Origin of the sequence: Paraburkholderia sediminicola (assembly GCF_046027825.1) — a bacterium.
Taxonomy (GTDB): Bacteria; Pseudomonadota; Gammaproteobacteria; order Burkholderiales; family Burkholderiaceae; genus Paraburkholderia; species Paraburkholderia sediminicola_D.
This window is the reverse complement of sequence record NZ_JAQQDU010000046.1, coordinates 1-52,564: the sequence shown is the minus strand read 5'-3', so window position 1 is coordinate 52,564 and position 52,564 is coordinate 1. Positions and strand designations below refer to the sequence as shown.

The following is a 52,564-nucleotide window of genomic DNA, read 5'->3' as shown; positions in this document are numbered from 1 at the left end:
ACGATCCACCGCCGAGGCTAACAATGGTTTGCCCGGTGCCCTCGAGGACTACATTGGACGGCAGGAAAAGCACCTTCGATACAACGGCTGCACCGATCACGTATCCAAGCGCGCTTCCATTGACCTGAGAACCGGTGTACTGGCCGAGATAGTATTGAGGCGCGGATAGCCGCAACGTGCCACCGCCGCGCGTATTGAGGTAGTTCGCCGCACGCTGGAAAGAGGCCATATAGTCCGCGCCGTCTGATGCGAGATAGTAGTCCTCAGGGCTGACAATCTCGCGCGACTTGTCCTGAAGCGAGCGCGCCACGCTCCCCGTGCCAGCCTGAACGAAGCCGACCAATTCCGCGCCGCCGGGCGCCTCCAGGTCCGCCGCCGCGACGCCCTGAATCAATCGAAACTTTGCGGTTTCGAAAACACCGCTCGTAACAAAAGGAAGATCGCCAAGGTTCGCCGCGTACGCTTGACCGTTGTAGGAGACGGTCTGCGTGGTGGCCGTCATCGAAATCCCGGCTCCATAGGCAACGGGGACTGCATATCCAATACTTGCCCGAACCGCAGTGGCCGCCGCCTCCATCGTGGCCATGGAGTCGTTTCCTTGCGCCGTGAAGTCGGCCATCACCTTGGCGGCAGTGGGCACGAGGCCGTTATCGGTTGGCACAAGACTTCCAGAGCCCGATGCCGGGCCGTGCGTGATGTCGTGCAAGGTTCCCGCATCGGCGTGCAACTGCGCGACGTCTGCCAGCAACTGGCTGCTTGATGTGCTCATTCGTTGCCTCTAAAAAAGAAAAGCCACCCGAAGGCGGCTTGAGAATTGTTGGCGTTGATCAATGGCCGCCACCCGGGCCGGGAGGCGGAGCGGCTGGCGTGATCGGTGTCGACGCCGAGGTGTTGCCCCACATATCCGTCACGCTCAGGTAGTACGTCGTGCCCTCGGTTGCTGGCGCAGATCCGGGAGATGGCTCCTGGTACACGATCGTCCCGGTCGCCGAGTCCTGACGGATGAAGTATTTGTCAATGTCCTGCGCGGAAACAGCATCGATCGAAAGCGTTCCGGTTCCATCTCCCGCAGAAAAGTAGGAACCTGTCGGCGCCGGAGGCGGTTGCTTCGTCACAGTGATGGACGCAACCGACGGAGAAACGCCGACGACGTTGTGCTCGGCGACATTTAATGTGACCGTTGGCGACACAGCGTTATTGGCGCGCGCGGTATTTATGTCCCAATTGATCACGAAATTCGTCGTATCGTATTCCAGCCTCACCACTCCACCGGTGATCACCTGAACGTGCCGGAAATCCCCCTTCGCGTTCGAAACGTTGACATACATCGTCCCGCCGCTGAATGGCGGATTCTGCAAGGTCAATGTCGGCGCTGCCGGCGGATAGGTCACAACCGCGATTGTTCCCGACCAGATAGCCCACGGACCAGCAAGACTGCCAATTGCCCGAGCTCGAACCTGCCAGGGGCCAGCGCCAAGATTGGCATTGATGGTCGACGCTATGCTGCTGCCAAGCGCAACCCACGTGCCGCCACCATCTGGCGAGCCTTGAAACTCATACGACACCGCTCCGCGCGCCGGCGTGCACGACACTACCGAGAGGCCGTTCTGCGGACTGCCGATCACCGCAACCTGCGCCACGACCGGCGCGTCGGTGATTCCTGGCAGCAGCGATGCCGCCGGCGGCGGCGGCGCTGATCCGGTCGTTTCTGCTTCCTGCACCGAGGCCGCGTAATTCACCATTACCAATTCGACCTGGCCGTCACCCTTCGGATTCACGCTAATGACCTGACAGTCGAGACCTCGGCGCTCACCCGGCCCGAACTGGTAGTGCGTCGGCTCCTCGCTGTTGCCGTCCGAGATGTAAAGGGCCGGCGCGCCGGCAACGATCGCCGTGAAATCATCAGCACCCTGCGTAACCACGTACGGGCCGTCTGCCGAGCCGTCGCGCCTGCGGAACGCCATGTAATGGGTCTGGCCGGCCGTCCACGTCAGAGGCTCCGAAGTCGTCATCACGCCCCCGGCGTAACCCGTGACGACACCTGAAAGACCCCACGCCGGCACGTCGTGCGACACCGCGACCAGATCACCGTATCGCGGGATGTATCCCTCCATTTCGGTCGTCAGCGTGATATTGCGGCGCCGGTCGCGATTCGCCGCTGCGAGCCGGATGCCATGGCGCCACGCCTGATTGCGATCCGTGCAACCAAACAGCTGCAGTCGCGAGGGCTTCAATTGCGTGCCGCCGGTCAGCACGCATGGCACTTCTGCGGGCTGGAAGGTCACGTTGTCCGTGTACTGAATGATCACGTAGTCCGGCGTGTCGTAACTCTGGAATGCGTAGTCGATCTTCAGCGAGTTCGCCGCGATGTTGTTCGGCGTGAACATGGCTGTCCGGATGCTCTTTGCCTCGTCGCGCACCAGATCGATGACGCCCGCGTAATACACTGGCATCGCATCGCCCACGCTGGCGATCTGCGTGAGTGCATCCCAAAGCGTCGCCGCGGTGTCGAAGACTCCATCGAACCTGTCGCCGCGCGAGTCCCACGTCTGCGCGAGCGTGACCAGCGAATCAAGATTGATCCGGCTATCGGGCAGGCCCCGCCCGTAGTCCATGTTGCGAATCACATCCGCGAAGGCCCAGGCCGGATTGCGCGTCGGCGTCGGCGCCGACCACGTCGAACCGTTCCATACCGGCAGCTTCCGCGTCGCGATGACGTTGATCTTCTTCGCCGTCGAGCTGTTCAGATTGTTTGTTGCCCGAATGATCATTGCCAGCAGTGTCACGTTGCCGTAATAGTGTTGGCTCGGCAGGTAGGCACGCATTCCCGACCACTGAACTGTGTTCGACGTGCGCGAATCGAGATTCTTGTTTCCTACGCGCTGCGCCCGGACCTGATAGCGGCCCATCGGAACCAGGTACCGGTCGGACAACATTTGCGGCTGAATCGTCGCCATGCTGATCGTCGTGTTTACCAGGTCGAACCATGCGCCGGTCGGGTTGCCATAGTCGTCGATCGCCTGCGCCTGAACCTGATACTGAAGCGACGTGTTGGCCGGATTGCCGTTGTCGTCGGCATGAAACAGGCCGCTCGGCAGGCTGATGTCGATGCCGATGTAGTTCGTCTGCGTCGAAGCCGGGTTTGCAACGAACGGGCCTATCCATGTCCCCGACTCGTTCGCACCTTTCAACTCGAACCCCGTCACGTCGATGCTCGTCACAACGTTATCCGGAAACAGCGTCATCGCGCCGCCCGGCGGGATGATTTCGTACTGGACCTCGCCGTATGACGAGATGTCCGTGTCCCCGATCAATACCTTCTCGACGCTGATGTCGCCCTGGCTGATGCAGAACAACTGATACAGGTACTGCTCGTTTCCGTGGTTCTCGATGTATGGCTGGCTCGCGAAGTCCGGATACACGCGGTAGCGGCCGTATAGAACAGGAATCGGGTTTTGCAGCCGCGCATTGTTGCCCTGCGCGCCGATCGTATAGGTCGGGCTCGCCTGGGAGCTAGACAGCGATGAAGGCGCGCGCGTCGGCGGCACAATCGCGTTCACGAGGAACGTGCCGGCCATCATGACACCGGCAGAGATCATCGCGCCACCCATTGTCCCGGCACCTACGCCCCACGCGGCGGGTGCTGCATAGGGCGCGACAATCGAAACCACGACGACAACGATCATCAGGAGGATCTGCAGCGGGTTTGAGCCGCCGCCGGCCATCGGCAGGCTAGCAATCGTCACCACGTCGCCATCACGCACGGCGCGCCCCCAGTCATGCTCAAGCACCGGCCTGCCGTTGATCGCGGGCATGAAAGTGTGCAACCGCTTCAGCGAGCGGCCGCGGCCCGAGATCATGCCTTGACGGCGAAGCAGCGTGTCGAGGCGAACGCGACGACGGATCGGAATGAGCTCGCGCGCAAGTTGCGGCCGGAACGGATCGCGGCAATGTACAAGGGTCGCGTTAAACATGGAATCGATAAAATTTGAGCCTGGAGAATCCGAGCATGCGAAGCGTCTGTTTTGGCGACCAGATCACGCCGACGCGCTCCATCGAGTGCAGGACGCCGCCGCCCTCCAGATCGAGCCATACGCCAACGTGCGGGTCGTCGCCGCCACGCATCAATACACCGGCCCCATGGAAAGACTGGTGGACGATCTCCCATTCACGCGAATTCATACGCTCGTCGTACATATCGCGTGCAACGTGACCGAACTCCGGAACATCAGGGATCGCCTTGCCAAAATACGCGGCCTGAACATGGCGCAGTAATCCCCAGCAGTCGAACGCATCGGGGCCGCGCGCGCCGGCCGCCCAAGGCAGCCCGATGTATCGGTTGACTTCCCCCGGCGTCATCGAAGCAACCCGGGGAACGATGCGACGTCGTAGATGCGACTCGGGAAGCCCCAGTTGTGCACGTCGTTCAGTGTCGCGGTGCCCGTCACCTGAAACACATCTACCGTCACGTTTGTCAGCAGCATGTTGATCGGCGGATCCATCTGAGGGCCGCTGAGGTCGGATAGGAGATACGGCCGGTACGTCACCTCGATCGGCGCCAGTTGCCCAATCGCCTGCTCGAGGTGCGCCGTGACTTCTAGGCTCACGTTATCGAGTGTGATCTGCAGCTGGGGAATCTGACCTTCCTTGAATCCCGGCAGCGTGAAGTTGAACGCCGCGCCGATGAACGTCACGGCCTGACCGGCATTGAGTGGCGCCGTTGCCTCAAGCGTCGCAACGATGTCGTCGTACCCGCGAACTATGCGAATCGCAGTCGGCTGCCCCGTATCGTCTACAAACGCCGGATGCCGGATCTCGATCGTGTCGAGGACCACGTCCCCCGACGGGTTGGCCGCATATGCTTCTTTCAGCGCCTGCTGATATAGCGTCACCATACGAGCGGTCCCGGCAGGTCGACATGGATGAGCGAGTGAAGATCGCTCGATGTCGAATGCAGCAAGTCTTCACCGAAGTCGCGCAGCGCAATGTATTGCTCTGTCGTCGCCACGGGCATATTCAACGTCTCAAGCGTCGCCGACACCTTCCACACACCCGGCTCGATGTTGTCGACTTTGAAGCCGCCGATCATGCGCGCCTTGACGCTCTGCAACTCCATCCCGTTGACGATCTGCGCCGAATACCAAGCACTACCGTCAATGAGGTCGTAATGCACAAACGCCTCGAACAACGCGAGCTGCTCCTGATTGAGCGTCCACGTAGCGGATACCTGCGTCGGGATGCTGATGAAGCGACGTCGCTGCCGGGCGAGACCGGAATCCATGTTCGTGCGGATGAACGGTGCCTGCGGCTGATATGAGTAGCCTGCGGCCATGGGTGCCGGCAAGCGATCCGGCCATGCGACAAGAGCCATTATCTAAACCTCGGAGTGAGTCCATACCGTTGTGATAGCGCCTTGCTCACGGTGCCCTGCCCGCTAGCGACCTCGCCTGCCATTTCGTTTTTTGCCTGGTCGATGATGAGCCGGATGAACTTCTGCCCGCTCGAATCCTGCGACACCTGCGGCTGCTGCACATCTGCTGTGCTGTTGTTGACGATCTGCACAGAGACGCCACCACCACCGCCGCCGAGCGCGTGATTCGGCACGACGGAACCTGAGCCGCCAGGAACGAACAGTTCCGGACCTTTTTCGCCAACAAGGTATGCAGTGCCGCCGGCCACCGGGCCGCCGCTTGCGCGTGCTGGCAGGTTGGCGTATGACGGCATCACGGCCGATGGCCCCATAAGTGACGACGAATAGCTGGAACCCATGACGTTCGATGCTGCGCCGCCCGCCGTCGAAGCCGTGGCCAGCGTGCCGAAACTGTTCGCGACGCCACCACCGATCATGCCGGCAACCATATTGAACAGGCCCGAGATCGCCGCACGAGCCTGCATGCGCACGATGTCAGCGATGATGCTGTTAGCGAGGCTCGTGAAATTGAGCTTGCCTGTCGTCGCAAAATTGACGAGAGCGTCCTCCATGCCCTTCGCCGCGCTAGTAACTGCCGATTCCGTCTGCGCCGCCATGTTCTGGGCCGCGTCGTTGTAATTGGCAATTGCAGCAGTTGCGCCGTTCGTCCAATCGGCCTGCTTCGCCTTCAGCGTCGTGTAATAGGCGTCGTAATCGGCCAGCGACTGATCGAGCCCGGCTTTGATGTCGGCTGACGCCTTGACGTAATCAGCGCCACCAATCAGATCCTTCGGCGTGGACTTGTCGAGCTGCTCCTGCAGACGCTGATACTCGGCAAAGATCGACTTCACAGCCTGCACATTTTTAAGCGCATCCGAACCCATGCCAAACGCGTCGAGCTGGCGACCATACTGGTCGTTTTGCCCCGACTGGTAGCTCTTCATGGACGCATCAATTTGCGCCGATCGCTCCTGCAACTTCGCAACGTCGTCGCGATGCTGAACCTCTTTCTCGAGCTCGACGTTTTTTTGCAACTGCGCGCGGATGGCGTCCTGATCTTTGGACAGGCTCTCCTGCTGCGGCGTCAACGTCTTGTTTTTCCAGTCGCTAATCTGCTGGTTAAATTTCGCGAGCTCCGCTTCGGCCGTCGACAGCCTGCCGGTCGTCGAGAGTTGCGCCTCCAGCGCGGCCTCCTGGTCGCGCAGCTGCTGCAGCATCCGCTCGCCCGAATCGTCACGGTATGCCTTCGGCTTCGGAGCCTTCGGGTCTTTATACTTCGCGTCGATATTTGCTTCATCGGCGAGCTGCTGTTCCGGGCTCAGATTGAGCGGCCCAGCGATCGTGTCGAGATATTTCTGAATCTCTTTAGCGCGCTTCTCTGCCGGCGTCGCAAATTGCGTATTGAACGTGTCGTACGCGTGCTTCGCGTCGATGACCTGCTGATTTTGACGGTCTACGCGTGCCTTATCCGCTGCCGCCTTGATCGCGGCATCGCGCGTCGCGATTGCTTTCTGAAGCTCTGCCTCATCCTCCGGCGACCATTGGTCGATCGGCGCACGGGCCGCCTTGTTGTCCTGAAGACGCGCCACGATTTGCCCGGGTGTGGCTGCGGCACCAAACGAGCCCACGGCCTCGATGGCACCATTGATCATCGACTTGATGTCGCGCCAGCCAGCGAGGATGATCCCCTCATTGGCTGCAATTTCCTTCGTGCGATCGTCCATCGCCTGGGAGAACGCTTCGACTGCCACCTTCGCGGCTCCAGTCGCATCGCCTTGCCGCTCCAACGCCGCGATCTGGTCGTATGTCGCCGCGGTCAGGTAGTGATACTGGTCGTTCAGCTTCACCGACGCCTGTACCGGTTCGTCGGCAAGCTTGGTGAAATCGTCCACCATCTGCTTGACAGACACACTGGTGAAGGTCGCGGCATCCGCCGCAGACCGGCCAAGGTTCGCGATCTCTTCACCGGTTAGCCGGCCGGTCATCGCCAATTCGGTGACGGCCTCGGCCGCGGTGTTGAACGTTGCGCCGCCCGCAGTCGCCGCGGTCGCCATGCCGCGGAGTTGATCAGTGGTCACGCCCGCGTAGCCGCCCGTTAGCAGCAACGCCTCATTCATTTTCTCGTTCTGGCTCGCCACCATGTACATAGCAGCGCCAACAGCCGCGATAGACAGCGAAAGCGGGTTGAGAAGAAGGTCGAGCGCGCCGGCGAGCGACAGAAAACGGGTGAACGAACTGGCCAGACGGGTAAAGTTGCCGCTGGCTGCCTCGCGGCCAAGCACGCCGAGCTCATTTGTCACGCCCGACGTTGCGCCGGCGGCGCCATGCGCAGCAGTAGCTTCTACTGCGTACATCGCCGCCATCTCTTCGCCAAGCGCGATCTGCTGCTTGCGCAATTCGATTTCTTTGGCGATCGCAGCAACCTGTGCAGTTTCCGCTTCGGTAAAACCCGCCATCTGCGCGTCATAGACGGCCATTTCCGCCGCGGATGCTGTGAGCGCGGTTAGTTGACGGCCGAGCGCCTCGGTGACCTTGGCCGCGCCCTCACTGATCACGGTCGAAGCGGCCTCGAACTGAACCGCCACGCTAGTTTGCGCCGTTGCGGCTGCCTCGGCTGACGCCGCGATACCGGCATTCGCTCTTTCCGCGGCCGTCGCTGCAGCGGCCAGTTCATCAACGCTCGCGGCATAGCGATCGGCCGCTTCCGTGCTACCGGTTATGGCGGCGGTTACTTCGAGCGACGCTGCAACCATAGCCGAAATGCGGGCAGCTGCAGCCTCACTGCTTTCGCCCACGGCGGCGGTCGATCCGGCAACCTGTCCGTTTGCCGCGTCGATCGCATTCATCTTTTCGATGTATGGCGAGATCGCGTCAGACACGCCAAGCAGAGACGCCTTGTAGGCCAGCAGTTGCCGCGAATTCATCCCATACGTGTCGGCCATCTTCGCCGCTTGCTGCACGAGCGAATTGATGGCGCGCTCGCTCGCCTTGCTGCCGTTTGCGTTCGCCTCGGCAATCGCGGCCTGCGCCACCTCCGTTCGTTGCGCTGCGGCTTCCTGCGATGCGATGAACGCATCCATGCTGCGCTTCGCGCGCTGAACGCCAGCTTCAACGCCGGTGGCATCTAGCGAAACCCGGATCAGTGTTTCTTTATCAGCCACCTGTCAGCTCCGTCACTTTTTGCTGGAACACTGCGTCTACCGCCTCGGCCGCGGCGGTTTTCTTCGCCTCGTACGACGGGCGAAGGAACGGGTTCGCCGCCATCTTGGATGTACCCGCTTCAACGAAGCGTCCGTAGAACGCCTGTTTGCTCCACGTCACGATGTAAGAAGCAATCCGCCCTTCGACGGACTGCTCTTTGTCATAGGCAATCAGGATATTGTCGCGAAGGAACCCGGGATAGATCTCGGTACCCTTCCTCTCGTACGTCCGGATGCCGACGGGCACGCGCAATTTCATCTCGTCGAAATAGACACGCGCGCCAGCAACTGCCGCTTGCCGCAAAACCGACTCGCTCGTGACGTTATCGAGCGCCCGAAGTGCGTCAGTCAATGCCTCCGGGTTCTCAATGACGAAGCTCTTTGCCATTGCTAGGCCTTGCTGGGAAACATCATCGAGAAAATGAGATTCGACTGCGCATCAGGATCGTCCAGCAGCACCGCCGTTGCTTCCTCCGCCTTCGCCTGATTCAATTCATTCCACGTCATGAAGTCCAGCGGCCCCCACGGCTCGCCTTTAACCTTGGCGTTTCGATTGATGTTCGCCAGCATCGACGCAATCGTGCCGGCGCGAAGGTCGTCGTAATGGCTACCACGATGGTCAATCTGATAGGAAGCCATGTATTCGACGAACTCCGCGCTCGTGATCCGCTGCTGCAATTCCCTTACTGGGATGCCGAAGTCGATGCTGAGCTGGAGCCAGAATCGCCGCTCGGGGCGGCTGCGGAGTTTTTTACTGCATCCTCCACCGCGGCCGGCTGCATACCGTTCAGGCGCACGGCAACCGCCACGACTCGATCGAGCACTGCGGTGCCCTGCGCTTGCAAGCTCGCGACATCGGACTCATCCAATACGAGCGCGCCGGTCTCATCGACCACGGTGGCAAGCAACAGATCCGCCTGCGATTGACTGATCGGCACCTTGCCGCCTTCTTTCTTGGCGTAGAACGCATCGCGCGCTAGGCCCGACATTTCCGACACGAGAATGGTTACGCCGTCGCCCCATTCAGGCACGTCGACGGACTCGGTCTTGAGGTGGATGGCGCCGAGAATGGCGGCCTTGGTTTCTTTGCTGAGAATTGGCACGTTATGTCCAGTGTGGTGTGATGGGGATTAAGCGTGTCGCGCGTTATGCGTAGACCACGTCACCAGAGATGCGGAGCGAGATGCCCGTCGTCTTGAGGAGCTGGTCCACGCCACCATCGAGCGGACTATTCTTGACGTAGGCGCTGAAGGTTGCGGTCTTGCCATTCGGCGCCGTGAGCTTGAATTGCTTCAGCGTGCCCGCCCGCTTTGCTGCGTCGCATGCGAGCTGCCCCGGATCCGCGAAATCCTTGTCGACGTCGAAAGTGAAGTGGCCGAAGTCCTGCAGGCCGAGCATGAATTCCTTGGCCACGCTCGACAGGTTGGTCTTGTCGATTTCGTTGGCCTGTCCGTCGAAGCCCTTGAAGTTGTTCAAGTTGCCGATCGGCGTCCAAGCAACGGGAGTTGCCGTGCCTCCATTCGTGTACGCGGCGCCGCCGGTCGTATCGACGTCCACGGCATAGGTGTTCGCCGTCACGTTCTTGATAACAGCCGTGACGCCGTTCAGCGTGGTGTTGCCGGCCAACCCCGCGAACGTCTCGATGTCGCCGTTCGAGAAACCGTGAGCGGCGGAAGTAATGATCGTCGGATAGCCGAGCGCGAGACCAGTGATCGGCTTCGCCGCGCCGGTCCCGCCGGAAACGGAAAGAGTCGATCCCTGAGCGGAAATCGCAGTGCTTGTCATTTTTCAGACCTCACAAATAGAAAAACCCGCTCAGGGCGGGTCGGGGGTGGAAAACCAGACGTTAGGGTGTTACGAGTAGAACCAGATCGAAAAATCTTCGCGCGATCCGTACAGCTTCGTGTCAGCCTCGTAGTTGCTGACAGGCGCTCCGATCGTCGTGGCCAAGATGGGGGGCGCGCTCAACGTTGTGATGACGCTCTTCATGAGCGCGCGCGCCGCAGAGCGCGTATCGGCCCAAACATTGATCTGCATTCGGGCATTTTCCAGATCAACCGTGTTGTTCAGGTAGTTCGGCGACTGGCCGCCGACCGCTTGATACGTGATGTAGGGACGCAGAGTGCCGGCGGGCGCCACGTCCGGATACACACGGAAGGTGGTGCCGTCGGCATTGAGAACCAGCGGCTTGAGCGCAGCGGAGACAATGGCCTCAGCCGAATTAGCCATTGTTCAAACCCTCTTCCGCCATAAGCGTGACCATGCGATTGCGCTCGTCTTCATTGATCGAATCGTGAATGTCGAAAATCCGTGTGCCGAACATGATGCGCATCGCGGCGACGTCTTTCGGGTTCGCGAGCTGCGGCACGTAGCGCACCGTCACTGAGTGCGTTACCGACGACTGAACCGCAGCCGCAGCGAGACGTTCGCGGCCGGTTGTCGGCGACACCTTTCCCCAGCAGGTGAATACATCAACCCAAGCATTAATCGGCTCGCCCAGTTCGTCCTGCTCGGTCGACTTAGCCTGGAAGGTCAACAGGTGACGAAGTTCGCCGGCGCGCATCAGGCGTACCCCATGATCCGATAAGGGTCGAGCAGCGTGTCGACGTATGGCAATTCCTGCACCGTCACGCGCGTGGCGACCGACACTTCCTCTCGGTTCTCGTACAGCGCGCCTACGCGCAGCAGAATCCACGACTTGATGCCGGCCGGAACATCTGCAGCGGCGCCGTATCCCGCCGTGAAGCTGATCTGCACCGCGTTCGTCGTATTCTGCGTGTCGGGCCAGTATGTGCCGGTCGCCGGCGTCAGAACACCAGGCTCGCTAATAGGATCCACTACATATGCGGACGGGTCCAGCGTCTGCGTGACGCCGCTCGCATCGATGTACTTCACGGCATCAACTGACTGCAAGCGAGGAAACGGAATGTCGATCTTGCTTCCGCGGAAACGCACCGCGTAGTTGCGCATCGTCATCCAGGCCGACGGCAACTGGTCGACCGGTACGTAGCCAGGAATCACGCCGTAGTAGGTGTAAAACGGGAAGGCGTCCAGGAACAGGTCCCACTTCTGGGTCACGAAGACGCGGCGACACACGTTTTCGGCGTGAATCCGCGCGGCGCTGATCAGCATTGCGATCAGCGTGTCTTCGCCGGAGTCGGTCACGCGCAGATGCAGCTTTGCCTCATCCACCGTGACCGGCTCTTCCGCCGGCGCCTGCGTCAGTCTGATGCCCATGCTTTAGCTTGCCGCAGCCTGCGAAGCGCCAGCCGGGTCGGGCTGCTTATCTTCGATAATCGCGGCGGCCACTTCGGCGGCCGCCGCGGGATCTTCAATCGCGACAACGTCAGCGCCCTTGCTGGACGCGTATGCGACGGCGTCCTCATGATTGTCGACAACGCCGGCGGTGGCCAGCGCCTTGATGACGTTTTCCGGGCCCTCGACAAGCTGGCCGCATTTGATGCCCAAGCCAACGTGATCGGCGAGCACGCGCGCGCGCGCCGTTTGAACTTTTGCCATGACGGACTTCCTGGGAGAGGTGATGCGGCGAGCCGAAACCCGCCGCTAGATGAACCGAAAGACTCGCGACCCGTTAGGTGGCCGAGTTCGCGTACGTCTTGATGGCGCCGCCTGCATCGATCAGGTTGCCGCCAGTGCGAAGGAAGCCGACGAAGCCGATCTGACCATTCAGCGTGAACGCCGAATCGGTCATACGGAACAGCGTCAGGTCCATCACGTCGCGGATGACGTACTTCGAGAACTGCCCGAAAGCGATCGATTCCGCGTTCGCCGCCATCACCGGCATGTCCTGATTGATGTAGATAGGACGACCCATGAGGCGATCCGGTGCGCCGCCGTTGATCATGGCGTCGGCCTCATAGCCCGGCACGAAGATCGGGCGGTTTTGGCTATCCTTGATCTTGCGAATGGCCTTCACCGACGAGTCGTGCATCATGTAACCAACGCCCGGCTGGCTCCGGTATGCAGGATCGATGGAGTGCTCGAGGTCGACCAGATCGTCGTAGACCACGGTGAGCGTCTGTCCGGTGGCGCCGACCTTGCCAGTATTGGCGGCCGTAATGAGGCCGCGCGGCTGGCCAGTGCCGGTACCGGTGGTGAAATGGGTGTTCTGGATACGGCCCAGGCGCATCGCCAGAAGGCTCTGAATGTACGCCTCGATGTCGATGAACGAGTCCTGCACCAGTTCAAACGGCAGTGCGATCTTCTTCGAGCTGTACTTGTAGACGTCCATCGAAATATTGCCGAACGCGGTATCGAGGCCAGTAACCGGCGCGTTCTGGCCCACGATTTCGCCCACTTCTGCCGTCGGATCGGTGGTCGGAAAGTTCATCGACGCACCCGTCGCCGTACGAATCGCATGCGCTACGGCGCGCATTCCGCCGTATGCCTTCATGGCAATCTCCAGCGAGCGCTGGTATTCGGTCGCCACCGTAAAGCCGCCTTCCGTGGTGGTGGTCGTCGACATCGCGTTGCGGATGTCGGGGGTCTGCCGGGCGAGCATGCGCGCACGATCTTCGTCGGCCATGTTCGAAATACCGCCGGCCATGAAAGCGCGGAGCGCGCGCGTTTCATCACCGTGGGCGCCGGGCGTGCGCGTCGCAGCATTCATTGCTGCTGCATGCTGAGCGGCCGGGTCTTCCGCGGCGAGCTGAGCGCGACGGCTTTCGCGAGCGATTTCGCTGTCGATGGCCTCGATCTCGGCCAGAATCGAATCCATGCGCTCGGCATCGGCGGCCGGCATGCGCTGGTCGGCGGGAAACTTGTTGTTGATCTCGTTGGCTTCTTTCGCCTTCGAATTGCGCAATTCACGCAGTTGTTGCAGCTTCATGTGAAGACTCCTGATTGGAATGACCGCTCGCGCAGGTCGTTAGGACGAAAAAAAACCGCCGTGAGGCGGCTGTTCTCAGGTGCGCGAGGCGCGTCACTGATGGGCAATGCGATTCAGCATCTTCATGCGCTGCTGCTGACGTTCGCGGTGTTCTGCTGCGATGGCATCAATCTGCTCGGGCTCTTTCGGCTTCGGGGCGTTGGCGTAAGCGCTCAGATCCCACGATGCCTGCGCTCTCGGCGCATTTTCGGCGACTCGATCGGCAAGTCCGATTTCGACCGCTTCTTCCGCGGTGAACCACGTCTCTGCGCTCATAAGCGCTTTCATATCGTCCGCGCTCTTGCCGCTGCGCTTCGCGTACTGGCCAGCGATCACGCCGTCGGTCTTGTCAAGCAGCGCCGACGTGGCCGCGAGGTCAGCAGAATTACCGATGGCGACAGTCCAGGCGCAATGGATCATGTACATGGCGCCGTCCGACATTTCGACCTCATCGGCGGCCGATGCGATCACGGTCGCTGCGCTCGCCGCGACGCCATCGATATGCGCAATAACCTTCGCGCCTGTATCGCGGATCGCCGCAACGATCGCCTGCGCCGCGAACACGTCGCCACCAGGCGAATTGATGCGCAGATGAACCGTACCGCCCTTGATGCCGCGAATTTGCGGTACGAGGGTTTGTGCCGAGACACCGCCCCACCATTCCGCCGTGTCATCGTCCGCGACGATGGCGTCGTAAATGTAGATGGTTACGTCTTCGCCCTGCACGTCAAACGCCCGCGGCTGCGCCGGCCGGCGGTTTTTCGCCAGCAGCTGGATCAGCTTGCTCATGTTGCTCCTTGGTCTGGTTGTCCCGCCGGCGCCGGCGCTGTTTCTGGCTCTGCATCCGGTTCGGCCACATTGGCGGTCTGCGCTATACCGCTGTTCACGACGTCTCCGCCTTCGACAGGCGGTAATAGTTTGAGGTGACGCACTTCGTTCTGCGTCATCCAGCCGGGCTCCCCCGCGCGACCGAGCGCGATACGGAGCGCATCGTTCTCGCTCTTCAGATCGCCTCGCTCCATACCTGATACATCGAATTCACAGAAGATACGCTGGCGCGCCGGCCACACCTTGCGGTTGAACTCCTGATTGATCTTCACCAGATCTCGCAGCAGCGTGAACTTCACGAAGCCGCGGCTCATGTTCTCAACACCGCTGCCCCACGATGTTGTCTTCTCGGTTGATCCGACCATGAACGGCGGTACACCGAGAATTCGGCAGATTTCTTCTAGGTCCCATTTCGACGTCTCGAGGATCTGCGCATCGACCGGCGACATGGTCAATTCCTGAACCTTCAGGCCACCGGTAAGGATCGCCGGCAGGTGCGAGTTCGCGACGCCGCTATGACGCTCGCCCCACGTAGCACGCAGAAGCCGCGCCTGCTCTTCCGACATGTTGCCGTCAGTCGTCAGCGCAAAATCGGGGCGTGCGCCGTTGGAAAAGAACCGCGCGCTGTATTCTGCCGCCGCGATCGACGTCCCGACCGCTTGCCGCGCCGCATAGGTGATCGGGCTCGGACTGCGAATGCCGTCGTAACCAAGGCTTGGGACATGGATGATGTCCGCAGGATGAAGCACATACTCAGCGCCTACCAGCGGCTGCACGCGATACCACAGGTCACCCTTGCTATCGCGGAATGGGAACGTGCGTAGCGGATGGTGTGCCTTGAACGCCGAGATGGAACTGCTGCGGAATGACGGCCGCACGATTTCCGCGAAGCAATCGCCATAGAACAGTCGCGCCGCGACCATATATTCCCAGAACACGGCCGCCGAAACGTCCGGCTCGGGCTGTTCGTTCAGCAGCCACCAATATGGATGCTCGACGCGCGCGCGGCCAGTTGGCGTGCGCTCGTAAATCTGCATCGGCAGCGTCGAGATCGCGCCGGCAATCAGCGCGACGCACGCGTAGACCGCAGAGACCTTCATTGCGGTCGTCTCGTTGACAACCGGCCCTGCATTGCTGATTGCACCGCCCCCGATGATGTTCGCCAGCTCCTGAACAGTCAGGCTCTGCCGCGTCTCGTTGAGGTTGTTGACCCGACCGGTGGTCTCAGGCCCATGCTGCGCGCGCCAGGCATTCAGCACAGACGAGCCCGGAATACGGGCCTTCGCCTGCGCCGCCTTGAATGCTTCGCTCATAGGATCACGATTCCCGGTGTTGGTGCTGACTGCGGATTAAGACTCATCAGGGTTACGGCGTTAAAGCTGGCCATAAGCGGGTCGATTTTGGCGGTCCCGCTGGCCTGCTTGGTGATGTTCACGGCATTTCCCACCGGTACCACTCGGGCATTGCCGACGCACCACGCCATCATTCGCTGGCCGCCGTGCGCAAGCACTCCTTCGGCAAGCTTGCGCTCTGTCGTTTTGATGGCACCGGACATCTTCCAGCCCTGCGAAATGCCGATGACGATCTCTTCCGGCACGCCGGCCTCGACTAGCGCATCCAGAATGGCGCCGATGCCGGCCGGGTCCGCACCAACCTTGTCGAGCAGCCCCGACGCGAATATGAGCGAGACGATGTCAGCGACATCGCGCACGTCATCGCCGATCTGCTCGACGACGGTCAGATCACCCTCTTTCTCGAAGTCGCGCAGCGTCGGTGCGACCTCTTTGCGGCGCTCGAACACGGACGGATGTGCCCATGCGTGCGTCCATAACAGCCAGCGACGCGTCGATTTCTCGCGCCCGACGACTGCCAGGCCAAGCAAGTCATCGAGGCCGCCGCCGTCGATACCGACGTCGATTACTTCCGACCGCTCTATTAGCTGAACGAGCGTCAAACCCTGAACAACCGCCGCGGCCTCCCAGAATTCCGCGCCGGCCCAGCGATCGGAGCGCAGCGCAAGACCAATTTCGACGTTTGCGTGCTTCGCGAGAAAGCCGCGAAACGATTCCTCTCCCTCGGTCTGCGCCTTCTTGAACTCGCGCTCGAGGAACTCCTGATCAACCGAATAGCCGAGATTCGGATTGACCATGCCGAGGTTTTCGACCTTCAGGTGCTGCTTGCTCGCCACCATTTCGGGCGGGTGCTCGAAGATCACCGGGACGAAGCGCTTGTCTTCGATCTTTCCGTCGCGCACATCGCGCGCGTACTGCAACTTCTGGCGAAACACACCCGCCGGGGGATCGTCAGACTGCGTGGTCAAATAGATCACGAAGCCTTCGGGCCGCGATGCCAGGCCGCCGATCGCCTCGCGCAGCATGTTCTCGGCATTGGCCTGTTTGCCGAACAACCAGAGCTCGTCGACCAGCGTTCCGACGCTCTTTTTGCCGCCGACCGTATTCGAATCGGCCGCGACGACCTTCAGCGTCGCACCGCTGTTCCGGTGCGTAATTGTTTTGATGTGGGTCTGGACCTGCAGCAGCTCATCGAGCTCTTCATCGTGCTTCACCATATCCCGGCTCGGACTGAAGCTGTTTTGCGCAACCTCAATCGTCGGCGCCAGAATCGCGAACTCCGCCGACTGACGCCAATTGAGGATGACCGCGGTCATCATGATCCCGGCCGCGATCGTCGACTTCGAGTTCTTTTTCGGCAGGCAGATGAACCATTCGGTGATCAGGCGCCTGCCGCTGTCCGGGTCGTACGCGCCGAAGATCGACGCGACCAGGTCGAACACCCACTGGGCGCACGACTCGCCGAATGTCGGACTGCCCGGCGCGTCGACGATCTTCAGTTGCTTGAAGATCGCAAGCGCCTGCTCAGCCTGGTCGGGAAAGATAGGCGGTGGAATGATGGACTCGCCGCGCTTGAGCCGGTCGGCCCAGTCGAGGCAGCTTGTCTTCCATTCCATCGATCATTTCCGGTTATTCACCACCAGCTTTGGGGGAGCCGTCGCCGCAAACTTGCCGGCGCCGACCTTCTTTGCTGCATCAGCCTTCGCATCTTTCTTGCCGGCCTCGCCGACCTTGGCGTGTACGAACGGCATAAGCGTCTTCGCCGCATCGATCCGCAGCTTCGGCTCGGTGTTCTGGTCGTTCATGGCAGCGAGCAGGAACGCCTTCGGATCCGAGAACGTCAGAATCGTGTTCAGATCGAAGCCCGCGGCAACCGCTGCCTTCGTCATAGCTGCGTCGGTCTCGGCTTGCGCCGGTTTCGCCTTGGCCGGGCCCTTCTTCCGCCGCTCGGCCAGGTATGCGACGACGTCCTTGTCTTTAACAAGACGCGACCCGGCGGCCGATGCGGTCGCGGCGCTGTAGCCTGCCGCAATAGCCGCGTCCTTATTGGACTTCCCGGCTAAAACAGCATCGGCAAAGAGCCGTTTCTTGCTGTTAAAAGCCATTAACAAAAGCTCCAAAAAGGGAAAAATTCTGCGCGTGAGAGAACGGTCGGTTTCCCGTCATGCGAAACGCCAGAGATTCGATACCCCCACCCCCAACGTCGACGCAGATGCCATCAGCAGGCCGCAGGACGGCCTCGTTCAACCTCGCGCACGTGCCGCCGCCTCTTGCGCCGTCTTCGTGCTGTGGCAGTCAACGCACAAAAGGTTGAGATTTCCATCGTCGTTGCTGCCGCCCTGCTCGAGCGGCACGTCATGGTCGACCTGATCGCGCCACGGCAACCACACACAACCGCAGCCCTGACACCTGAACTGCTGCTCGACAGCAATGCGCTGGCGCGTCTTCACCCACTTGCTGCCGCGTATGCGTGGCGTCGTGCCTGCCTTGGCTTCGAGCGTTGCAACGCGGTTTGTGTTGGCCGCTGGTATGCGCGGCTTGAGCGTCGAAAGCTTTCGGCTCACTCGACGATCACCCGCATCGCACGCTTGATCTTTGCTTGGAGCTTCGCCTGATCCGGCACGTTGCCACTGAGAACGCAGCAGATCGCGAGCACGCGCAGGTATGGCTTGAGCCACCACTCAAACGTCACGTTCAACTTGATCTGGTGTGCCATGATGCGCTCCAACGCAAAAGCTCCGACATACAACCGCTGTAGAATTGTTGCGCCGGAAGGGCCGGCGCAACAAAAGGAAAATCTATGAGCGTGACAATCTTTAGAGCCACAGAACTGGCGGCACAAGTCGTTGCTGCTGCCGCTCAAGCGGGGAACTTGAAGCTTGATGGCGTCCCGATGGACGGCACAAAAGCACAAGAGGCCGGCGAAAAGGACGGGAAGTATGTCGCCGCCTTGATCAAGACCATTGCCGAAGGAATCAAAACCTAACGCAAACTAAAAAGCCCGCGAGGCTTTCACCTGGCGGGCTTCTATGGTTCGTTTGGGCGCGACTCTGCCCTCGAGCGAGATTCTAGGACATCGCCACAAAGGTTACAAGCGCTTTATGAGCCCCTTTGCAAACAGCGCCGGCCGCATGACCGCCTTAGCAGCGGCATAGTCAGCATCCTGTGTCGCTGGACTGCGCGGATTCGTGAAAACGAACGCGCCAGCGACGAAGTTGCGAACGGCCGTCATCACCGCGACGCGATGCTGGATGTTGAGCGCGAGGATAATGGGCTCGACTGCCGCGCCAGTTGACGACAGCAACTGAAAATCGACAACCTCGGACAGGTCTTCATAGTCCATCCACTGATTGCTGATCTTGAAGTCGCGGCACGTCGAGTCCGCGCCGCTGTAGCCGGCGACAGGCCTAAATCCTTGACTCCATTCGTACCAGTCGATGAGCACTGCGTCTACATCGTCGGCCGGAATCGCGTCGATCGTCATGTGTTTTTGCCTCTTTCCGTATTGTTCGCAGCGGTCGCCGTGCTTCATTCCAATCGCGCAGATCGTTTGCATATCACTAGCCAGCTCATAATTTCGTTCGTGCGGGCAACCCCTGCACGTTGCCCCCTTCAGTCTCGATCAGCGCGTCCACTGGATTGCGGTACACGCCGCGCGGCCGTGCAGTCACATCACCACCGTGAAGTGAATTCCCCACTGCATAAGCCACCGCACCAAATGGTTACGCAGTTCCTCACCGCGCGGGAACGGATATTCGATCTGAATGCGGCCATTGACGGTGTCGAGCTGGCCGGCGAGTGGGCATCCATCGAAAGTGATGATCTTGGCGCCCGTTACGCTATCAACGTGCTGGTGACTCGATGCGGTCAGTTTGTCGGGCACGTCGGCGTATTGGATGTAGGCGTGTGCGCTCATGACTTATCCCAAAGCGTTTCGGGCTTTTCGAGTGCCAACGGAGATTGCTTGAGTCCCATCAGCGTAGCGAAGAAATTCAACCATCCGCAGCCGTCGAGCCGCCCCTGCAACCGGTGCCACTTCATTTGTTCGCGCAGATTCATTTCGACGGTTTCTCTGGAACCCTCGGAGAGGCCGTGATACTCGACCATCCAGTCGACCATTTTCTTTGCGCTCAACACATGCACCATCTTTTGCACTGGATCGCTCATAAGACTCTCCTTACAGACTCTTGAGTAACGCCTGCAGCTGGCGCAGCTTGTCGACGTTGGCATTGCTTTCGGCATTAGCCTGCTCGATGGTGAGCGCCGCAGTTTCGATGTCAGACGCCAAAACGAGCATGCTGGTTGCCACCGTCCGCACGCGCTCGGACAACGCCGAAAGAATGTCGATCGGCGATTTCGCCGGTGCACTGACGACCTCAATATGCTCAACGCTGATTTCAGTCGCCACGTGCAATACCTCCCTTTCCCTGATTTCCACCCGTTGATACAAGCCGGTTTGACGCTCTCGAATCAGGCCCGCATCCTTCAGGCGCACGAGGCATCCATCGAGCACCGCTACATCGGGCGAACTTTTCGTAACTCGCCGAAGGTTTGACGCAATCTCGTTGCGAGACCATGCCTCTTGAATCGGCACCATTTCGAGCACCTTCTTTGCGATCGCCGATTGGGCGTTCAATGCAGACTGATATTTAGCTGGCGTCATGCCTTCTCCCTCACGTCCCATTCCAGATCACCACTGGCGAGAAATGGCGCCAGTGTCTTACGGTGCGTGTTCGTCGCCACCTGGGCGCGATACGAGCCATCCTTGTTGAAGCCGCCCTGCTCGAGGTGATCGCGCAAATCATCAGGCACTTCCACATGAGCGAGGATGTACCCTCGGCCGCGCGAGCCGCCACCGGCGAATTCAAGCCGCTCCGGACCAATCAACCGCACCGCGTTGAACCACGCGCTGTGATAGTTCGATTGCCGCCGGCCGCGCACGCTGCGCAACGTCTTCAACGGCAAATGTGCAAACACCTGCATTACGCTGCCTCCAGCATGGTTAATCCCATCTTGCGAGCGCGCCGCGGCGCCCAACGCCTAAGCGCGTCATCGAACTTCTCGCACTTCATCTCGTAGGGCGCGCCGCTGTTGTCGTACCAGTCGTGGCACTTGGCGCAGCCCGGCACAGTGAATTCATGGTCGGCCTTGCGCGCACCTGCCTTACCATGCTTCGACTGATTCGAGTGGCAGTCCACGACTGTCGGGTCTGCCCAATCGGTCCACGGACAGAGCACGTTCAAATAACAAGGCTCATCGCGACACGCTGCGAGATACTTCGCGCCTTCGGCAACCGTGACACGCTTGCGCCGTGTCTTAAGCGCTTTCGCGCGCAATACCGTTTTCGTGTGAAACGATGTCTTGAATGCTGTCGACGGCCCCGGCCGCTTGAATCCGGTGCGAGCTAGTGGCGTTTTCCGCTGCATGGGTGCCGATCGTTTCACGCGACTACCCGTCCAACTGTCACCATCGCGTGCATTGCGGCGAACAGCACGTCTCGGCTGGTCACCCGTTTCCTTTTCGCGACGTACTTTGGGTTTGGCCGATAGTCCGCCAGGCGCGGGAACGGTTTGCCGGTGAGCTGGAACGTCGCCCGGTAATTCGATTCGCTGCCCTTGACGTGTCCGCTCTCCTTCAGCGCACGCAGTTTCTTTTTGACGCTTTCGTACTGAAAGCCAGTCCCTTCCATGATGCTGGCGCTGTTCGACCCCGGATTAAGCATCAGGAATTCGCATATCCGACGCTGTTGCACACTCATGCCACGGTTTGCCATTTGCTAGATCTCCTTCACCGTGATGTCGTGCTTGTCGAGCATTTGCTTACGCTTCTGAATGTAGGTCCGGTTCTTCCGGGTTGCGGTCGACTTGACGTCTTCCACCACCTGCTTTCCGCTGGCGACGTCGATGTAAACGAAATCGGCGACGTACTTCGATGCGCGCTCCCAGGTGCCGTCGTCCCGCTGCCGGCGCTCGGTCAGAATGAACGGCACCTGCAAACGCAGATCGCGAATGACGCCGGCCGCCTCGAGCTGGATGAGGTGAAACCAGCGCGACCGCTCTTTCTGGCTATCGAACTTGATGCCGTCGTGCTCGCATTTGGTGTTGCGGTACTTCGGCATCTTCTTCGGCGACACCATCGACAGCGCCGGCACCGCGAACGGATCATCGACGTCGTCTAGCGCGCTTGTCTGCGGCGGGTTGCCGGTCAGTTCGTAGATGCGGCGCTGTGCGGTCGTCATGGCCGGGCGCGAGTCGTCGTGCACGCGCGCAGTGCCGACGACCGTCGTTCCGGCTGGCACAACCATCGGCCAAGGTGCTCGCTTGCTCATCCGTTTCCTTCCTGTTTGGCGATTGCAGCCCGTACGCGGGCAGCGACGGCCGGCATCGGATCTTCGTCAGTGAACGGCACGCCCATTTCCTTTGCCATCGCCCTAATGCCGCTCGCGGACTTATCCCACTCGCCCGCCGCCCTGGTGCCGTCAGGATTCCGTTTGACTGCCATACGGCCCTTCACGTCGCCAAAGCCTTTCGGGCTGATCAGGTAATCGAAGCCGGCGTGCGGCGGCAGGTCGACCTTGTCGCGCACCGCCGGGAAATACCGCGCCCACGCATCCGCGTCGCCCTTCAGGTGCGTCATGAACGCGCGAATCGCGCCGGCTCGCGATTCGACAAAGACGGCTTCATCCACCGCGCCGATACGCTCCCCGAGCGCCTTGTTGAAGGCTCGGATCACGGCAAGTTCGGCATCGGTGTACACGCTTTGGATCTCGTCCATCCAGCCGCCAGCGTTCAGCCACGAGGCGGCATGCGGGATGAACTGCGGGTTCGCCCAGCCCGTCGAAGTCATGGCTCGCTCCAGACCTGTCATCAGGTCGTTGAAGAGCTGCTCGTTCGGATTCAGCTTGGCAAAGGCCTTCTCGGCCGTTTTCTTTGATCGCTTCCGCGGATACCGCTCCCAGAAAATCTCAAAGCGTTCGCGGAGCGAGTGCGAAAGGTTTTCTTTTGAAGTTGTCTTTTGGTCTTGTCTTTTGGAGTTGTCTTTTGTGGGGGGTGATTCACCCTGCCCATCGTGGGGAATCACCCCGTCGAAACAGGGGGAATCACCCTCGACAGCAGGGGAAATCCCCCTGCTATAACCCGGCTTGTTCACAAGTTTCCGTGCTTCCTCAATATTCCAGGTCGTGTGGCGCTTGTTCACGCTGTACGACGAGCGGGCATAGCGACCCACACCACGAACAAGAATGTTCATCTCGACCAATTTGTTTAGCGTGCGCCGGACGTCCGCCGCGTCGATACCCGTCTCGGCCACAAATTGACTCGACGCTATGTCATCGACAAGCTTGTTGAAACCATAGGTCTGCCACATCACAACATCGAGAATGCACCGCTGGTTAGCCGTCAGGCGCGCCCAGGTGATCGCGCGCTGCAACTCATTAGCGACGCGCATATAGCCGTCCTCGAGCTGCGCACCGCGGAACTCGGGCAGATGCAGGACGTCAGCAAGCGCCATGTCAGTCCGTGCTCGGCAGGCCAATGGTCTCGTTCAGCACGCCGGTGGCTGCGCATTTCTGCTCGCCGCGCACCTGCAGCGCTTCGTCGTCGAGCAGCTCGCGAACGCGGCCGCATACGCTCGACAGACGCAGGTTCGTGCGATCGGCGATTTCCTGCCGCGTGAGCGTCAGGTGCTCGCTGTAGAACAGGTTCGTGATCATCTGCTTTTGGGTGCAGCGCTTTGTTCCGGTGATCGAGTCATAGCCGGCCAGTTGCGTGTGTGTGGCGCGCATCAAGACACCTTTCGGAATTCGTGTTGGACGGTTTCGCCGGTCGTGGACAGCGCCGATTCGACCACGCGCAAGGTGCGTTGCTTGACGCGGATGTCATCGACCAAACTGCTGTGAAGCCGCGGTAGTTCCCCCGGATCAACGCCGTCGAGTAAGTCAGCGGCGTCCGACTCCGTGCGATGGTTGGCGCGCATGATCGTTTGCACGAGCTCGTGAGCGTTCAGCTGGACATCGGCATCGTGATGGCGCGCCCGCGCCGCGCAGTCGATTTGAACGAGGATCTCGTTCAGCAGATCGACGCGCCGCTCAAGCGGCAGCGCGGCGAGAATCGAATTCTCGAAGTTGGCCGGCATCAGGTTGTTGTCTTTCGACTCGTCGTCCAGCCAGCGCCAGATGCGATCGGCGTGGTTCTTTTGCGTGGTGTAGACGTCGCCATGCTTATCGAACACGATCGCGCCCGACATGTGGCCGCCGATTCGCTCGTGGGCAGCGACGATCTCTGCCGCCGCCGTCTCACGGCTCCAGCCGCGCGCCTTGCGCCAGGCTGCGACATGGTCGCGGATGATTCCGATTCGGGACTTGTGCGAACTGTCTCGCATGATCTGTCACTCGTTAGTGGCTACAGTGTCAACGTGCGATAAGGACAACTAAACCGACGCATGTGACACAGGGAGAGAAAAATGAAAACGCTACGGGAATCTTTTGCTGCCGCCGCGCCCGATGGGCGCGCGGCAGTTACTTCGCTACTGCTGCTGGTTGCGCTGCAGCCGCTTTCAGCGCCTCAAACTGCTTCGCCAGTTCCGTCCGCGCCACGTCGTATTCGCCCGGATGGCGCGCGCCGCGTATCGCGATCGCGCACAGCGCCTCGCGAATCTGCTTCTGTTCGGTTGCAGTGAGCGCCATGCTAAGCAGCCCTCTCAGCAATCGCGTTGGTCAGGAAGATGTCGGGCCGGGCAAGCCGGACACCAGCGGGAATACCCCGCACCTTCCAGTTTTGGACGCGCTGAGTGCCGCCGTCGGGATCGAATCCGAGCAGCTTGGCGAGTTTGGCGGGACCGCCGAGGCTCTCAATCAACCTGCGGTCGGCGTCGACAGTGAAGGCGGTAGGGTTCATGAGGCATTATTAAACACCACGTTTAGTTTTGCCGCAAGAAATTTAAACGTGCTGTTTAACAACAAAACGTTTACTTCGGCGAACATTCCGCGCATGCACGCGACAATGGAACGGTTATACGAAGCCGCTCGTCTCCTCCACCAAATCGAGGGGCCGGCTAAGCTCGCCAATTTTTTGAATATTTCGGAGCAACTGGTTAATAACTGGCAACGCCGCGGCGTCTCCAAAGGCGGGATGCTCGATGCGCAAAAGAAAATTGGCTGCAGCGCCACTTGGCTGGAAACGGGCGAGCCGCCGATGATGGCCGCGAGTGTCGCAGCGCCCCACCATGCCCGCGCCGCGTCCGATTCATCGAAAAACGATCGAAAGAAAGCAGTAATCAAAACGCAACCCGAATCCAGTCGCGATACACTGCCTGCCGGGGAAACATCCGCGCACCGGCTACGCAGGGCTCTCGGCGATAAAAAGGTCTCGCCGACCGAACTGGCATCCGTCGCCGGCATCGGCGTCGAAACGGCGGCGCTTTGGCTGGGCGGTATTGGCCCCGATATGTCGATGGTTCAGGCCGTCGCGATACAGAACACCTATGGCGTGAATTCGGTGTGGTTGCTCAAGGGCAAGGGAGAGCCTGGCGTAGCCATACGGTACGCGGACGCGTACGACCCGATCACGGATCTTAAATGGCGCGGGGCGCCGGTCGTGGGGTTTGCTCAATTGGGCGATAACGGACATTTCGTCGACATCGAATACCCCGTCGGTTACGGCGACGGATTCGTTGCGTCGCCGACCGAGGACAAGGACGCTTACGCACTCCGATGCGTCGGAGACTCGATGCGCCCCCGAATTAAAGACAGAGAATTTGTGGTTGTTGAACCGAACCACATAATTGAGCCGGGCGATGAGGTCTTAGTCAAATCGAAAGACGGCCGAGTCATGGTCAAGGAATTTCTTTACGAGCGCGCGGGTCGGGTACATCTCATATCAGTTAATGAGACGCACGCGCCGATTGCCATCGAGAAAGACAATATCGAGAAGATGCACTACGTGGGGTGGATCGCAAAGCCGTCCGCGTGGAGGCCAGGCTAAAAATTTAGAGGGCCTTGAGCGCTAGCGTTATGAGGCCGCCACTTCGGGGTTGTTCAGCATCGTATGCACCCCAAGCAATGTGTCCCTTTTAGCAATCCGTGGGCTCGACCTCAAAAAATGATCAAGTAAACCACTTGAGAATAACTTTTAAGTTAATATCTTGCGTATAGCTGCCGTTATCCAGTCTACGTGGTCGATCTTCGAGCAGCTCGACGAGCGAGGAGATGGCGTGCTTGCGGGCGTGAAGCCTGCGGACATGAGCAAGTGCACTGCCTTCTTAAAGAAGGCGGCTGAGCACGGGCCTGCTTCGCTACCTGACAATCGAAGTCACCACGTGAGCACCGAAGAACCAAAAATCTGGCAATTCGATGTGACTGGAACGTTGCGCCTGCTTTGGTTCTATGACGAAGGGAAGATGGTCGTTATGACGCAGAGCTTCTATAAACCGGGAGGGAAGAAAAGCACCACCCCGCGGAAGCTGGTGGTGCAGGCGCAGGATACCTATCGTCGTTACTTCGAGGCAAAGGCGAGCGGCGAGTTAGACATTGTGGACGAGGATACCCATGAAGATCAGTAACCGGTACAAAGAGGCATTCGAACGGGCGAAGGAATCGCCGGCCTACTGGACCGAGAGCGCTTTGCTCGACGTTGCGCGAAATCTGCTCGCTCGGATGAAAAAGCTGGGCGTCACGCAGAAGACCCTTGCAGAGCGGATGGGCAGGAAGGCTCCCTACGTGAACCGCGTCCTGAGTGGACGGCATAATGTAACGGTTGAGACCCTGTCGGAAGCCGCCCATGCGCTCGGGATGCGCGTAGACATTCGGTTCGAGCCGCTCAAAAAAGAGCACAGCATCGAGTCGATCACGAGCGGCCCAGCCACGGTTGCGCACGCGAAAAGTACGGCGGCCTTGCGACTGGTGAGGATTGAGCCTGTTCGAGGCACCATGACGGCAGACGCGACGGGTGAGGAGCGGATCGCGGCATGAACAGCGAGAAGTTTCAATTCCTGCTCGGTCATGTCGCACTTCATCGGGTCATTCCCGTGCGGATCGACTTCACGCTGTCGCCGACATTCGAGCCCTTTCAAATAGAGCCGGCCTATACTCGCGTCAATTGGGCTACTGGTGATATTCACGTTGCTGAAATGGAGCTGGAGACGCCTGAAGGACCTCAACAGGTCAATCTCATGCGTTTTCATGTGACCACTCGCACGCGTCTGGTTCGTGTGGGCGAAGGTGGCGTCCCGCCAGACAGCCAAGAGCCGGAGGAAAGCAATGTCTGGATGGATGCGACCGTCGAGTTCATGCTCGAATATGGGCTGCGCGGCTGTAAACACGAGGATCTTGACCAGGACGCGATCAGCGAATTTTCGGCAAAAAACGTTCCGCACAATATGTGGCCATATTTTAGAGAGATGGTTCAAAACCTTGCCACTCGCGCCCAGCTGCCTATACCGACCATCCCTCCGTTTCGCATACCAACCACGCACCAGCCGGCGTCCAAGTAACGGCCATAGGCCTGCAAAAACCCGCTCGAAGCGGGTTTTTTTTCGTCCGATCAATAAGAAGCCGCAGACATAGCTTCGGCTTAGAGGCACGCACGCCGGATCGCCGGGCGCGCGCGGATTCTTGCACGGTACAAGTGCCTCTGCAATCAGGTGTTTTGGCTGACAACTATCAGCATCGGACTGGTGCGGTCGAATCCTACGAACCATCAACTAAACATTTTGTTTGACTGAAATATAAACATCGTGTTTAATTCATCTCACGCACTCGCCGACCCACCGGGAGACATTGAGATGAGCACCCTGCACGCACCGGCGCCTCGCTTCACTGAAGCAACGCGGCCGACCAACGAAATCGAGTACTTCGAAAACGGCGGTATGAGCGACGCCGAGCTCGAGCAGTACGCGCGCCGCACGACCAAGCGTCCGCTGCTCTGCTTCGCTGTGATCGCCGCGTCGCCGTTCGTCGCTGAAGGCCTCTGCCGCTTGCTGGGAGCGTGGTGATGCAAATCAGCTACAGCGAGAAGTCGGAGCCGTACGCGTTCGTGATGTTCTTCGTGGTGGTGGACGACTTTGGCAACGAGGTCGATCTCACCAACCTGCACAAACGGTCGCTCCACCCGATAGCCGAGGCATTCGACTTTTGCACCGAACCGGAGATGCACTGATGCGCGACATCAAGTTCGCCGTGCGCATGTGCGCCGCCTTCGTCGCAATCGTGCTGATTCTCGCGAAGATGCAGCAATGGGACGACGCCGAAACTGTGCACGTCCGCGCCGTCATGGCCCGCAACACCTAATCCCGTAAAGGCTCACCGATGAATACGTTTCCCGTGATTTTAGTACTCCTGTTCATGGCAATGACAGTTGGAATGCTCGCGGGATTCATTCTCGGAAGCATGTGCACTACCGCCAAGCTCGCGGATGCAGCCGATCCGGCACTCGAACGTGAAAACGATGCGTGCTATCCGCGCATCGGCGATTAGCCAAACGTCGCTGGAGCTCTGACATGGCTTGTTCTGACACCACGGTTCTTCTGATGTTCGGGGCCGTCGCGCTGGCGGCCGTGGCAGGAGCGCTGCTCGGATTTCTCCATCTGCGTAATAGCAAGGATTGATATGCCTGCGCCGATCCGTATCACCGATGACATGGTGGCTCGCGAGTTTCGCCTGCAGCGCTGCCGCGGTTCCGCCCTCGACGCGATCACCAACCCGATCGTGCGGCGCTGCCTGGAATTGGGGGCGAGTGTCCGCGCAGCGCGCGAGTCGACGAGTGATTCCAGCAACCACCGCGACGCGAAACTGCGCGCGGCCAACGATCTCGACTGATATGTCACGTTGCCACGTCCGTTGCCGCCACTGCGCGACACGCCGATGCCTGCGTCGGAACCCAAGGCATTACGCACGCCTTCCCGCCTGCACGGTGTGCGGCAAGCGCAACTACCGCGTCGATCGGTGGATGAATCGACGCGACACCGGCAAAACGCGGTGCGACTGCGCCGGCTACTGGTTCCCGCACCGCCGCGGCTCGCTGTTCTGCTGGAACCGCGTCGACGGGAGCGGCCGTTATCCCGGCGATGCGGATTTCGCCGATCGCAACTATGACGGCCTGGCGGCCTGAGCAACTGGCGATGGCTTCCATATCCCAGCTTGCCGGCATGTTGCCCCGCGACCCGAAGTTTCGCGAATGGCTGTCGTCCGCGACCAAGGTCGACCAGCTGACCGCCGAAGAAGCTGCGGAAGTTATCCGCCATGTTTGTCAGATCGACAGCCGCCGACGCCTCGCCACCGATAAGGCAGCGGCAGAGCGCTTCCACAATATTTTGCGCCGCCCGTTCGCCGAGTGGCGCGCAAAGCAGCACTAACCTCACCCTTAATGGAGAAGCAGATGTCCCTCTTTGCATCGCTGCACCCACTCGCGCAACGCACGACCCTCACGCTACTTATCACCGCCGAAGGTGACCAGCTGCGCGTGAACGTCACGCCGCGCGCCAACGACGACACGAAGGGCGAAAAGCCGCTCTACCCGCTTTCTATCCTCGCGACACCCGACGAGCTCGACCGCGATTTCGCCGAAGCGGTTTCGATCTATGAGCCCAGCACGCTGTCAGTACTCGATCAGGCGCGTGCTGCGAGCGCCGCCAACGGCACCGTCGACGCGGTAACGAAAGCGCTTCCCGCGCCGGCGACGAAAGGTAAAGGCGGACGTAAGCGCGCGGAACTGCCGGCGCCGACAGAGAGCGACAACGCGAGCGGCGACGGTGGCGATACGCCGCCGATCGACCCACGTCAATCGCAAATCCCCGGCATCGAACCCGACGCCGAGCAGGCCACCCCCGAAACGCCTGCAGTAGCCGCCGAGCAGGATTCCAGCAACGCGCAGCCCGCCGCCGAGGATGACGGCGTCGACCTGCTTTAAGGAGCGCGCGATGAAAACCGAAACGCTCGCTCGCGAATTCCGTTACAACGGCGCGAAGCTCACGGATCCGTCTCCGACCTTTTCGCTTCAACAGGTGCGCGACTTCTACGGCAACACCTATCCGGAGATCGTCAACGCCGAGATCGAAGGGCCGGAAATCGTCGGCAACAAGAACGTTTTCACGTTCCGCCGTGCCGTCGGTACCAAGGGCGCAACCGACGAACTGCTGAGCGTGCGCCAGAAGATCACCGCGGTGCTGGAAAGCACTCGGCCGATGCCGATGGCTATCCTGACGTACCTGCATCAGGTCGAGCGCTTTGCAACGGCACATGTATGCCCGCTGCTCGACGAGGAAGTGAAATTCGTCGACGCGCTGCACGCACGCTATGTTGTCGCCCCGGTGCAGGAGGTGACGGCGTGACGCTCGACCAACTCCGCGCCGAGCTCACCGGCGGCACGATCTCGAGAACCGACATACCGGCGATCGACGTGCGCGCTGGATCGGATGCGCTTACCCACCGACTTCATCAGGTGGCGTCGAAGCGCGCCGCCGGCGTCCGCCTGCAGTTGCCCTGCCATCACATGCCGGTGTTGCCATGACGTTCGCAGCCCTCGCTCTCCCCACCCTCGAAGCGGTACCCGCGGCGTATGCAATCCGTTCCGGTGAGTCGTTCGTGCGACCGCTCGCGCTGTCGATGCTCGACTCAGGCGTAATCGTCGAAGCGGATGTACAGCGTCGGCCCAAGTCAGAAGCCGCGTTGGTTGCCGAGGCGCTGACTCGGCGCTGGGCACGGATCACCGAAGGCATGCGCCTTTTCGACTGGAATTTGCGCATTGAGCAGGCTCCAGAGGGCTATTTTGGGGATCGAACCAAATCGGCCGACCACTTCTGGGCAATGATCCAGACGACTGGCGGCGCAGTTTCTTGTCGTCACGTATGCATCGGCGGTGCAATGCAGGCCCTCGAAGCTGTCCGCGAAGGCCTCGGACAAACGGTGCTCGCCGCCCTGTACGACGCTTTGAACATGCTGCCGACGGTCTGCACGCCGCACTTCATGCTTGGCCTCGCCGAGTATATGTACTGGTACGGCGAGAGCAACGAAGCCTATGCGATCGACGAAGCCATGCAGATACACGACGTCAAGACGCGCGAAGAACTGCTAACACTAACGGACTTCTTCACGCGGTCGCAGTTTTTCGCCGGCATGCCCGAATGGGCTGCGCTGCCGCGGCGTGTTCTCACACGCAACCAGATCACGCGCGCCGCCAATAGCGACCCGCTCGCTCGCGAAGTGGTCGACGCAATGACCACGATCTGGGGTATCGCCTGCCATTACGGCCCGTTCGCCGATCTCCGGTCGGGCGACGTTGGGGCCGACCTCATCGATTTCGGCTTGGTCGTCCGGTGGAGCGAAGACGACGTCGCGGGCCGCATCATCGACGACTACGCGCATCAGGCCTGCGAAGGCGAATACCTCGAGGCGTCCGCCGTGACGCCGCTCAAGATTGTGGGCGGCGATCTGGCTGACTGGCTAAAGCACATGGAAGCGACCGCGCTGCTCGCGAAGGCGGTCGAACACCTGCTGACGATTTTCATGCGCGACGAGTTCGCGGCGCCGAAGAAACTGATACGGGTGCTCGTATGAATCCGGTCCAGATCGCCCAGGATAGCGACGTGGAACTCACGCTCGACAGCGCGCTGTTGTTTTACCGGGCGCAGGCAACTAACCACATCTATGCGACCCAGCACAGCGCCCGCGTCGTCGACGGCAAACCAGCACTGCTGCCCGGCGTGCCGATCACGCTCGACCAGTTGGCCGACATTGCGGACGCGGCAGCGAAGAAAACCAGCTATCGCGGGTTCGTCCATGAGCGTGTTGTCTACTTCGCGCCGAATCAACTCGTATGGTGGGTTCCAGCGTGCAGGCGCCGGGTCTGGTTCAAGACGCAAGACGCCATCGGCGAGCGCGCCGGCGAAGCCAATCACCCGCCGCTGGTGTTCGTCGTCAACAAGTCCGGCTGGTCGGTTTTCGCACTTCGCGAAAACGCGCGACCGGGCCCGTCAACCCGGCTGTACACCGCGCCTTATTACAACGTTTGGGAAAACGGCGAAATCTGCGAAGGCAACGTCAAGACGCCCGACAGCATCAGCTCGGACAGCATCAAGCCGTTCGAAGACGCGTTCTTTCGCAGCCGCTTCACTCACTCGAATAACCCTCGACTTATCCACAGGCGCGGTGGCGCTGTGCGTCTGTGGCTGGATCTGCTCGACGGCGCCAAATTCCCCACTGACCGCCTGATCGCCACCGGGCGAACGCTCGCCGCCGAGATGATCGGCAACATCAAACTACTGGATTGATCTCATGGAAAAGCTACTCGCTGAATTTCAGGACGCCACCAAAGAAGGCCTCCGCGACATCGCCGCAGCGCTCGAAAGTTTCTCGCGTGGCGTTGCCGACGAGCTCGCACGCGCCAAGCCGCGTGCGATCGCCGCCGCCGAAGATGACGAAGCGCTGCCGCTCGACGTCGCGCTGTTCGATAGCGCGCCGACGGTTGCGGTACCGAAGCACGCACAGTTCGCGCCGCTCGCGGACGTTGGCCACCGCTTCCTCATGACGGCCGAGGGTGTGTTTGTTGAAGTGCGCCGGCCGTGGCTCCATGTCATCCAGCAGTTGGCCAAGCATAACGACGTGGGCCCGAAGCCGCCTTACGGCCTGGTGATGCCGAAGATCGAACTTGCTTTCGGCCGACTCGGCGTCGCGATGCCGTTCGTGCAGGCGTTCGCCGAGGAAGCGCAAAGCGCGCTGCCGAACGAGCACGCCGCCTGGATCGTGTGGGATCAGGAAAAGAAGGCGCTCGCCTACAAGGCGCTTCACGTCTCCGCATCGTCGCCCGGCTCGATCACCTTCACGCGGCCGGAACTGGAACCGCACGAATCACTCGCGATCGATCTGCATAGCCACGGCGCCGGCGAAGCATTTTTCAGCGCGACGGATAACACCGACGACGCCGGCGAAGTGAAGATCTCCGGCGTGCTCGGAGGCCTCGGCGATGGTGGGACGCCAAGCGTCGCATTCCGCTTGTGCGTGCTCGGCCTGATCATCCCGTTGAAGGTGCCGGCATCTGCCGTGTTCAAGGTTCCGGAGCCGGCATGACGCACATCACGCCCGCGCATTTTCTCGATCGGCGCGTGAACATCGCGCTGATCGGCTGCGGCGGCAATGGCTCGCAGATGCTGACAGGCCTCGCGCGACTTAATCACGCGCTGACCGCGCTCGGTCATCCGGGCTTGCACGTCACGGCATTCGACGGCGACACGGTCAGCGAAGCGAACATCGGCCGCCAGATGTTCAGCCCGGCCGACGTTGGCATGCACAAGAGCGTCGTGCTGGTTCACCGGCTGAATGCGTTCTTCGGTCTTGACTGGCACGCCCGGCCGATTCACGCGGGCCCGAGCGAGCTAGTCAACGTGGGCGCCGGTATCGCGGTCGTGTGCGTCGACAGCGCAGCTGCTCGAGCAAAGCTCGCGCCGATCCTCGCGAAGACTGCCACGTACGTGATGGATCTCGGCAACCGCGCCAGCGACGGGCAAGTGATCTTCGGCCATGGCTTTGCGCACGGCAGCAAGCCTTGCGGCACCTCGCTGCGCTGGCCGTACGACGTTCTACCCGAGTTGATCGACACAACGGTACCGGAAGACGACACGCCCAGCTGCGGCCTCGCCGAAGCGCTCGAGCGGCAGGAGCTTTTCATCAATCAGGCGATCGTTACGCCGGCGCTCGGGATCCTGTGGGAGTTTTTCCGGCACGGCCGGCTCAGCTGGTGCGGCGCATTCGTTAACCTGAAAACCGGGCATGTACGGCCGCTGCCTGTGGATAAGTGGAGGGCGACCTGATGAGCTTTGACTACATCCGCAAGTACTACGAGGTGCCCGCCGAGCGCGGTCGCCAGGTGACCTGCTACGGAGAACGCGGCGTAATCGTCGGCGCCGACGGCCACTATCTCTGCGTCGTGATCGATGGCGACAAGAGCGAAGAAGAACGGCGCTATCACCCGACCGACAAGGTCGAGTACGGCGAGATCGTCGATGTGCCGGTGCTGCGTGAGTGGCGCTGCCTCGCGCCGTGGAACGAGGCGTGGCAGTACGAAGCCTGGTTCACGGTGACGGCTAGCACGCGAAGCAAAGCGAGATACAAGGCTTTTCTCGAACTCTCGGACGTCAGCGATATGCGCGGCAAAGACATGATCCGGATCCGCGTTAGGGTCGTGCCAAGGCTCCACGCGACACAGGACGACGAAATCGGCAACGACGAACTGCCTTTTTAGGCAACTAGCGCGCGCACCAACCCCGTATCTATCTACAAAATAGGATCAAAGCCTAAGAGCCATGCCAATGCCAATAACAACCGCGCCAGCGATGAAAAACGCAAATGACATGGCCGTAGCGTTCTGCGAGCGACCGAGAGATTCGTGGATCACTTTTATCGCAATTTCTGATGACGGTGGAATCGTTGCACTCCAAGCACGGGCTCGCGCGCGGAACCCACGAACACCGCAACAGATCCCCGTGAGAAATACGGCGAGGCTGATCAACAGATACGACTTCACTTCATGGAAATGCCCGTTTGCCAAGAGCGCCTGTGACATTGCCAGTAGCGCAACGATCGAACCGCTATTTAGCGCCACGAGCAGCTTCATCGTTTCCTGTGACCACGTATTTTCTGTATTGATCGCATCCATATCGCCCCCGAGTTTTCGGAAATCGTAGCATGACCGCCCTTACCAATAAGCTCGACGTAGGAGCGAACCAATGTACCTCGACCTGATCGGCGGCGAACACGCCGGGCCGCTTTTCGTGCCGGTGAAGCGCCGCGCGCCGCTGATCACGTCAGGCAAGAACGCCGGTCGCCGTCGGCGCCGGCGCGAGCGTCGCGCAATGCCACCGTGGGTGAAGCTGTCGGACATCCGGCCGCTCTACCGCGAAGCCAAGCGTCTGACGCTCGAAACCGGTGTGCTGCACGTCGTCGACCATATCGTACCGCTCGACGGAAAGATCGTCTGCGGGCTGCACGCGCCGCACAACCTGCGCGTCATTCCCTGGTACGAGAACGCGATCAAAGGTTGGTTCTATTGGCCAGGAATGCCGTTCGAACAAATGGAGCTTTTGTGATGGATTCGCGCGAAATGTTTTTGGTGATGGGTTACGGCGAAACGCCGCTACCCGAGATCGAGCTGGTTTCTACACTCGACGAGGCATTCAACGCTGTGGCGCGCATGGTCTACGGAGATCCCTCGCCGAGCGAGCTGCTTGAGGCACGTGCCGATTTTTGCGACTTTGAGGAACGGGTGCGCGATGGTTTCGAATGGCACGCCGAATTCGAAATTGGGGGGATCCGCGCGTGGAAGGTGTGCGGCCCGGACGACCTGGTCAGCGCTCTCGCCGCGCGCAATGATGGTGCCGCAGATGGCGCGGGGCTTGATCCGCACGGCTTCGACGTGACGCTCGGCGAGCGCATGTACATCGATAGCTCACAGTCCTACCGCAACGGAACGGTGACACTCACCATCAAGCGCAACCCGCGCCGCTCGGCGGCGGGGGACTGAGATGTTAGTCCAAACAACGGACAATTTCGATTGGAGAGGTCGTCAAAATTTCCGGGATCACGATGTCGGCGCCCGACCAGTATCGCTTCGCAATTCCTTCCGCATGAGGAAGAAAGAATTCCCCAGGCTGCGGAAACCGCTGAGACAACAAATTGAACGCTGCGCGATGCTGCGGCGCTGCGGCATCAACGATCCTCACTTCATACAGGCGGAAGTGCGGTGCGAATTCGGTGGGGCGGCGTGCTCGAGCAACGCCCTCGTCGTCAAAGACGAATATCGAGTCGAAGCGGCTTGGAAGATCGGGAAACTCTGCGCGCCTAATGGCTTCAAGCACAAGCTCGCTAGACAACATATATGCATTAGTTCCATTACGGATGTCATAACGGCGCAAAAAGTGGCCCCAGTTCCCTGGGTTCAGCCGGCTACCCGGCGAAAGGTCCACTGTCGTGAAGTGATAGTGCGTGCTCATGAGGTCTCCAAATGGAACGAAATCCTAGCATGACCGCAGCAGCACAACGAATTCTTGGAACCACGCGTAAAGAGCGGGAGGTTAAATGATCGGGTCAATGTTTTTGTCAGTCGACGAGCTGGTCGAACTCACTGGCCGCCGCCAGCGCGAATCGCAGGCGCAAGCCCTTCGCATGATGGGAATCGAGCACAAGATGCGCGCCGACGGTCGTCTGGTGGTTTCTCGCCGCCATGTCGAGCAGGTGTTGGGCGTCGCGTCCGCCGGCGCGGTCGATGTAGACGCGATGATCGATTGGAGCGCCGCGTAATGCCGTTGCCCCGAAAAAAAGAAAACAAGGGGCTTCCCACGCGCTGGCGAATGCTACACGGCGCCTATTACTTTCGCGTACCGAAGGGATTCGAGTCCGAGTGGGATGGGAAGCAGTTGTTCCGGCTTGGCAAGACGCTGCCGGAGGCCTACCGCACATGGGCTGATCGTATCGCGTCGATCGATGATGCGAAGACGATCGCCGACCTGCTGGACCGGTACGCGCTCGAAGTCGTTCCAAAAAAGAGCATCACCACCCAGGCGCAGAACGGCATAGCGATTAAACGACTGCGCACGCTGCTTGGCGCGGTGCCGCTGCTTGGTCTGAAGCCGCGCCATGTCTATCAATACATCGACAAGCGATCCGCCAAGATCGCCGCGCGCCGCGAGATCGAGATTTTGTCACACGCTTATACGAAGGCCGTCGAGTGGGGCTATCTCGACCGCCACCCTTTCAAAGGCGAGGTGCGGCTCGACGGTGAAAAGGCGCGAACGCGATATGTTGAGGACTGGGAAATCGTCGAGTGCTTGGCGATCGACTCGCGCCGCAAGGTTGGAAGCGTGCTGGCCGTTCAGGCATACATGCGAATCAAGCTACTCACAGGCATGCGCCGCGGCGACCTGCTGCGCCTGACGATGTCGAACCTGCAGGACGACGGCATACACGTCACACCGGGCAAAACTGAGGACTCGACCGGCAAGCGCCTCATTTACGAGTGGACCGACGAGCTGCGCGAGTACGTCGCGATGGCGAAGTCGGTGCGGCCGGTCTCGATCTCGCCCTGGCTGTTCTGCAATCGGCGCGGCCAGTGCTACTTCAACGAGACGACCGGGCGCGCCGGCGGATGGGACACGATGTGGCGCAATTTCATGAAACGAGTGCTGAAGGAAACGAAGCTCAAGGAACACTTCACCGAGCACGACATGCGAGCGAAATGCGCCAGCGATGCGGAGACGCTCGAGCACGCGCAAGCGCTTCTGGCGCATGCCGACAGCAAGATAACGGAGCGGGTGTACAGGCGAAAACCGGAGCGAGTAAAGCCTTTGAGATAGCTGCTCAAAGGTACAACCCCGATTTAAAGGTACAGCGGCGAAAAATGATCGGCCGCAAAGCCTTATGGGTATTCTGGCGGAGAGACGGGGATTCGAACCCCGGATAGGTTATTAACCTATACACGCTTTCCAGGCGTGCGACTTAAACCGCTCATCCATCTCTCCGGCGGGGAGTCGAATTATAGCAAACTTCGAGCCCAGCGCCACACCCCTGCGCAAAACCGCCTAAGGATGCCGGATATAGTCCACCAACGCCCTCGTATAAGCATCCGGTTTCCGGTCCACCAGACTCACGCCGATCGCCACCAGAAACCCCGCCGGCACGCCGAACACGCCTGAGCTGATCGGCTCGATCCCGAACCACCGGGCGCCCGCGAAGCCTGTCATCTGCGTGAAGAACGGATAGGTCGACACGATGTAGTAAATGCACACCACCAGCCCCGCCACCATGCCCGCCACCGCCCCAAGCCGGGTCGTGCGCTTCCAGAACACGCCCAGCACCAAGACCGGAAACAGGCTCGAAGCCGCCAGCGAAAACGCCGCGCCCACCAGAAACAGAATATTCCCCGTATTCAGCGACGCCACATACGACGCGAACAACGCCACCCCAAGCAACAAAATCTTCGAGATCGTCACGCGCCGCTGACTCGAAGCGGTCGGATCGACCATGTGATAGTAGACGTCGTGCGATAACGCATTGGCGATCGTCAGCAGCAACCCGTCCGCGGTCGAGAGCGCCGCCGCCAACGCGCCTGCCGCGATCAGCCCGGACATCACATACGGCAGCCCGGCGATCTCGGGCGCGGCGAGAACAACCATATCCGGCTGCATCTGGATCTCGCTCCAGCGCACGATACCGTCGCCGTTCGTGTCAGCCAGGCTGATCAGACTCGGTTCGACCTTGCGCCACTGCATGAGCCATTGCGGCAAATCCGCAAAATGATGGCCGACCAGGTTGGTCAATATCTCGTACTTGATCAGTACCGCCAGCACGGGCACCGTCAGATAGAACAGCGCGACAAAGAACAGCGTCCAGCCAACCGAGCGTCGCGCGGACGCCACCGAGGTCGTCGTGTTGTAGCGCGTCAGGATGTGCGGCAGGCTCGCGGTACCAAGCGACAGGCACAGCAGCAGCGACAGGAAATTGCGCTCATGCGTGCGCCGGTCTTCTTCGCTCGTGACGGGAAACGGCTCGTGCATCGGCACCGGCGCGGCCGCGCGCATCAGCATCTCGTCGCGGCGTTGGGTCCAGACAATTTGCGCGGCGGCGGCATCGCGCGGAAATTGTTCGAGCGCCCTCTCCTGCTCCTTGATCTCACGTAGCGGGCCGTTGTGGCGCCGCAAGTCCGCGACTTCCTGCGTGAGGCGCAGTTTCTCGTCGACGAACGATTGCGGCAGCGTATCGAGCCGCATCTGCATCAGCGTGGCGCGCCGCCGATAGTCGTCGCGTACGGTCTGCTCGAGCGGCGCTTCACGCACCTGCTTCTCCAGGACCTCGACGCGCTCCATCAAGCGGCCGTAGTTAAACTGCGGCACCCAGCCGAGGCCATCCTTATGCGCGATCATCGACACGGGAATCAGAATGGCCGCGATCAGGATGATGTATTGCGCGACCTGGGTCCACGTCACGGCACGCATGCCGCCCAGAAACGAACACACCAGAATGCCCGCGAGTCCGCAGAAAATGCCGACCGCGAAATCGACGCCGATAAAACGCGTCGCGATCAAACCGACGCCCTGAATCTGTGCGACCAGATAGACAAACGAGCACAGGATCGCCGCTAACGCAGCGAGTCCACGCACCGCGTTGCTCGAGAAGCGCGTGCCGAGAAAGTCGGGAATCGTGTAGCGCGCGAGCTTGCGCACGTACGGCGCAAGCAGGAATGCGACGAGGCAATAGCCGCCGGTCCAACCCATCAGATACGCGAGACCGTCGTATCCGGTCGCATAGATCGACCCGGCAAGGCCGATGAACGAGGCGGCGGACAACCAGTCGGCCGCAGTCGCCATGCCATTGAAGACGGACGGCACGCGCCGCCCGGCTACGTAGTATTCGACGAGGTCGGACGTGCGCGACAGCAACCCGATCACCGCATACACCGCGATCGGCACGAACAGGAACACGTAGCCGATCCACACACCCGGGCCGGTGATGCGCTCAATGCGCCACATCACATAGATGAATAGCAGGAAGCCGAGCGTATAGAGCGCGTATGAGCGGATCAGCCGGTTCGTGAGCTTCATCGGCTCAGCTTCCGTGCGCAGTAGGCGCGCCGGAATCGGCACTGGCACTGGCACTGGCGTCCGCATCGAAAGCGCGTTGCAGACGGCGGTCGGCGCGCTGCATCAGCACGATATAAACGACGATCAACGCAACATAGATCAGGATCGCCCCTTGCGCACCGAAGTAGAACGGCAAACTGAAGCCACGGAAACGCACCTGCTCCAACGCCGGTGCCAGCAGCGGCAAAACGAACGACACCACGAAGCCCATCGTCATCAACGTCGCTATCAACGCAAGATTGAAACGCCAATACTTTTGATGCGCGCGCGCCATCGCTGCCGAGACCGCTGGGGGTTCGGGCGGGGGATTAAGCGTAGCGTGAGAGGTGTGGTGCGGCGCGGCCATGCGCCTATGTATCAAAAAGCCACCGGGCAGGCAATCGGGATTGTCCGCGCGGTGGCTTTAACTGCCTGACCTACATGGCCGCTACCAGGGTCCGGTCAAGGGCGCATCGTCCGACACACCCTGTCGCATACCGGGGCAAACGCAGGTCAACCTAAGCTCAGAGCGACTCGCCGAGCTGATCGAGAATCGCCGGGTTCTCCAGCGTGGACACGTCCTGGGTGATTTCCTCACCCTTCGCGAGCGAGCGCAACAGGCGGCGCATGATCTTGCCCGAACGCGTCTTCGGCAGGTTTTCACCGAAACGGATGTCCTTCGGCTTGGCGATCGGACCGATCTCCTTGGCGACCCAGTTGCGCAGTTCGTTGGCGAGTTTCACCGCTTCTTCGCCTTCAGGACGCGCGCGTTTGAGCACCACGAATGCGCACACGGCTTCGCCGGTCGTATCGTCAGGACGGCCCACCACGGCCGCCTCAGCGACGAGCGGGTTCGACACCAGCGCCGACTCGATCTCCATGGTGCCGAGGCGGTGGCCGGACACGTTGAGCACGTCGTCGATGCGGCCCATGATCGTGAAGTAGCCGGTTTCCTTGTCGCGCACCGCGCCATCGCCGGCGAGGTACAGCGTGCCGCCGAGTTCTTCGGGGAAATAGCTCTTCTTGTAACGGTCCGGATCGCCCCACACATTGCGCAGCATCGCCGGCCACGGGCGCTTCACCACCAGAATGCCGCCCTGCCCGTTCGGCACGTCCTGGCCGGTTTCGTCGACAACCGCCGCCATGATGCCTGGCAGCGGCAGCGTGCAGGAACCCGGCACCAGCGGCGTGGCGCCCGGCAGCGGCGTGATCATATGGCCGCCGGTTTCGGTTTGCCACCACGTATCGACGATCGGGCAACGGCCGCCGCCGACGTTCTCGTGATACCACACCCACGCTTCCGGATTGATCGGCTCGCCGACCGTGCCGATGATGCGCAGCGTCGACAGGTCGTAGCTCTTCGGATGCACCTTCTGGTCCGCTTCGGCGTATTTGATCAGCGAGCGGATCGCGGTCGGCGCCGTGTAGAACAGCGAGACCTTGTGCTTCGCGATCATCTCCCAGAAACGGCCGGCGTTCGGGTAGGTCGGCACGCCTTCGAACACGACCTGGGTGCCGCCGAGCGTCAACGGGCCATACGTGATGTAGCTATGGCCCGTGATCCAGCCGATGTCGGCGGTACACCAGAACACATCCGTGGGCTTCCAGTCGAAAGTCCACTTCATGGTCTGCGCGGCCCACAGCAGATAGCCGCCGGTGCTGTGCTGCACGCCCTTCGGCTTGCCGGTCGAACCCGACGTATAGAGGATGAAAAGCGGATGCTCGGCGCCGACCGACTCGGGCGCGCATTGATCCGATTCAGCCTGCGTGAGCTCGTGCATCCACAGGTCGCGGCTTTCGTTCCATGCGATCTTGCCGCCAGTGCGCTTGTACACAATCACGCTTTTCACTGCATCGCAGCCGCCCATGGCAATGGCTTCGTCGGCGATGTTTTTCAGCGGCAATGCCTTACCGCCGCGCATCTGTTCGTCGGAGGTCACGAGGGCGACGGCGCCCACGTCGACCAGGCGCTCGTTCAGCGACTTCGACGAGAAACCGCCGAATACCACTGAATGGGTTGCGCCGATGCGCGCGCACGCCTGCATCGCGACAATGCCTTCGATCGACATCGGCATATAGATCACGACGCGATCGCCCTTCTTCACGCCGCGTTTTTTCAGCGCGTTCGCAAAGCGCGACACGCGTTGCAGCAGATCGCTATAGGTGACGTTGGTGACGGTGCCGTCGTCGGCTTCGAAGATGATCGCGACGCGCTCGCCGTTGCCGGCTTCGACATGACGGTCGATGCTGTTATACGACGCGTTCAACTGGCCGTCTTCGAACCACGTGTAGAAAGGCGCCTTCGATTCGTCGAGCACCTTGGTGAAGGGCTTGGTCCAGCTTAGCGTCTCGCGAGCGAGGCGCCCCCAGAAACCTTCGTAATCGCGCTCCGCTTCGGCGACAAGCGCCCGGTACGCGTCCATACCGGAGATCGTGGCGCCAGCCGCTGCTTCAGCGGAGGGCGGGAAAACACGGCGTTCGTGAAGAACCGATTCAATCGCAGACATCGACAACCCCTTGGTGAAGATGAAACGTAAAACCTGTGCCGGCGCGCCTGTGGCGCGCCATGTGATGATGGCGCCGCAATCGGTAATCAATAGGCGGCGCGCTGTCTCCAACCCTCGCGCAGCGATCGCCGATCGCTGCGCTGCGGCCCGTGCGCCTTTCACTTTCATTCATGCGGCACCGCAACATGAATGGGTGAAAGACCGACGCCCCGCTCTCGTGTTCAAACATAAACTTTGCAACTTACCGGCCACTTACGCGAGCCGCATCGCGTGGCGGGCAAAAACCCTTACGCGGTTCAGACTAGTCAGGCAGTTCAGACTAGGCAGGCACGGCATGCTACGCGCTACGTGCCGTTCATGCACCCCGCTCAACGTACCGATGCAACCGAACCATGCCGGGACAAGGCACACGAGTCGCATCACGTGCGCCGCGCCGGCGCCGCGCCTTTACGCTGGCTCGCACGCCCTCTTACAATGCTAACTGAACTAGCCGTCTGGATTCCAGCTTGAATCGTTACTCCCTGCTTCTCATTACCTCGATGCTGCTGGTCGGCAGCAATGTCGGAATCGGTAAATCGATCGTCGAGTTCGTCCCCGTCCCCCTGTTTGCGTTGCTGCGCTTCGTCATTGCAATGGCAGTGTTGTGGCCGTTACTACGCATCAGCAAGCTGCGCCGCGTCAAACGCGATGAATGGCTCAATCTGTTTTTGCAGGCGCTGTTCGGCACCTTCGGGTTCACGTTGCTGATGCTGGGCGGCGTGCAGCGCACCAGCGCGGTCGCGGCCGGCGTCATCACCAGCACGATCCCCGCGGTCGTCGCGTTGCTCTCGTGGCTGATCCTCAAAGAGCGTCCGAACGGTCGGGCACTCGCATCGATCGCGCTGGCGATCGTCGGCGTGGTCGTCATCAATCTCGCCCATGTGGATGAGAACGCGGGCGGCGAGACGTCGTTCACCGGCAATCTGATGGTGCTGGGCGCCGTGTGCTGTGAGTCGCTTTACATCATCCTGTCGCGCCGTTTGACGCAGACGCTCGCGCCAATCGACATCTGCGCCTACACGCATATGTTCGGCCTGCTGCTGATGCTGCCGCTCGGCGCCACCGCGCTGCTGCATTTCGACTATCGCGCGGTGCCCGTTAGCGTCTGGACGCTGGTGCTGTGGTACGGGCTGTCGGCGAGCATCTTCTCGTTCTGGCTGTGGATGAAGGGCATTCGTCATGTGCCGGGCAGTCTCGCGGGCGTGTTCAGCGCCGTGCTGCCGGTGGCCGCAGCCCTTTACGGCATCGTCTTTCTCGACGAGCGGCCCACGCTTGCACACGGCTTCGCGCTCGCGTGCGTGGTAGCAGGGATCGGGCTGGCGAGCCTGAAGGTCAAGCGGGCGCCGCCGGTCGCCTCCTGAGCGCCGTTGCCTGTTAAGCGCTAAGGCCTGCCTGGCCTGCTGAGGTCTAGCCGCCTGCCAAGGGCCGTTGGCCGCTTCAGGCTCGCTGGCCGCCGAAGCTCGCTGCCCACCAGGGACCGTTGCCCGCTTAGGCCCACAGCAGTGCCGGCCGGCCCAGACTGCCCGCCGCGCCGCAGCAATTTCAGCCGACGCTGTACAATAGCGCGCCCGACGTGAGCTTTTCCGGCCTCCCCTGGCCGCGTTCCGCGCCGTCTGCGCCCTGGTTTGCGTGCTCGATCCGCGCGTTTGGTTTGCGCGTCGGGTCAGCGCATTTAGTCCGTGTTCCGTCACCTGCGTTTCATCTGACTCTTGCCTATGTCCGCCCCGCGACCCGACTCAGCCCGTCAGCGCCGCCCGATGCGCCCGCTGCCCGCCATCATCTTCATGAGCCGCTGGCTGCAAGTACCGCTCTACCTGGGGCTGATCGTCGCCCAAGGTGTCTACGTCGTCCTGTTCCTGAAAGAAGTCTGGCATCTGGTCACCGCGTCCATGACGCTCGACGAAACCAACATCATGCTGGTGGTGCTTGGCCTGATCGACGTGGTGATGATCTCGAACCTGCTGATCATGGTGATCGTCGGCGGCTATGAAACGTTCGTGTCGCGCCTGGGCGTGGAGGGTCATCCGGACGAACCGGAATGGCTCGACCACGTGAACGCCGGCGTGCTGAAGGTCAAATTGTCGATGGCGCTGATCAGCATCTCATCGATCCATCTGCTGAAAACCTTCATCAGCCCCGACCAGAATTCGACGCACACCATCATGTGGCAGGTGATCATTCACGTCGCGTTCCTCCTCTCGGCGGTAGTGATGGCGCTGGTCGACCGCCTTACCACGCATACGCATCCGAAACATTTTCAGGAGCCCGCGGGAATGCATCCGCTAGGCTCTACCGGTTCCACTCCCCTGAAGGCGCAAGACTGACCGCACTGCCCTGCGTGTCCGTACAACAAGCGCCATTGTCCCCACTGAGCTAGCCATGACCGTCATCAAACAGGAAGATCTGATTCAGAGCATTGCTGATTCGCTTCAGCACATCAGCTATTACCACCCGCTCGATTACATCCAGGCCTTGGGCCGCGCTTACGAACTCGAAGAGAGTCCGGCCGCGAAGGATGCGATCGCGCAGATCCTCACGAATAGCCGCATGTGCGCGGAAGGCAAGCGTCCGATCTGCCAGGACACCGGCATCGTCACGGTGTTCGTGAAGGTCGGCATGGACGTGCGTTGGGACGGTGCGACGATGGGCGTCACCGAGATGATCAACGAAGGCGTGCGCCGCGGTTACCTGAACCCGGACAACGTGCTGCGCGCGTCGATCGTGAGCCCGCCGGAAGGCGCACGCAAGAACACGAAAGACAACACACCGGCCGTGATCCACTACGAGATCGTGCCGGGCGACAAGGTCGACGTGCAGGTCGCGGCCAAGGGCGGCGGCTCGGAGAACAAATCGAAGTTCGCGATGCTGAACCCGTCGGACTCGATCGTCGACTGGATTCTGAAGACTGTGCCGACCATGGGCGCAGGCTGGTGCCCGCCGGGTATGCTCGGCATCGGCATTGGCGGCACCGCTGAGAAAGCGATGGTGATGGCGAAGGAATCGCTGATGGATCCGATCGACATTCAGGACGTGATCGCCCGCGGCCCGAAGGACTGGATCGAAGAACTGCGTGTCGAACTGCACGAGAAGGTCAACGCGCTCGGCATCGGTGCACAGGGTCTCGGCGGTCTTGCCACCGTGCTTGACGTGAAGATCATGGCAGCACCGACGCACGCTGCGAGCAAGCCGATCGCGATCATCCCGAACTGCGCAGCCACCCGTCACGCGCACTTCACGCTGGATGGCTCGGGCGTGGCAAAGCTCGAAGCGCCGTCGCTCGACGCATGGCCGAAGGTGCAGTGGGAACCGGATACGGAAAAGAGCCAGCGCGTCGATCTGAACACGCTGACGCCGGAACAGGTCGCCGCCTGGAAGCCGGGCCAGACGTTGTTGCTGTCGGGCAAGATGTTGACGGGCCGCGACGCCGCGCATAAGCGCATCGCCGATATGCTGGCGAAGGGCGAAAAGCTGCCGGTCGACTTCACCAACCGCGTGATCTACTACGTCGGCCCGGTCGATCCGGTGCGCGACGAAGCCGTCGGCCCCGCAGGCCCGACCACCGCCACGCGCATGGACAAGTTCACCGAGACGATGCTGTCGCAAACAGGTCTCATCTCGATGATCGGTAAAGCCGAGCGTGGCCCGGTTGCGATCGAAGCGATCAAAAAGCACAAGGCCGCCTATCTGATGGCCGTGGGCGGCGCGGCTTACCTCGTGTCGAAAGCGATTCGCAGCGCGAAAGTTCTCGCGTTCGAAGACCTCGGCATGGAAGCGATCTACGAGTTCGACGTGCAGGACATGCCGGTGACGGTTGCGGTCGATTCGAACGGCACCTCGGTGCACCAGACCGGCCCGAAGGAATGGCAAGCGAAGATCGGCAAGATTCCGGTCGCGACAGTTTGATCGCTACTGACATCCGCTGAATAACTTAAAGCCGGGGCCTGACACCCCGGCTTTTTTTATGATGAAATGAGAACGGTACGCATCACGCGAAAAACCCTCTGAAATCAAGCAAAAATCTGCTTTTTGCCTTGGCTTTTTGCGTTTCGCCGTTTATTGTTCTGGGAAATTCAAATCTCCTACAAGGACACATCATGCAAGGCGACAAGAAGGTCATCGAATATCTCAACTCACAGTTGAAAAACGAACTGACCGCCATCAACCAGTACTTCCTGCACGCGCGGATGTATAAGCACTGGGGCCTCGAGAAACTCGGCAAACATGAATACGACGAATCGATCGGCGAAATGAAGCACGCCGACTGGCTCATCGAACGCATTTTCATGCTCGATGGCCTGCCGAACCTGCAGGACCTGCACAAGCTGCTGATCGGTGAAGAAACCAAAGAAATCCTTGAATGCGATCTGAAGCTCGAACAGATTTCGCAAAGCACCTGCAAAGAAGCGATCGTGTATTGCGAATCAGTTCGCGATTTCATCTCGCGTGAAATATTCACGAAGATTCTCGACGACACGGAAGAACATATCGACTGGCTCGAAACCCAGATCGATCTGATCGGCAAGGTCGGTATCCAGAACTACCAGCAAACCGCAATGGGTTCGATCGAGTCCTGATCGGACCATGTTGGAACAGCCCGCGCGCCGGTTCATTGGCCATCTCGTTTGGCAGCCTATTAGCCAGCTTGTTTGCCAGAGTCAGCGCCGCGCGGGCGATATACTTGCGCACTTCCCTGTTTTCGTGAGTTTCCCGTGACTGCTGTGCCGCGCATGTCCTCATCGCCTATGCCCGCAGAATCATCGTCTTCGAGTGCCCGGATCGCCACTTCAGTTGGCGGTTCGCACGCGCCGGTCGGCATATTCGACTCGGGTCTGGGCGGTTTGTCGGTGTTGCGGGCGGTCCGGGCGCAACTGCCCGGTGAAGCACTCATCTACGTCGCCGACTCGCGCTACGCCCCCTACGGCGAACGCGACGACGACTTCATCGCCGACCGCACCCTCGCAATCGGCGAATGGCTGGTCAAGGAAGGCGCGAAGGCGTTGGTGGTCGCATGCAATACGGCGACCGCGCAGTCCATCGCATTGGTTCGCGAAACGCTGTCCATTCCGCTGATTGGCGTCGAGCCGGGCGTCAAACCAGCCGCGCTGCAATCGAAAACGCGTGTCGCGGGCGTGCTCGCCACCCAAGTGACCTTGCGCAGTGCCCGCTTTCAGGCTCTGCTGGAGCGCTACGCCGCTGATTGCCGCTTTCTTTGCCAACCGGGCCACGGGCTCGTGCAGGCGATCGAGCGCTGCGACGTAGGCTCCGCCGAACTGCGCGCGCTGCTGCGCAGCTACCTGCAGCCCATGCTCGATGCCGGCGCCGATACCCTCGTGCTCGGCTGCACCCACTACCCGTTTCTCGATGCGGCGATCCGCGACATCGTCGGCGACCGGCTGATGCTGATCGATACCAGTGTGGCCATCGCGCGCCAGTTGGAACGGGTACTCGACCAGCACGGGCTGCGCGCCACCCCGGAAAGCGCCGCCGCTGTTCTGCCCCGCTTTTATTCGACCGGCGACAGCACGCATCAGCAACAACTCGCCGCTACGCTGCTGCAGATCGACACGGCGGTCGAGCAGGTCGTGATCCCGTCGCGCCGCACGGCAGCGCCGGATTCCCAAGCCGCATAAAACCCTCGCCCGCTGCGTTTTGGGCCGCTGCGCGGCCTTTCTGCGCGCTTTTTAGGCGTTTTTACGCCCTTCCCGTCGCTCGCCCCGAACCTCATCCCTTAGACGAAACCCTTCTAAGAGTCTGGTTTTGTTACAAAAAATCATGCAGGACGCTTGCCAAAAGGTCCAATCAAAATGATAATAGTTCGCATTAACGTTAGCTATGACGCCCTGCCATGATTGTCTGTGTCTGCAAGTCTGTTTCTGACCGAAAGATCCGTGCCTCGATCGCGGAAGGCGTCGATTCGTTCGACGAACTCCAGTTCGAACTCGGCGTCGCCTCCTGCTGCGGCAAGTGCGCGGATTCCGTGCGCGGCGTCATGATGGAAAGCGGTGTGTGCGCAAGCCGCTGCGGTTTCGATCATCACTCGCAAGTTATGCCGCTGACGTTTTACGAACGCAAGGCCGCCTGAGGCGGGACTTGAGCGCGCCGCGGTAACCGCCGCCGCGCCTCGGGCGTTCGTTGCTTCGCCGCTTCATGCTCGGTTTTACGCGCCGTCTCGCGCGCCGCTTCACGCTTTATCCCACTGCCGTCAGCAAGCCAGTACTCGTACCAGCCAGCTACCCGCTCACCCGTTAAAAGGAGTTTGAGATGGAATTGCTGATTGGTTTCGTGACTACTTTGTTCATTTCGCTGCTGATCTTCCGAACATGACGATGTCTTGTCTGACGTGCCGCATCGACGGCACGTCGCCACGCTAATATGCAGGCCTCGCATACCGTTTCAGCCGGCGCCACGCTGGCTTCGCCCCCCCGAATGAACTCCCGCGCCTTGACCGCGATTGCCGCGGTCGCGGCGATTCACGTCGCTTTGCTTGCGGTCGTCCTGACGCTTCGTCATGAACCCGTGCAGCCGGTGCTCGAATCACGCATCATGACCGCGCAGTTGCTCGCGCCGGCGCCCATGGCCGCGCCCGTCGCAGTGCAATCGATCGCGCCGCCGCCCAAGCCGACGCCACCGGTCCATACCAAAGTCAAAATCCAGTCAAAGCCGACACCGACGCCCAAACCGACGCCTACGCCGTTGCCCGTGGCTGCCGCGCCGTCGGCCACACCCGTCGCCGCGGCTGATCCTACGCCGCCCGCGCCGGCTGCACCGCCCGCTCAGGCTGCGCCGGCCGTTGGTCGTCCAACGATGGACATCACCGTACCGAAAAACGTTTCGCACATCGACTGCAGCATGGTCACGCCAGAGTACCCCGCGCTGTCCAAGCGCCGCGGTGAAACCGGTACGGCCTATGTGACGTTCGTCATCGGACCGACGGGGAAGGTCGAAAGCATCTCGCTCAAAAAGAGCAGCGGCTTCAACCGTCTGGACGACGCCGCCATCGCCGCCGCGCATGCGAGCTCGTGCCAGCCCTATCTCGAGAACGGCCAGCCCATTCGGGCCACGGCCACCCAGCCTTACAACTTCAATCTGAGTGATTGAGGAAGATTTTAAAAACAAGGAATTGCAATGCAAAACTACGGATTGGCGCACGTGTGGGCGCAAGGGGATTTTGTGACGCGCGGTATCGCGCTCGCGCTGTTGATCATGTCGGTGATGTCGTGGAGCGTGATCGTCATCAAAGGCTGGAATGTGATGCGCCTGAACCGCCTCACGAAGAATGCCGAGCAGCAGTTCTGGCATTCAGACGATCTCGCCGACGGTGTGAAGAAACTCGGCGCTGGATCGTCCACGCCGCAGGACAATCCGTTCCTGGCACTCGCGCTCTCGGGCCAGGAGGCCGCGGATCACCATCATCAGACGCAGCCGCATCTGCACGATCGCATGGATGTGTCGGATTGGGTGACGCGCTGCCTGAAGGACACGATGGATGAAAGCGTCGCGCGCATGCAAAGCGGCCTGGCGATTCTCGCGTCGATCGGCAGCACGGCGCCGTTCGTCGGCCTGTTCGGCACGGTGTGGGGCATCTATCACGCCCTGCTGGCAATCGGCGCGAGCGGTCAGTCGTCGATCGATCAGGTTGCTGGCCCGGTCGGCGAAGCGCTGATCATGACCGCGTTCGGCCTGTTCGTGGCGATTCCGGCCGTGCTCGGCTACAACGCCTTGACGCGTGCCAACAAGGGGATTGTCGCCAAGCTGAGCCGCTTTGCGCACGGTCTGCACGCTTTCTTCGTGACGGGCGCCCGTCTGTCGTCGTCCAAGCGCGGCGACGGTTTGCGCCTCGCCACGCGCGCCAACTGATCGACGAGGCATTCCGATGGCAATGAGCCCCTTCGCCGGCGACGATGACGACGGCCTGATGAACGAAATCAACATGACGCCGCTCGTCGACGTGATGTTGGTTCTCCTGATCGTCTTCATGGTGACGATTCCGGTGATTCGTCACGCGGTCAAAATCGATCTGCCGCATGCAAGCAGTCAAAAAGAAGACACCAAGCCCGCCCAGGTCATGGTCGCCATCGACGCGGACGGCAACGTGTTGTGGGACGAAAAGAAGGTCGACGACGCGGCGTTGCGCGCGAAGATCGCGGAGGCTGCGCAAGCCAATCCGCAGCCGGAGCTGCATCTGGATGCGGACCGCAAGGTCGCATACGAAAAAGTCGCGGAAGTGATGTCGGCGGCGCAGGCCGGCGGTCTCACGAAGATTGGCTTCGTCACGCAGCCTAAAGGAAAATGAGCGCAAATAACGGCAGGTGATCCGCGCACAGCAACACGCCACTGTTAAGCAGCGCCTGCCGAAAAAACAGAAAAGCCCTTGTTTCAAGGGCTAAAAGTAAAAGGCCTTCATCGTCAGATGAAGGCCTTTTTTTGTGCGCACTCGGCGCCTTCGGGCGGCGGGATCATTTACCATCAGAAGATGACTGATAGCTCGAGTCACCGCATGCGACAGCCGTGATCGACACGGACAGCGCGGTCAGCCCTATCAGGCCCACTATCATAGAGGCCATGAGTTTTCGCATAAGAGACTCCTTAGCGAAGGGATTTCATAATAGGCCTGTGCGCGCGCGCATTCAAGCAAACTGTCATTGAAAGTACTCATGACAGGCCGCGCTTAAATGCTAAAAGCGATGTTGCAGCGCGTAATACGTGCTATGACGCGATCGCGAGAACGGGCTGCGCAACATCTTGCGCTGCACGCGTCGGACACTCGCCCGTGATGTGCTTGCCTTCGTCCGGATCGAGCATTTCGACCAGATAATCGACGAATGCGCGCACAGCCGGCACCATTCCCTGCCGCGACACGAATACCGCGTACAACTGCGGCGTCGGAAGGGTCCATCCCGGCATCACCGGCGACAACTGTCCCGCGCGCAACGCGCTGCCGTACATCATCTCCGGCAACGCGGCGATACCGACGCCGGACAGCACCGCTTCACGAATCGTCATCAGATCGGGGGTAACGAGGCGCGGCTCGTGTTCGTGCGCGTGGTGCGTGCCGTCGGGAGCGATCAGATTGAAGACGTGGCGGCCGTCGCTGGTCGGCACGTCGAGCGTTTCAAAACGGCTCAGATCGGCAGGCAATAGCGGCGGCGCATTCTGCTGCAACAGACTCGGTGCGCCGACCAGCATCTGCTGCGTGCGCCACAGCGGGCGCACGACGATGTTGGCGTTTTCCGGCGGCGCGGAGCGCACGCGCAGCGCGATGTCGATCGAATCCTCGAACAGATCGACCACACGGTTCGTCACGCGCATGACCACGCGCACTTCCGGATAGCGATGCATGAATTCCGGCAGGATCTGCGACAGGATGGTCTGCGAAATTGTCACCGGCACGCTGACGCGCACCGTACCGCGTGGCGAGGACCGTAATTGCTGCACGACGTTGACGGCCGCCTGAGCCTCGCTCAGCATCGCCTGACAGTGCTGATAGAAGAGTTGGCCGGCTTCAGTGAGCGCCAGCTTGCGGGTGGAGCGCTGTAGCAAACGCACGCCGAGCGACGCTTCCAGCTCGGTCAGCCGGCGCGACAGGCGCGACTTGGAAATGCCCAGCACGCGCTCGGCCGCGGAAAATCCACCGTGTTCGACGACCTGCGAAAAGTACATCAGGTCATTCAGATTGTGTGAATCGATCTTCATCTCATCGTTCCAGTAATAGAACAATCCATTGCGTGACAGTGGCTGGCACCTAGGAAAACGGTCCCTATAATAGCTCCATGTTTCAAAAATAACGCTATTCCCCATTTTCCAAGGTGACTTTGATGAGCACGACGCGCACCATCGAACGCACGTTTCCCGCTGTTCGCACGACCGAAGGTGGCGGCTTTATCGTTCACCGCCCGTTTCCGACCCGCTTGCTGATGGATTTCGATCCGTTCCTGCTGCTCGACGAAATGGGGCCGATTGACTACGCGCCGGGCGAGGCGAAAGGCGCGCCGGATCATCCCCATCGCGGCTTCGAAACGGTGACGTACGCACTCGAGGGCGAGTTCGGCCATAAGGATTCGGCGGGCCATTCGGGCACGCTACGCGCCGGCGACGTGCAATGGATGACGGCGGGCGCAGGCGTCGTGCACAGTGAGATGCCGGACCCGTCGTTCGTACGCACGGGTGGGCGCGTGCATGGCGTGCAACTGTGGGTGAATCTGCCGCGCCGCGACAAAATGATCGAGCCGCGCTATCAGGAGATTCCGTCGGCCAGCATTCCGGTCGCGACGTCCGCGGACGGCAAGGTGCGCGTCAAGGTCATTGCGGGTGAAGCGCTCGGTGTGAAGGCGGCGATCGAAACGCGCACGCCGATCCTGTATCAGCATTTCTCGCTGCAACCGGGTGCGACGATCCAGCAGCCGGTGCCCGCCGACTACCGCGTGTTCGCTTACAGCCTGTCCGGCAAGGGCTTCTACGGCGACGGAGAAGCGCGTCAGGAAATCGACGCGCAAAAGATGGTTGTGTTTCAGAACGACGGCGAATCGGTCACGCTCACGGCCGGTACCGAGCCGCTTGAAGTGCTGCTGCTCGGCGGCGTGCCGCTGAAAGAACCGGTTGTGCGCTACGGCCCGTTCGTGATGAACACGGAAGACGAAATCCGTCAGGCCGTAACCGATTACCAGGCCGGGCGCATGGGCGCGATCACCCACTAATCGGCCACTAATTGGCCGCGTCGGCACGCGCCGCCGCACAGGCGGCGCGAA

At 60.7% G+C, this 52,564-nt stretch carries 73 protein-coding genes and 1 tRNA gene (1 of these 74 cut by a window edge); 34 read left to right on the top strand and 40 right to left on the bottom strand.

The window, feature by feature from the left end; all coding sequences use genetic code 11:
* The 21 genes from PQQ96_RS23970 to PQQ96_RS23870 all read right to left on the bottom strand — a co-directional run.
* On the bottom strand, window positions 1–769 hold the 5' end (the start) of the coding sequence (locus PQQ96_RS23970; RefSeq protein ID WP_408297298.1) for a hypothetical protein. 1,817 nt of this gene lie to the left of the window's left edge; the window shows 769 of its 2,586 coding nt (coding positions 1–769); the start codon lies at window positions 767–769; the stop codon falls past the left edge of the window.
* Between the two features lie 58 nt (window positions 770–827).
* On the bottom strand, window positions 828–3,974 hold the full coding sequence (locus PQQ96_RS23965) for a host specificity factor TipJ family phage tail protein (RefSeq protein WP_408297296.1): 3,147 nt from the start codon (window positions 3,972–3,974) through the stop codon (window positions 828–830).
* The gene (locus PQQ96_RS23960) at window positions 3,967–4,359 is read right to left on the bottom strand and encodes an NlpC/P60 family protein (protein ID WP_408297294.1); all 393 of its coding nucleotides are present in this window, start codon (window positions 4,357–4,359) and stop codon (window positions 3,967–3,969) included. The genes PQQ96_RS23965 and PQQ96_RS23960 overlap by 8 nt, the downstream gene beginning before the upstream one ends.
* The gene (locus PQQ96_RS23955) at window positions 4,356–4,895 is read right to left on the bottom strand and encodes a DUF1833 family protein (RefSeq protein ID WP_408297292.1); all 540 of its coding nucleotides are present in this window, start codon (window positions 4,893–4,895) and stop codon (window positions 4,356–4,358) included. Before PQQ96_RS23955 ends, PQQ96_RS23960 begins: the two co-directional genes overlap by 4 nt.
* Window positions 4,889–5,371: a hypothetical protein gene (locus tag PQQ96_RS23950; protein WP_408297290.1), complete on the bottom strand. Its 483-nt coding sequence runs from the start codon at window positions 5,369–5,371 to the stop codon at window positions 4,889–4,891. The genes PQQ96_RS23955 and PQQ96_RS23950 overlap by 7 nt, the downstream gene beginning before the upstream one ends.
* Window positions 5,371–8,571 (bottom strand): phage tail tape measure protein, encoded by a 3,201-nt coding sequence (locus PQQ96_RS23945; protein WP_408297288.1) that lies wholly within the window; start codon window positions 8,569–8,571, stop codon window positions 5,371–5,373. The genes PQQ96_RS23950 and PQQ96_RS23945 overlap by 1 nt, the downstream gene beginning before the upstream one ends.
* Window positions 8,564–8,998: an HK97-gp10 family putative phage morphogenesis protein gene (locus PQQ96_RS23940; RefSeq protein ID WP_408297286.1), complete on the bottom strand. Its 435-nt coding sequence runs from the start codon at window positions 8,996–8,998 to the stop codon at window positions 8,564–8,566. The genes PQQ96_RS23945 and PQQ96_RS23940 overlap by 8 nt, the downstream gene beginning before the upstream one ends.
* 2 nt (window positions 8,999–9,000) lie before the next feature.
* The gene (locus tag PQQ96_RS23935) at window positions 9,001–9,288 is read right to left on the bottom strand and encodes a phage tail assembly protein T (RefSeq protein WP_459252140.1); all 288 of its coding nucleotides are present in this window, start codon (window positions 9,286–9,288) and stop codon (window positions 9,001–9,003) included.
* 5 nt (window positions 9,289–9,293) lie between these two features.
* Complete coding sequence (locus PQQ96_RS23930; protein ID WP_408297282.1) at window positions 9,294–9,713, bottom strand: phage tail assembly chaperone; 420 nt, start codon at window positions 9,711–9,713, stop codon at window positions 9,294–9,296.
* Window positions 9,714–9,756: 43 nt separating this feature from the next.
* Window positions 9,757–10,395 (bottom strand): phage tail tube protein, encoded by a 639-nt coding sequence (locus tag PQQ96_RS23925; RefSeq protein ID WP_408297280.1) that lies wholly within the window; start codon window positions 10,393–10,395, stop codon window positions 9,757–9,759.
* A gap of 69 nt (window positions 10,396–10,464) precedes the next feature.
* Window positions 10,465–10,839, bottom strand: coding sequence for a DUF3168 domain-containing protein (locus PQQ96_RS23920; RefSeq protein WP_408297278.1), 375 nt, complete (start codon window positions 10,837–10,839; stop codon window positions 10,465–10,467).
* Window positions 10,832–11,173, bottom strand: a complete 342-nt coding sequence (locus PQQ96_RS23915; RefSeq protein WP_408297276.1) for a phage head closure protein — start codon at window positions 11,171–11,173, stop codon at window positions 10,832–10,834. The genes PQQ96_RS23920 and PQQ96_RS23915 overlap by 8 nt, the downstream gene beginning before the upstream one ends.
* Complete coding sequence (locus tag PQQ96_RS23910) at window positions 11,173–11,847, bottom strand: head-tail connector protein (protein ID WP_408297274.1); 675 nt, start codon at window positions 11,845–11,847, stop codon at window positions 11,173–11,175. Before PQQ96_RS23910 ends, PQQ96_RS23915 begins: the two co-directional genes overlap by 1 nt.
* A 3-nt stretch (window positions 11,848–11,850) precedes the next feature.
* Window positions 11,851–12,129, bottom strand: coding sequence for a hypothetical protein (locus tag PQQ96_RS23905; RefSeq protein ID WP_408297272.1), 279 nt, complete (start codon window positions 12,127–12,129; stop codon window positions 11,851–11,853).
* 73 nt (window positions 12,130–12,202) lie between these two features.
* Complete coding sequence (locus tag PQQ96_RS23900) at window positions 12,203–13,459, bottom strand: phage major capsid protein (protein ID WP_408297270.1); 1,257 nt, start codon at window positions 13,457–13,459, stop codon at window positions 12,203–12,205.
* A 93-nt stretch (window positions 13,460–13,552) separates the two neighbouring features.
* Complete coding sequence (locus PQQ96_RS23895; protein ID WP_408297268.1) at window positions 13,553–14,287, bottom strand: head maturation protease, ClpP-related; 735 nt, start codon at window positions 14,285–14,287, stop codon at window positions 13,553–13,555.
* The gene (locus PQQ96_RS23890) at window positions 14,284–15,639 is read right to left on the bottom strand and encodes a phage portal protein (RefSeq protein ID WP_408297266.1); all 1,356 of its coding nucleotides are present in this window, start codon (window positions 15,637–15,639) and stop codon (window positions 14,284–14,286) included. Before PQQ96_RS23890 ends, PQQ96_RS23895 begins: the two co-directional genes overlap by 4 nt.
* Window positions 15,636–17,294 carry a terminase large subunit gene (locus tag PQQ96_RS23885; protein WP_408297264.1) on the bottom strand — a complete coding sequence of 553 codons (1,659 nt, stop codon included), beginning with the start codon at window positions 17,292–17,294 and terminating at the stop codon, window positions 15,636–15,638. The genes PQQ96_RS23890 and PQQ96_RS23885 overlap by 4 nt, the downstream gene beginning before the upstream one ends.
* A 3-nt stretch (window positions 17,295–17,297) precedes the next feature.
* Entirely contained in the window at window positions 17,298–17,783 is a 486-nt protein-coding gene (locus tag PQQ96_RS23880; RefSeq protein WP_408297262.1) for a terminase small subunit, read from the bottom strand.
* Between the two features lie 138 nt (window positions 17,784–17,921).
* A complete protein-coding gene (locus PQQ96_RS23875; protein ID WP_408297260.1) occupies window positions 17,922–18,242 on the bottom strand; it encodes an HNH endonuclease in 321 nt (106 codons plus the stop codon).
* On the bottom strand, window positions 18,239–18,394 hold the full coding sequence (locus PQQ96_RS23870; RefSeq protein ID WP_408297258.1) for a hypothetical protein: 156 nt from the start codon (window positions 18,392–18,394) through the stop codon (window positions 18,239–18,241). The genes PQQ96_RS23875 and PQQ96_RS23870 overlap by 4 nt, the downstream gene beginning before the upstream one ends.
* A gap of 84 nt (window positions 18,395–18,478) precedes the next feature.
* Between PQQ96_RS23870 and PQQ96_RS23865 the strand changes: the two genes are divergently transcribed.
* Window positions 18,479–18,664, top strand: coding sequence for a hypothetical protein (locus tag PQQ96_RS23865; protein WP_408297256.1), 186 nt, complete (start codon window positions 18,479–18,481; stop codon window positions 18,662–18,664).
* A 102-nt stretch (window positions 18,665–18,766) separates the two neighbouring features.
* Here the strand turns inward: PQQ96_RS23865 and PQQ96_RS23860 are convergent, their stop codons facing one another.
* The 12 genes from PQQ96_RS23860 to PQQ96_RS23805 all read right to left on the bottom strand — a co-directional run bounded on the left by PQQ96_RS23860 (window position 18,767) and on the right by PQQ96_RS23805 (window position 24,361).
* A complete protein-coding gene (locus PQQ96_RS23860; protein WP_408297254.1) occupies window positions 18,767–19,162 on the bottom strand; it encodes a hypothetical protein in 396 nt (131 codons plus the stop codon).
* A gap of 183 nt (window positions 19,163–19,345) precedes the next feature.
* The gene (locus PQQ96_RS23855; protein ID WP_408297252.1) at window positions 19,346–19,594 is read right to left on the bottom strand and encodes a phage portal protein; all 249 of its coding nucleotides are present in this window, start codon (window positions 19,592–19,594) and stop codon (window positions 19,346–19,348) included.
* On the bottom strand, window positions 19,591–19,845 hold the full coding sequence (locus PQQ96_RS23850) for a hypothetical protein (RefSeq protein ID WP_408297250.1): 255 nt from the start codon (window positions 19,843–19,845) through the stop codon (window positions 19,591–19,593). The genes PQQ96_RS23855 and PQQ96_RS23850 overlap by 4 nt, the downstream gene beginning before the upstream one ends.
* A gap of 10 nt (window positions 19,846–19,855) precedes the next feature.
* Window positions 19,856–20,341 carry a hypothetical protein gene (locus PQQ96_RS23845; RefSeq protein WP_408297248.1) on the bottom strand — a complete coding sequence of 162 codons (486 nt, stop codon included), beginning with the start codon at window positions 20,339–20,341 and terminating at the stop codon, window positions 19,856–19,858.
* Window positions 20,338–20,661: a hypothetical protein gene (locus PQQ96_RS23840; protein WP_408297246.1), complete on the bottom strand. Its 324-nt coding sequence runs from the start codon at window positions 20,659–20,661 to the stop codon at window positions 20,338–20,340. The genes PQQ96_RS23845 and PQQ96_RS23840 overlap by 4 nt, the downstream gene beginning before the upstream one ends.
* Window positions 20,661–21,122 carry a hypothetical protein gene (locus tag PQQ96_RS23835; RefSeq protein ID WP_408297244.1) on the bottom strand — a complete coding sequence of 154 codons (462 nt, stop codon included), beginning with the start codon at window positions 21,120–21,122 and terminating at the stop codon, window positions 20,661–20,663. The genes PQQ96_RS23840 and PQQ96_RS23835 overlap by 1 nt, the downstream gene beginning before the upstream one ends.
* Window positions 21,119–21,451 carry a hypothetical protein gene (locus PQQ96_RS23830; protein WP_408297242.1) on the bottom strand — a complete coding sequence of 111 codons (333 nt, stop codon included), beginning with the start codon at window positions 21,449–21,451 and terminating at the stop codon, window positions 21,119–21,121. Before PQQ96_RS23830 ends, PQQ96_RS23835 begins: the two co-directional genes overlap by 4 nt.
* Window positions 21,452–21,454: 3 nt before the next feature.
* The gene (locus PQQ96_RS23825; RefSeq protein ID WP_408297240.1) at window positions 21,455–22,006 is read right to left on the bottom strand and encodes a DUF1064 domain-containing protein; all 552 of its coding nucleotides are present in this window, start codon (window positions 22,004–22,006) and stop codon (window positions 21,455–21,457) included.
* Window positions 22,003–23,187, bottom strand: a complete 1,185-nt coding sequence (locus tag PQQ96_RS23820) for a replication protein (RefSeq protein ID WP_408297238.1) — start codon at window positions 23,185–23,187, stop codon at window positions 22,003–22,005. The genes PQQ96_RS23825 and PQQ96_RS23820 overlap by 4 nt, the downstream gene beginning before the upstream one ends.
* A gap of 1 nt (window position 23,188) precedes the next feature.
* Window positions 23,189–23,461 carry a hypothetical protein gene (locus tag PQQ96_RS23815; protein ID WP_408297236.1) on the bottom strand — a complete coding sequence of 91 codons (273 nt, stop codon included), beginning with the start codon at window positions 23,459–23,461 and terminating at the stop codon, window positions 23,189–23,191.
* A complete protein-coding gene (locus PQQ96_RS23810; RefSeq protein WP_408297234.1) occupies window positions 23,461–24,057 on the bottom strand; it encodes a toxin YdaT family protein in 597 nt (198 codons plus the stop codon). The genes PQQ96_RS23815 and PQQ96_RS23810 overlap by 1 nt, the downstream gene beginning before the upstream one ends.
* 136 nt (window positions 24,058–24,193) lie before the next feature.
* Entirely contained in the window at window positions 24,194–24,361 is a 168-nt protein-coding gene (locus tag PQQ96_RS23805; protein WP_408297232.1) for a hypothetical protein, read from the bottom strand.
* Here PQQ96_RS23805 and PQQ96_RS23800 point away from each other — a divergent pair.
* The 19 genes from PQQ96_RS23800 (at window position 24,360) to PQQ96_RS23710 (ending at window position 33,905) form a co-directional block, all read left to right on the top strand.
* Window positions 24,360–25,658 carry a S24 family peptidase gene (locus PQQ96_RS23800; protein ID WP_408297230.1) on the top strand — a complete coding sequence of 433 codons (1,299 nt, stop codon included), beginning with the start codon at window positions 24,360–24,362 and terminating at the stop codon, window positions 25,656–25,658. The two genes, PQQ96_RS23805 and PQQ96_RS23800, sit on opposite strands and share 2 nt — an antisense overlap.
* A gap of 256 nt (window positions 25,659–25,914) precedes the next feature.
* On the top strand, window positions 25,915–26,235 hold the full coding sequence (locus tag PQQ96_RS23795) for a type II toxin-antitoxin system RelE/ParE family toxin (protein ID WP_408297342.1): 321 nt from the start codon (window positions 25,915–25,917) through the stop codon (window positions 26,233–26,235).
* Entirely contained in the window at window positions 26,222–26,644 is a 423-nt protein-coding gene (locus PQQ96_RS23790; RefSeq protein ID WP_408297228.1) for a helix-turn-helix domain-containing protein, read from the top strand. Before PQQ96_RS23795 ends, PQQ96_RS23790 begins: the two co-directional genes overlap by 14 nt.
* The gene (locus PQQ96_RS23785; RefSeq protein ID WP_408297226.1) at window positions 26,641–27,165 is read left to right on the top strand and encodes a hypothetical protein; all 525 of its coding nucleotides are present in this window, start codon (window positions 26,641–26,643) and stop codon (window positions 27,163–27,165) included. Before PQQ96_RS23790 ends, PQQ96_RS23785 begins: the two co-directional genes overlap by 4 nt.
* 291 nt (window positions 27,166–27,456) lie before the next feature.
* Entirely contained in the window at window positions 27,457–27,666 is a 210-nt protein-coding gene (locus PQQ96_RS23780; RefSeq protein ID WP_408297224.1) for a hypothetical protein, read from the top strand.
* Entirely contained in the window at window positions 27,666–27,830 is a 165-nt protein-coding gene (locus PQQ96_RS23775; RefSeq protein ID WP_408297222.1) for a hypothetical protein, read from the top strand. The genes PQQ96_RS23780 and PQQ96_RS23775 overlap by 1 nt, the downstream gene beginning before the upstream one ends.
* Window positions 27,830–27,961, top strand: coding sequence for a hypothetical protein (locus PQQ96_RS23770; protein ID WP_408297220.1), 132 nt, complete (start codon window positions 27,830–27,832; stop codon window positions 27,959–27,961). Before PQQ96_RS23775 ends, PQQ96_RS23770 begins: the two co-directional genes overlap by 1 nt.
* Before the next feature lie 18 nt (window positions 27,962–27,979).
* On the top strand, window positions 27,980–28,147 hold the full coding sequence (locus tag PQQ96_RS23765; RefSeq protein WP_408297218.1) for a hypothetical protein: 168 nt from the start codon (window positions 27,980–27,982) through the stop codon (window positions 28,145–28,147).
* 132 nt (window positions 28,148–28,279) lie between these two features.
* On the top strand, window positions 28,280–28,489 hold the full coding sequence (locus PQQ96_RS23760; RefSeq protein ID WP_408297216.1) for a hypothetical protein: 210 nt from the start codon (window positions 28,280–28,282) through the stop codon (window positions 28,487–28,489).
* Window positions 28,490–28,619: 130 nt separating this feature from the next.
* Entirely contained in the window at window positions 28,620–28,781 is a 162-nt protein-coding gene (locus tag PQQ96_RS23755) for a hypothetical protein (protein ID WP_408297214.1), read from the top strand.
* Entirely contained in the window at window positions 28,762–29,025 is a 264-nt protein-coding gene (locus PQQ96_RS23750; protein ID WP_408297212.1) for a hypothetical protein, read from the top strand. The genes PQQ96_RS23755 and PQQ96_RS23750 overlap by 20 nt, the downstream gene beginning before the upstream one ends.
* A 23-nt stretch (window positions 29,026–29,048) precedes the next feature.
* On the top strand, window positions 29,049–29,579 hold the full coding sequence (locus tag PQQ96_RS23745; RefSeq protein ID WP_408297210.1) for a PRTRC system protein E: 531 nt from the start codon (window positions 29,049–29,051) through the stop codon (window positions 29,577–29,579).
* A 10-nt stretch (window positions 29,580–29,589) separates the two neighbouring features.
* The gene (locus tag PQQ96_RS23740; protein ID WP_408297208.1) at window positions 29,590–30,000 is read left to right on the top strand and encodes a PRTRC system protein C; all 411 of its coding nucleotides are present in this window, start codon (window positions 29,590–29,592) and stop codon (window positions 29,998–30,000) included.
* Entirely contained in the window at window positions 29,997–30,179 is a 183-nt protein-coding gene (locus tag PQQ96_RS23735; RefSeq protein ID WP_408297206.1) for a hypothetical protein, read from the top strand. The genes PQQ96_RS23740 and PQQ96_RS23735 overlap by 4 nt, the downstream gene beginning before the upstream one ends.
* Entirely contained in the window at window positions 30,176–31,225 is a 1,050-nt protein-coding gene (locus PQQ96_RS23730) for a PRTRC system protein F (protein ID WP_408297204.1), read from the top strand. Before PQQ96_RS23735 ends, PQQ96_RS23730 begins: the two co-directional genes overlap by 4 nt.
* Complete coding sequence (locus tag PQQ96_RS23725; protein WP_408297202.1) at window positions 31,222–31,938, top strand: PRTRC system protein B; 717 nt, start codon at window positions 31,222–31,224, stop codon at window positions 31,936–31,938. The genes PQQ96_RS23730 and PQQ96_RS23725 overlap by 4 nt, the downstream gene beginning before the upstream one ends.
* A 4-nt stretch (window positions 31,939–31,942) precedes the next feature.
* Complete coding sequence (locus PQQ96_RS23720; protein WP_408297200.1) at window positions 31,943–32,734, top strand: PRTRC system protein A; 792 nt, start codon at window positions 31,943–31,945, stop codon at window positions 32,732–32,734.
* Complete coding sequence (locus PQQ96_RS23715; protein ID WP_408297198.1) at window positions 32,731–33,474, top strand: PRTRC system ThiF family protein; 744 nt, start codon at window positions 32,731–32,733, stop codon at window positions 33,472–33,474. Before PQQ96_RS23720 ends, PQQ96_RS23715 begins: the two co-directional genes overlap by 4 nt.
* Entirely contained in the window at window positions 33,474–33,905 is a 432-nt protein-coding gene (locus PQQ96_RS23710; protein WP_408297196.1) for a hypothetical protein, read from the top strand. Before PQQ96_RS23715 ends, PQQ96_RS23710 begins: the two co-directional genes overlap by 1 nt.
* A gap of 45 nt (window positions 33,906–33,950) precedes the next feature.
* On the opposite strand, the gene PQQ96_RS23705 is transcribed toward PQQ96_RS23710, so the two are convergent.
* Window positions 33,951–34,319, bottom strand: coding sequence for a hypothetical protein (locus tag PQQ96_RS23705; RefSeq protein ID WP_408297194.1), 369 nt, complete (start codon window positions 34,317–34,319; stop codon window positions 33,951–33,953).
* Window positions 34,320–34,389: 70 nt separating this feature from the next.
* Here PQQ96_RS23705 and PQQ96_RS23700 point away from each other — a divergent pair, with 70 nt between their 5' ends.
* Together PQQ96_RS23700 and PQQ96_RS23695 are read left to right on the top strand one after the other, a co-directional pair.
* Window positions 34,390–34,749, top strand: a complete 360-nt coding sequence (locus tag PQQ96_RS23700; RefSeq protein WP_408297192.1) for a hypothetical protein — start codon at window positions 34,390–34,392, stop codon at window positions 34,747–34,749.
* Complete coding sequence (locus tag PQQ96_RS23695; protein ID WP_408297190.1) at window positions 34,749–35,183, top strand: hypothetical protein; 435 nt, start codon at window positions 34,749–34,751, stop codon at window positions 35,181–35,183. The genes PQQ96_RS23700 and PQQ96_RS23695 overlap by 1 nt, the downstream gene beginning before the upstream one ends.
* Window positions 35,184–35,187: 4 nt before the next feature.
* Here the strand turns inward: PQQ96_RS23695 and PQQ96_RS23690 are convergent, their stop codons facing one another.
* Entirely contained in the window at window positions 35,188–35,652 is a 465-nt protein-coding gene (locus PQQ96_RS23690) for a DUF2441 domain-containing protein (RefSeq protein WP_408297188.1), read from the bottom strand.
* 97 nt (window positions 35,653–35,749) lie between these two features.
* Between PQQ96_RS23690 and PQQ96_RS23685 the strand changes: the two genes are divergently transcribed.
* Together PQQ96_RS23685 and PQQ96_RS23680 are read left to right on the top strand one after the other, a co-directional pair.
* Window positions 35,750–35,959 carry a DUF4224 domain-containing protein gene (locus PQQ96_RS23685; RefSeq protein ID WP_408297186.1) on the top strand — a complete coding sequence of 70 codons (210 nt, stop codon included), beginning with the start codon at window positions 35,750–35,752 and terminating at the stop codon, window positions 35,957–35,959.
* Window positions 35,944–37,011 carry a tyrosine-type recombinase/integrase gene (locus tag PQQ96_RS23680; protein WP_408297184.1) on the top strand — a complete coding sequence of 356 codons (1,068 nt, stop codon included), beginning with the start codon at window positions 35,944–35,946 and terminating at the stop codon, window positions 37,009–37,011. Before PQQ96_RS23685 ends, PQQ96_RS23680 begins: the two co-directional genes overlap by 16 nt.
* A 74-nt stretch (window positions 37,012–37,085) precedes the next feature.
* Here the strand turns inward: PQQ96_RS23680 and PQQ96_RS23675 are convergent.
* The 4 genes from PQQ96_RS23675 to acs all read right to left on the bottom strand — a co-directional run bounded on the left by PQQ96_RS23675 (window position 37,086) and on the right by acs (window position 41,780).
* Window positions 37,086–37,176: transfer RNA gene (locus tag PQQ96_RS23675), tRNA-Ser, on the bottom strand.
* A gap of 60 nt (window positions 37,177–37,236) precedes the next feature.
* Window positions 37,237–39,255: a sodium:solute symporter family protein gene (locus PQQ96_RS23670; protein ID WP_408297182.1), complete on the bottom strand. Its 2,019-nt coding sequence runs from the start codon at window positions 39,253–39,255 to the stop codon at window positions 37,237–37,239.
* A 4-nt stretch (window positions 39,256–39,259) separates the two neighbouring features.
* Window positions 39,260–39,640 (bottom strand): DUF4212 domain-containing protein, encoded by a 381-nt coding sequence (locus PQQ96_RS23665; RefSeq protein WP_408297181.1) that lies wholly within the window; start codon window positions 39,638–39,640, stop codon window positions 39,260–39,262.
* Between the two features lie 157 nt (window positions 39,641–39,797).
* A complete protein-coding gene (acs, locus tag PQQ96_RS23660; protein ID WP_408297179.1) occupies window positions 39,798–41,780 on the bottom strand; it encodes an acetate--CoA ligase in 1,983 nt (660 codons plus the stop codon).
* Window positions 41,781–42,286: 506 nt separating this feature from the next.
* On the opposite strand from acs, the gene PQQ96_RS23655 reads away from it, so the two are divergent.
* From PQQ96_RS23655 to PQQ96_RS23615, 9 genes are all read left to right on the top strand, one after another.
* Window positions 42,287–43,180 (top strand): DMT family transporter, encoded by an 894-nt coding sequence (locus tag PQQ96_RS23655; protein ID WP_408297178.1) that lies wholly within the window; start codon window positions 42,287–42,289, stop codon window positions 43,178–43,180.
* A 354-nt stretch (window positions 43,181–43,534) separates the two neighbouring features.
* Window positions 43,535–44,143 carry a TIGR00645 family protein gene (locus PQQ96_RS23650; RefSeq protein ID WP_408297176.1) on the top strand — a complete coding sequence of 203 codons (609 nt, stop codon included), beginning with the start codon at window positions 43,535–43,537 and terminating at the stop codon, window positions 44,141–44,143.
* 55 nt (window positions 44,144–44,198) lie between these two features.
* On the top strand, window positions 44,199–45,722 hold the full coding sequence (locus PQQ96_RS23645; protein WP_408297174.1) for a fumarate hydratase: 1,524 nt from the start codon (window positions 44,199–44,201) through the stop codon (window positions 45,720–45,722).
* A 191-nt stretch (window positions 45,723–45,913) separates the two neighbouring features.
* Complete coding sequence (bfr, locus tag PQQ96_RS23640; RefSeq protein ID WP_408297172.1) at window positions 45,914–46,393, top strand: bacterioferritin; 480 nt, start codon at window positions 45,914–45,916, stop codon at window positions 46,391–46,393.
* Window positions 46,394–46,561: 168 nt separating this feature from the next.
* Window positions 46,562–47,449, top strand: a complete 888-nt coding sequence (gene murI / locus PQQ96_RS23635) for a glutamate racemase (RefSeq protein ID WP_408297170.1) — start codon at window positions 46,562–46,564, stop codon at window positions 47,447–47,449.
* 215 nt (window positions 47,450–47,664) lie between these two features.
* Window positions 47,665–47,901: a (2Fe-2S)-binding protein gene (locus PQQ96_RS23630; protein WP_074284856.1), complete on the top strand. Its 237-nt coding sequence runs from the start codon at window positions 47,665–47,667 to the stop codon at window positions 47,899–47,901.
* Window positions 47,902–48,191: 290 nt separating this feature from the next.
* A complete protein-coding gene (locus tag PQQ96_RS23625; RefSeq protein WP_408297167.1) occupies window positions 48,192–48,917 on the top strand; it encodes an energy transducer TonB in 726 nt (241 codons plus the stop codon).
* A 27-nt stretch (window positions 48,918–48,944) separates the two neighbouring features.
* A complete protein-coding gene (locus tag PQQ96_RS23620) occupies window positions 48,945–49,676 on the top strand; it encodes a MotA/TolQ/ExbB proton channel family protein (RefSeq protein ID WP_408297165.1) in 732 nt (243 codons plus the stop codon).
* Window positions 49,677–49,692: 16 nt separating this feature from the next.
* On the top strand, window positions 49,693–50,112 hold the full coding sequence (locus tag PQQ96_RS23615) for an ExbD/TolR family protein (RefSeq protein WP_408297163.1): 420 nt from the start codon (window positions 49,693–49,695) through the stop codon (window positions 50,110–50,112).
* A gap of 413 nt (window positions 50,113–50,525) precedes the next feature.
* On the opposite strand, the gene PQQ96_RS23610 is transcribed toward PQQ96_RS23615, so the two are convergent.
* A complete protein-coding gene (locus PQQ96_RS23610) occupies window positions 50,526–51,512 on the bottom strand; it encodes a LysR family transcriptional regulator (RefSeq protein ID WP_408297161.1) in 987 nt (328 codons plus the stop codon).
* A gap of 122 nt (window positions 51,513–51,634) precedes the next feature.
* Between PQQ96_RS23610 and PQQ96_RS23605 the strand changes: the two genes are divergently transcribed.
* The gene (locus PQQ96_RS23605; protein ID WP_408297159.1) at window positions 51,635–52,513 is read left to right on the top strand and encodes a pirin family protein; all 879 of its coding nucleotides are present in this window, start codon (window positions 51,635–51,637) and stop codon (window positions 52,511–52,513) included.
* Window positions 52,514–52,564: the final 51 nt, after the last annotated feature.

Coding starts and splice junctions, on each gene's coding strand:
- PQQ96_RS23965 (WP_408297296.1), bottom strand. CDS start 3,974: ATGTTTAACGCGACCCTTGTACATTGCCGCGATCCGTTCCGGCCGCAA.
- PQQ96_RS23960 (WP_408297294.1), bottom strand. CDS start 4,359: ATGACGCCGGGGGAAGTCAACCGATACATCGGGCTGCCTTGGGCGGCC.
- PQQ96_RS23955 (WP_408297292.1), bottom strand. CDS start 4,895: ATGGTGACGCTATATCAGCAGGCGCTGAAAGAAGCATATGCGGCCAAC.
- PQQ96_RS23950 (WP_408297290.1), bottom strand. CDS start 5,371: ATGGCTCTTGTCGCATGGCCGGATCGCTTGCCGGCACCCATGGCCGCA.
- PQQ96_RS23940 (WP_408297286.1), bottom strand. CDS start 8,998: ATGGCAAAGAGCTTCGTCATTGAGAACCCGGAGGCATTGACTGACGCA.
- PQQ96_RS23925 (WP_408297280.1), bottom strand. CDS start 10,395: ATGACAAGCACTGCGATTTCCGCTCAGGGATCGACTCTTTCCGTTTCC.
- PQQ96_RS23920 (WP_408297278.1), bottom strand. CDS start 10,839: ATGGCTAATTCGGCTGAGGCCATTGTCTCCGCTGCGCTCAAGCCGCTG.
- PQQ96_RS23915 (WP_408297276.1), bottom strand. CDS start 11,173: ATGCGCGCCGGCGAACTTCGTCACCTGTTGACCTTCCAGGCTAAGTCG.
- PQQ96_RS23910 (WP_408297274.1), bottom strand. CDS start 11,847: ATGGGCATCAGACTGACGCAGGCGCCGGCGGAAGAGCCGGTCACGGTG.
- PQQ96_RS23905 (WP_408297272.1), bottom strand. CDS start 12,129: ATGGCAAAAGTTCAAACGGCGCGCGCGCGCGTGCTCGCCGATCACGTT.
- PQQ96_RS23900 (WP_408297270.1), bottom strand. CDS start 13,459: ATGAAGCTGCAACAACTGCGTGAATTGCGCAATTCGAAGGCGAAAGAA.
- PQQ96_RS23895 (WP_408297268.1), bottom strand. CDS start 14,287: ATGAGCAAGCTGATCCAGCTGCTGGCGAAAAACCGCCGGCCGGCGCAG.
- PQQ96_RS23890 (WP_408297266.1), bottom strand. CDS start 15,639: ATGAGCGAAGCATTCAAGGCGGCGCAGGCGAAGGCCCGTATTCCGGGC.
- PQQ96_RS23885 (WP_408297264.1), bottom strand. CDS start 17,294: ATGGAATGGAAGACAAGCTGCCTCGACTGGGCCGACCGGCTCAAGCGC.
- PQQ96_RS23880 (WP_408297262.1), bottom strand. CDS start 17,783: ATGGCTTTTAACAGCAAGAAACGGCTCTTTGCCGATGCTGTTTTAGCC.
- PQQ96_RS23870 (WP_408297258.1), bottom strand. CDS start 18,394: ATGGCACACCAGATCAAGTTGAACGTGACGTTTGAGTGGTGGCTCAAG.
- PQQ96_RS23865 (WP_408297256.1), top strand. CDS start 18,479: ATGAGCGTGACAATCTTTAGAGCCACAGAACTGGCGGCACAAGTCGTT.
- PQQ96_RS23860 (WP_408297254.1), bottom strand. CDS start 19,162: ATGACGATCGACGCGATTCCGGCCGACGATGTAGACGCAGTGCTCATC.
- PQQ96_RS23855 (WP_408297252.1), bottom strand. CDS start 19,594: ATGAGCGCACACGCCTACATCCAATACGCCGACGTGCCCGACAAACTG.
- PQQ96_RS23850 (WP_408297250.1), bottom strand. CDS start 19,845: ATGAGCGATCCAGTGCAAAAGATGGTGCATGTGTTGAGCGCAAAGAAA.
- PQQ96_RS23845 (WP_408297248.1), bottom strand. CDS start 20,341: ATGACGCCAGCTAAATATCAGTCTGCATTGAACGCCCAATCGGCGATC.
- PQQ96_RS23840 (WP_408297246.1), bottom strand. CDS start 20,661: ATGCAGGTGTTTGCACATTTGCCGTTGAAGACGTTGCGCAGCGTGCGC.
- PQQ96_RS23830 (WP_408297242.1), bottom strand. CDS start 21,451: ATGGCAAACCGTGGCATGAGTGTGCAACAGCGTCGGATATGCGAATTC.
- PQQ96_RS23825 (WP_408297240.1), bottom strand. CDS start 22,006: ATGAGCAAGCGAGCACCTTGGCCGATGGTTGTGCCAGCCGGAACGACG.
- PQQ96_RS23820 (WP_408297238.1), bottom strand. CDS start 23,187: ATGGCGCTTGCTGACGTCCTGCATCTGCCCGAGTTCCGCGGTGCGCAG.
- PQQ96_RS23815 (WP_408297236.1), bottom strand. CDS start 23,461: ATGCGCGCCACACACACGCAACTGGCCGGCTATGACTCGATCACCGGA.
- PQQ96_RS23810 (WP_408297234.1), bottom strand. CDS start 24,057: ATGCGAGACAGTTCGCACAAGTCCCGAATCGGAATCATCCGCGACCAT.
- PQQ96_RS23800 (WP_408297230.1), top strand. CDS start 24,360: ATGCTAAGCAGCCCTCTCAGCAATCGCGTTGGTCAGGAAGATGTCGGG.
- PQQ96_RS23805 (WP_408297232.1), bottom strand. CDS start 24,361: ATGGCGCTCACTGCAACCGAACAGAAGCAGATTCGCGAGGCGCTGTGC.
- PQQ96_RS23795 (WP_408297342.1), top strand. CDS start 25,915: ATGAGCAAGTGCACTGCCTTCTTAAAGAAGGCGGCTGAGCACGGGCCT.
- PQQ96_RS23790 (WP_408297228.1), top strand. CDS start 26,222: ATGAAGATCAGTAACCGGTACAAAGAGGCATTCGAACGGGCGAAGGAA.
- PQQ96_RS23785 (WP_408297226.1), top strand. CDS start 26,641: ATGAACAGCGAGAAGTTTCAATTCCTGCTCGGTCATGTCGCACTTCAT.
- PQQ96_RS23780 (WP_408297224.1), top strand. CDS start 27,457: ATGAGCACCCTGCACGCACCGGCGCCTCGCTTCACTGAAGCAACGCGG.
- PQQ96_RS23775 (WP_408297222.1), top strand. CDS start 27,666: ATGCAAATCAGCTACAGCGAGAAGTCGGAGCCGTACGCGTTCGTGATG.
- PQQ96_RS23770 (WP_408297220.1), top strand. CDS start 27,830: ATGCGCGACATCAAGTTCGCCGTGCGCATGTGCGCCGCCTTCGTCGCA.
- PQQ96_RS23765 (WP_408297218.1), top strand. CDS start 27,980: ATGAATACGTTTCCCGTGATTTTAGTACTCCTGTTCATGGCAATGACA.
- PQQ96_RS23760 (WP_408297216.1), top strand. CDS start 28,280: ATGCCTGCGCCGATCCGTATCACCGATGACATGGTGGCTCGCGAGTTT.
- PQQ96_RS23755 (WP_408297214.1), top strand. CDS start 28,620: ATGAATCGACGCGACACCGGCAAAACGCGGTGCGACTGCGCCGGCTAC.
- PQQ96_RS23750 (WP_408297212.1), top strand. CDS start 28,762: ATGACGGCCTGGCGGCCTGAGCAACTGGCGATGGCTTCCATATCCCAG.
- PQQ96_RS23745 (WP_408297210.1), top strand. CDS start 29,049: ATGTCCCTCTTTGCATCGCTGCACCCACTCGCGCAACGCACGACCCTC.
- PQQ96_RS23740 (WP_408297208.1), top strand. CDS start 29,590: ATGAAAACCGAAACGCTCGCTCGCGAATTCCGTTACAACGGCGCGAAG.
- PQQ96_RS23730 (WP_408297204.1), top strand. CDS start 30,176: ATGACGTTCGCAGCCCTCGCTCTCCCCACCCTCGAAGCGGTACCCGCG.
- PQQ96_RS23725 (WP_408297202.1), top strand. CDS start 31,222: ATGAATCCGGTCCAGATCGCCCAGGATAGCGACGTGGAACTCACGCTC.
- PQQ96_RS23720 (WP_408297200.1), top strand. CDS start 31,943: ATGGAAAAGCTACTCGCTGAATTTCAGGACGCCACCAAAGAAGGCCTC.
- PQQ96_RS23715 (WP_408297198.1), top strand. CDS start 32,731: ATGACGCACATCACGCCCGCGCATTTTCTCGATCGGCGCGTGAACATC.
- PQQ96_RS23710 (WP_408297196.1), top strand. CDS start 33,474: ATGAGCTTTGACTACATCCGCAAGTACTACGAGGTGCCCGCCGAGCGC.
- PQQ96_RS23705 (WP_408297194.1), bottom strand. CDS start 34,319: ATGGATGCGATCAATACAGAAAATACGTGGTCACAGGAAACGATGAAG.
- PQQ96_RS23700 (WP_408297192.1), top strand. CDS start 34,390: ATGTACCTCGACCTGATCGGCGGCGAACACGCCGGGCCGCTTTTCGTG.
- PQQ96_RS23695 (WP_408297190.1), top strand. CDS start 34,749: ATGGATTCGCGCGAAATGTTTTTGGTGATGGGTTACGGCGAAACGCCG.
- PQQ96_RS23690 (WP_408297188.1), bottom strand. CDS start 35,652: ATGAGCACGCACTATCACTTCACGACAGTGGACCTTTCGCCGGGTAGC.
- PQQ96_RS23685 (WP_408297186.1), top strand. CDS start 35,750: ATGTTTTTGTCAGTCGACGAGCTGGTCGAACTCACTGGCCGCCGCCAG.
- PQQ96_RS23670 (WP_408297182.1), bottom strand. CDS start 39,255: ATGAAGCTCACGAACCGGCTGATCCGCTCATACGCGCTCTATACGCTC.
- PQQ96_RS23665 (WP_408297181.1), bottom strand. CDS start 39,640: ATGGCCGCGCCGCACCACACCTCTCACGCTACGCTTAATCCCCCGCCC.
- acs (WP_408297179.1), bottom strand. CDS start 41,780: ATGTCTGCGATTGAATCGGTTCTTCACGAACGCCGTGTTTTCCCGCCC.
- PQQ96_RS23650 (WP_408297176.1), top strand. CDS start 43,535: ATGTCCGCCCCGCGACCCGACTCAGCCCGTCAGCGCCGCCCGATGCGC.
- PQQ96_RS23645 (WP_408297174.1), top strand. CDS start 44,199: ATGACCGTCATCAAACAGGAAGATCTGATTCAGAGCATTGCTGATTCG.
- bfr (WP_408297172.1), top strand. CDS start 45,914: ATGCAAGGCGACAAGAAGGTCATCGAATATCTCAACTCACAGTTGAAA.
- murI (WP_408297170.1), top strand. CDS start 46,562: ATGCCCGCAGAATCATCGTCTTCGAGTGCCCGGATCGCCACTTCAGTT.
- PQQ96_RS23630 (WP_074284856.1), top strand. CDS start 47,665: ATGATTGTCTGTGTCTGCAAGTCTGTTTCTGACCGAAAGATCCGTGCC.
- PQQ96_RS23625 (WP_408297167.1), top strand. CDS start 48,192: ATGCAGGCCTCGCATACCGTTTCAGCCGGCGCCACGCTGGCTTCGCCC.
- PQQ96_RS23620 (WP_408297165.1), top strand. CDS start 48,945: ATGCAAAACTACGGATTGGCGCACGTGTGGGCGCAAGGGGATTTTGTG.
- PQQ96_RS23615 (WP_408297163.1), top strand. CDS start 49,693: ATGGCAATGAGCCCCTTCGCCGGCGACGATGACGACGGCCTGATGAAC.
- PQQ96_RS23610 (WP_408297161.1), bottom strand. CDS start 51,512: ATGAAGATCGATTCACACAATCTGAATGACCTGATGTACTTTTCGCAG.
- PQQ96_RS23605 (WP_408297159.1), top strand. CDS start 51,635: ATGAGCACGACGCGCACCATCGAACGCACGTTTCCCGCTGTTCGCACG.